Annotated in this window: 51 protein-coding genes and 1 tRNA gene (2 of these 52 cut by a window edge); 29 read left to right on the top strand and 23 right to left on the bottom strand. The window is 53.9% G+C overall.

Annotated elements, in window-relative coordinates:
- The 25 genes from lptE to O3297_RS19220 form a co-directional block, all read left to right on the top strand.
- Window positions 1-167: the 3' portion of an LPS assembly lipoprotein LptE gene (gene lptE, locus O3297_RS19340; RefSeq protein WP_151097355.1), read on the top strand. 424 nt of this gene lie to the left of the window's left edge; the window shows 167 of its 591 coding nt (coding positions 425-591); its start codon lies beyond the left edge, outside the window; its stop codon occupies window positions 165-167.
- Between the two features lie 10 nt (window positions 168-177).
- Complete coding sequence (holA, locus tag O3297_RS19335) at window positions 178-1,194, top strand: DNA polymerase III subunit delta (protein WP_034778765.1); 1,017 nt, start codon at window positions 178-180, stop codon at window positions 1,192-1,194.
- A 23-nt stretch (window positions 1,195-1,217) separates the two neighbouring features.
- Window positions 1,218-2,489 carry a glutamate-5-semialdehyde dehydrogenase gene (locus tag O3297_RS19330; protein ID WP_034778763.1) on the top strand — a complete coding sequence of 424 codons (1,272 nt, stop codon included), beginning with the start codon at window positions 1,218-1,220 and terminating at the stop codon, window positions 2,487-2,489.
- Window positions 2,490-2,559: 70 nt separating this feature from the next.
- Window positions 2,560-2,997 (top strand): CopD family protein, encoded by a 438-nt coding sequence (locus O3297_RS19325; RefSeq protein ID WP_034745744.1) that lies wholly within the window; start codon window positions 2,560-2,562, stop codon window positions 2,995-2,997.
- Between the two features lie 10 nt (window positions 2,998-3,007).
- Window positions 3,008-3,625, top strand: coding sequence for a 2-hydroxychromene-2-carboxylate isomerase (locus tag O3297_RS19320; protein WP_034778761.1), 618 nt, complete (start codon window positions 3,008-3,010; stop codon window positions 3,623-3,625).
- A 113-nt stretch (window positions 3,626-3,738) separates the two neighbouring features.
- Window positions 3,739-4,911, top strand: coding sequence for a class I SAM-dependent RNA methyltransferase (locus tag O3297_RS19315; protein ID WP_070281768.1), 1,173 nt, complete (start codon window positions 3,739-3,741; stop codon window positions 4,909-4,911).
- 74 nt (window positions 4,912-4,985) lie between these two features.
- A complete protein-coding gene (locus O3297_RS19310) occupies window positions 4,986-6,266 on the top strand; it encodes a multidrug effflux MFS transporter (protein ID WP_305049478.1) in 1,281 nt (426 codons plus the stop codon).
- Window positions 6,267-6,469: 203 nt separating this feature from the next.
- Window positions 6,470-8,632 (top strand): HDOD domain-containing protein, encoded by a 2,163-nt coding sequence (locus tag O3297_RS19305; RefSeq protein ID WP_305049477.1) that lies wholly within the window; start codon window positions 6,470-6,472, stop codon window positions 8,630-8,632.
- A gap of 5 nt (window positions 8,633-8,637) precedes the next feature.
- Window positions 8,638-10,842, top strand: a complete 2,205-nt coding sequence (locus O3297_RS19300; protein WP_305049476.1) for an EAL domain-containing protein — start codon at window positions 8,638-8,640, stop codon at window positions 10,840-10,842.
- Between the two features lie 2 nt (window positions 10,843-10,844).
- Window positions 10,845-12,419: an SEL1-like repeat protein gene (locus O3297_RS19295; RefSeq protein WP_305049475.1), complete on the top strand. Its 1,575-nt coding sequence runs from the start codon at window positions 10,845-10,847 to the stop codon at window positions 12,417-12,419.
- A gap of 239 nt (window positions 12,420-12,658) precedes the next feature.
- Window positions 12,659-13,363 carry a DUF4197 domain-containing protein gene (locus O3297_RS19290; RefSeq protein WP_305049474.1) on the top strand — a complete coding sequence of 235 codons (705 nt, stop codon included), beginning with the start codon at window positions 12,659-12,661 and terminating at the stop codon, window positions 13,361-13,363.
- Between the two features lie 380 nt (window positions 13,364-13,743).
- Window positions 13,744-16,680 carry a YjbH domain-containing protein gene (locus O3297_RS19285; RefSeq protein ID WP_305049473.1) on the top strand — a complete coding sequence of 979 codons (2,937 nt, stop codon included), beginning with the start codon at window positions 13,744-13,746 and terminating at the stop codon, window positions 16,678-16,680.
- A gap of 72 nt (window positions 16,681-16,752) precedes the next feature.
- Complete coding sequence (locus O3297_RS19280) at window positions 16,753-18,639, top strand: SLBB domain-containing protein (RefSeq protein ID WP_305049471.1); 1,887 nt, start codon at window positions 16,753-16,755, stop codon at window positions 18,637-18,639.
- Window positions 18,640-18,876: 237 nt separating this feature from the next.
- A complete protein-coding gene (locus tag O3297_RS19275; protein WP_305049469.1) occupies window positions 18,877-20,079 on the top strand; it encodes a GNVR domain-containing protein in 1,203 nt (400 codons plus the stop codon).
- Between the two features lie 56 nt (window positions 20,080-20,135).
- Window positions 20,136-20,552 (top strand): FdtA/QdtA family cupin domain-containing protein, encoded by a 417-nt coding sequence (locus tag O3297_RS19270; RefSeq protein ID WP_305049468.1) that lies wholly within the window; start codon window positions 20,136-20,138, stop codon window positions 20,550-20,552.
- Window positions 20,549-21,649 (top strand): DegT/DnrJ/EryC1/StrS aminotransferase family protein, encoded by a 1,101-nt coding sequence (locus tag O3297_RS19265; RefSeq protein WP_305049467.1) that lies wholly within the window; start codon window positions 20,549-20,551, stop codon window positions 21,647-21,649. Before O3297_RS19270 ends, O3297_RS19265 begins: the two co-directional genes overlap by 4 nt.
- 88 nt (window positions 21,650-21,737) lie before the next feature.
- Entirely contained in the window at window positions 21,738-22,949 is a 1,212-nt protein-coding gene (locus O3297_RS19260) for an O-antigen translocase (RefSeq protein ID WP_305049712.1), read from the top strand.
- Between the two features lies 1 nt (window position 22,950).
- On the top strand, window positions 22,951-23,925 hold the full coding sequence (locus O3297_RS19255) for a glycosyltransferase family 2 protein (protein WP_305049466.1): 975 nt from the start codon (window positions 22,951-22,953) through the stop codon (window positions 23,923-23,925).
- Window positions 23,926-23,954: 29 nt separating this feature from the next.
- Window positions 23,955-25,004: a glycosyltransferase gene (locus O3297_RS19250; RefSeq protein ID WP_305049465.1), complete on the top strand. Its 1,050-nt coding sequence runs from the start codon at window positions 23,955-23,957 to the stop codon at window positions 25,002-25,004.
- A 154-nt stretch (window positions 25,005-25,158) separates the two neighbouring features.
- The gene (locus O3297_RS19245; protein ID WP_305049464.1) at window positions 25,159-26,157 is read left to right on the top strand and encodes a glycosyltransferase family 1 protein; all 999 of its coding nucleotides are present in this window, start codon (window positions 25,159-25,161) and stop codon (window positions 26,155-26,157) included.
- Window positions 26,158-26,253: 96 nt separating this feature from the next.
- On the top strand, window positions 26,254-27,372 hold the full coding sequence (locus tag O3297_RS19240) for a hypothetical protein (protein WP_305049463.1): 1,119 nt from the start codon (window positions 26,254-26,256) through the stop codon (window positions 27,370-27,372).
- A gap of 25 nt (window positions 27,373-27,397) precedes the next feature.
- Window positions 27,398-28,348 carry a glycosyltransferase gene (locus O3297_RS19235; RefSeq protein ID WP_305049462.1) on the top strand — a complete coding sequence of 317 codons (951 nt, stop codon included), beginning with the start codon at window positions 27,398-27,400 and terminating at the stop codon, window positions 28,346-28,348.
- Between the two features lie 181 nt (window positions 28,349-28,529).
- Complete coding sequence (locus O3297_RS19230) at window positions 28,530-30,488, top strand: acyltransferase family protein (RefSeq protein ID WP_305049461.1); 1,959 nt, start codon at window positions 28,530-28,532, stop codon at window positions 30,486-30,488.
- A 611-nt stretch (window positions 30,489-31,099) separates the two neighbouring features.
- Window positions 31,100-31,726 (top strand): GNAT family N-acetyltransferase, encoded by a 627-nt coding sequence (locus tag O3297_RS19225; protein ID WP_305049460.1) that lies wholly within the window; start codon window positions 31,100-31,102, stop codon window positions 31,724-31,726.
- 202 nt (window positions 31,727-31,928) lie between these two features.
- Complete coding sequence (locus O3297_RS19220; protein WP_305049459.1) at window positions 31,929-32,249, top strand: hypothetical protein; 321 nt, start codon at window positions 31,929-31,931, stop codon at window positions 32,247-32,249.
- Window positions 32,250-32,854: 605 nt separating this feature from the next.
- Here the strand turns inward: O3297_RS19220 and O3297_RS19215 are convergent.
- From O3297_RS19215 to O3297_RS19150, 14 genes are all read right to left on the bottom strand, one after another.
- Entirely contained in the window at window positions 32,855-34,249 is a 1,395-nt protein-coding gene (locus O3297_RS19215) for a hypothetical protein (RefSeq protein WP_305049458.1), read from the bottom strand.
- A complete protein-coding gene (locus tag O3297_RS19210; RefSeq protein WP_305049457.1) occupies window positions 34,228-35,526 on the bottom strand; it encodes a class I SAM-dependent methyltransferase in 1,299 nt (432 codons plus the stop codon). The genes O3297_RS19215 and O3297_RS19210 overlap by 22 nt, the downstream gene beginning before the upstream one ends.
- A complete protein-coding gene (locus O3297_RS19205; RefSeq protein WP_305049456.1) occupies window positions 35,519-35,734 on the bottom strand; it encodes a hypothetical protein in 216 nt (71 codons plus the stop codon). The genes O3297_RS19210 and O3297_RS19205 overlap by 8 nt, the downstream gene beginning before the upstream one ends.
- Window positions 35,735-35,916: 182 nt before the next feature.
- Window positions 35,917-36,225: a hypothetical protein gene (locus tag O3297_RS19200; protein WP_305049455.1), complete on the bottom strand. Its 309-nt coding sequence runs from the start codon at window positions 36,223-36,225 to the stop codon at window positions 35,917-35,919.
- A gap of 563 nt (window positions 36,226-36,788) precedes the next feature.
- Window positions 36,789-37,661 (bottom strand): dTDP-4-dehydrorhamnose reductase, encoded by an 873-nt coding sequence (gene rfbD, locus O3297_RS19195; protein ID WP_305049454.1) that lies wholly within the window; start codon window positions 37,659-37,661, stop codon window positions 36,789-36,791.
- A 40-nt stretch (window positions 37,662-37,701) separates the two neighbouring features.
- The gene (gene rfbC / locus O3297_RS19190) at window positions 37,702-38,247 is read right to left on the bottom strand and encodes a dTDP-4-dehydrorhamnose 3,5-epimerase (protein WP_305049453.1); all 546 of its coding nucleotides are present in this window, start codon (window positions 38,245-38,247) and stop codon (window positions 37,702-37,704) included.
- A gap of 23 nt (window positions 38,248-38,270) precedes the next feature.
- Window positions 38,271-39,164 carry a glucose-1-phosphate thymidylyltransferase RfbA gene (gene rfbA, locus O3297_RS19185; RefSeq protein ID WP_305049452.1) on the bottom strand — a complete coding sequence of 298 codons (894 nt, stop codon included), beginning with the start codon at window positions 39,162-39,164 and terminating at the stop codon, window positions 38,271-38,273.
- On the bottom strand, window positions 39,164-40,240 hold the full coding sequence (gene rfbB, locus O3297_RS19180) for a dTDP-glucose 4,6-dehydratase (protein WP_305049451.1): 1,077 nt from the start codon (window positions 40,238-40,240) through the stop codon (window positions 39,164-39,166). The genes rfbA and rfbB overlap by 1 nt, the downstream gene beginning before the upstream one ends.
- Window positions 40,241-40,289: 49 nt before the next feature.
- Window positions 40,290-40,946: a dTMP kinase gene (gene tmk, locus O3297_RS19175; protein WP_305049450.1), complete on the bottom strand. Its 657-nt coding sequence runs from the start codon at window positions 40,944-40,946 to the stop codon at window positions 40,290-40,292.
- A complete protein-coding gene (locus O3297_RS19170) occupies window positions 40,936-41,541 on the bottom strand; it encodes a sugar transferase (RefSeq protein WP_305049449.1) in 606 nt (201 codons plus the stop codon). The genes tmk and O3297_RS19170 overlap by 11 nt, the downstream gene beginning before the upstream one ends.
- Before the next feature lie 58 nt (window positions 41,542-41,599).
- Window positions 41,600-42,529 carry an NAD-dependent epimerase/dehydratase family protein gene (locus O3297_RS19165; RefSeq protein ID WP_305049448.1) on the bottom strand — a complete coding sequence of 310 codons (930 nt, stop codon included), beginning with the start codon at window positions 42,527-42,529 and terminating at the stop codon, window positions 41,600-41,602.
- 312 nt (window positions 42,530-42,841) lie between these two features.
- Complete coding sequence (locus tag O3297_RS19160) at window positions 42,842-44,260, bottom strand: mannose-1-phosphate guanylyltransferase/mannose-6-phosphate isomerase (RefSeq protein ID WP_305049447.1); 1,419 nt, start codon at window positions 44,258-44,260, stop codon at window positions 42,842-42,844.
- Between the two features lie 251 nt (window positions 44,261-44,511).
- Window positions 44,512-44,868, bottom strand: coding sequence for a diacylglycerol kinase (locus tag O3297_RS19155; protein ID WP_305049446.1), 357 nt, complete (start codon window positions 44,866-44,868; stop codon window positions 44,512-44,514).
- Window positions 44,869-45,169: 301 nt separating this feature from the next.
- Window positions 45,170-45,430 carry a hypothetical protein gene (locus tag O3297_RS19150; protein WP_151097319.1) on the bottom strand — a complete coding sequence of 87 codons (261 nt, stop codon included), beginning with the start codon at window positions 45,428-45,430 and terminating at the stop codon, window positions 45,170-45,172.
- 298 nt (window positions 45,431-45,728) lie between these two features.
- Here O3297_RS19150 and O3297_RS19145 point away from each other — a divergent pair.
- The 3 genes from O3297_RS19145 to galE all read left to right on the top strand — a co-directional run bounded on the left by O3297_RS19145 (window position 45,729) and on the right by galE (window position 47,742).
- Window positions 45,729-45,802: transfer RNA gene (locus tag O3297_RS19145), tRNA-Gly, on the top strand.
- Between the two features lie 92 nt (window positions 45,803-45,894).
- Window positions 45,895-46,575, top strand: a complete 681-nt coding sequence (trmB, locus tag O3297_RS19140; RefSeq protein ID WP_305049445.1) for a tRNA (guanosine(46)-N7)-methyltransferase TrmB — start codon at window positions 45,895-45,897, stop codon at window positions 46,573-46,575.
- A 147-nt stretch (window positions 46,576-46,722) separates the two neighbouring features.
- Window positions 46,723-47,742 (top strand): UDP-glucose 4-epimerase GalE, encoded by a 1,020-nt coding sequence (gene galE / locus O3297_RS19135; protein ID WP_305049444.1) that lies wholly within the window; start codon window positions 46,723-46,725, stop codon window positions 47,740-47,742.
- Window positions 47,743-47,883: 141 nt separating this feature from the next.
- Here the strand turns inward: galE and O3297_RS19130 are convergent, their stop codons facing one another.
- From O3297_RS19130 to O3297_RS19100, 7 genes are all read right to left on the bottom strand, one after another.
- On the bottom strand, window positions 47,884-49,170 hold the full coding sequence (locus tag O3297_RS19130) for a Glu/Leu/Phe/Val dehydrogenase (RefSeq protein WP_034785857.1): 1,287 nt from the start codon (window positions 49,168-49,170) through the stop codon (window positions 47,884-47,886).
- A gap of 162 nt (window positions 49,171-49,332) precedes the next feature.
- Window positions 49,333-50,310, bottom strand: coding sequence for a LysR family transcriptional regulator (locus O3297_RS19125; protein WP_070281717.1), 978 nt, complete (start codon window positions 50,308-50,310; stop codon window positions 49,333-49,335).
- A 44-nt stretch (window positions 50,311-50,354) separates the two neighbouring features.
- Window positions 50,355-50,849: a hypothetical protein gene (locus O3297_RS19120; protein ID WP_034785860.1), complete on the bottom strand. Its 495-nt coding sequence runs from the start codon at window positions 50,847-50,849 to the stop codon at window positions 50,355-50,357.
- Window positions 50,849-52,672 (bottom strand): DNA helicase RecQ, encoded by a 1,824-nt coding sequence (gene recQ, locus O3297_RS19115; RefSeq protein WP_099389180.1) that lies wholly within the window; start codon window positions 52,670-52,672, stop codon window positions 50,849-50,851. Before recQ ends, O3297_RS19120 begins: the two co-directional genes overlap by 1 nt.
- A 6-nt stretch (window positions 52,673-52,678) precedes the next feature.
- Window positions 52,679-53,524 (bottom strand): undecaprenyl-diphosphate phosphatase, encoded by an 846-nt coding sequence (locus O3297_RS19110; protein WP_092607358.1) that lies wholly within the window; start codon window positions 53,522-53,524, stop codon window positions 52,679-52,681.
- Between the two features lie 156 nt (window positions 53,525-53,680).
- Complete coding sequence (locus tag O3297_RS19105; RefSeq protein WP_305049443.1) at window positions 53,681-54,829, bottom strand: MFS transporter; 1,149 nt, start codon at window positions 54,827-54,829, stop codon at window positions 53,681-53,683.
- A 33-nt stretch (window positions 54,830-54,862) separates the two neighbouring features.
- Window positions 54,863-55,633 (bottom strand): DeoR/GlpR family DNA-binding transcription regulator, encoded by a 771-nt coding sequence (locus O3297_RS19100; protein WP_305049442.1) that lies wholly within the window; start codon window positions 55,631-55,633, stop codon window positions 54,863-54,865.
- A 229-nt stretch (window positions 55,634-55,862) separates the two neighbouring features.
- Here O3297_RS19100 and O3297_RS19095 point away from each other — a divergent pair, with 229 nt between their 5' ends.
- Window positions 55,863-56,846 carry a DUF5655 domain-containing protein gene (locus O3297_RS19095; RefSeq protein ID WP_305049441.1) on the top strand — a complete coding sequence of 328 codons (984 nt, stop codon included), beginning with the start codon at window positions 55,863-55,865 and terminating at the stop codon, window positions 56,844-56,846.
- 19 nt (window positions 56,847-56,865) lie between these two features.
- On the opposite strand, the gene O3297_RS19090 is transcribed toward O3297_RS19095, so the two are convergent.
- Both O3297_RS19090 and O3297_RS19085 read right to left on the bottom strand, forming a co-directional pair.
- Window positions 56,866-57,147, bottom strand: a complete 282-nt coding sequence (locus O3297_RS19090; protein ID WP_305049440.1) for a YkgJ family cysteine cluster protein — start codon at window positions 57,145-57,147, stop codon at window positions 56,866-56,868.
- Between the two features lie 70 nt (window positions 57,148-57,217).
- Window positions 57,218-57,671, bottom strand: partial view of a head GIN domain-containing protein gene (locus tag O3297_RS19085; RefSeq protein WP_305049439.1) — the 3' portion only. The gene runs 416 nt beyond the window's last position; 454 of the gene's 870 nt are visible here — the last part of the coding sequence; the start codon falls outside the window, past its right edge; it ends in the stop codon at window positions 57,218-57,220.

The following is a 57,671-nucleotide window of genomic DNA, read 5'->3' as shown; positions in this document are numbered from 1 at the left end:
AATCGCAGGTACTGGCCAAGGAAACGGAAGAAGCGGCGCTGTACCGCGACATGCGCAACGACCTGGTGCAGCAGATCATGCGCCGCCTGGCAGCCATCAAGCCGGTGCTGCCGGCCATGTCGGTGGCGCCAGTGACGCCCGTGACGCCGGTCGCGCCGCAGCAGTAACGGGGACGCCATGCAATTGCGGATAGACGCGCTCGATGGGCATGTGGCCAAGCCGCTGGCGCAGCTGTATGTGATCACCAGCGACGAACACTTGCTGGCGCTGGAAGCGGCCGACAAGATCCGCCGCGCGGCGCGTGCGCAGGGGTACTCCGAGCGCGACGTGCTGACGGTGGAGCGCAGCTTCAAGTGGGGAGAACTGCTGGCCGCGAACCAGGAGCTGTCGCTGTTCGGCGACAAGAAAATGATCGAGCTGCGCATCCCTACCGGCAAGCCGGGCAAGGATGGCGGAGCGGCGCTGCAAAGCTATGCGAAAAATCTCAGTCCAGACAACCTGACCCTGATCACCTTGCCCAAGCTGGATTGGGCGACGCAAAAGGCGGCCTGGGTCGCCAGCCTGCAGCAGGCGGCCGTGTATATCGACATTCCGAATGTGGAACGGGCGCAGTTGCCTGCCTGGATATCCCAGCGCCTGGCGGCGCAGGGGCAAAGCGCCGAACGGGCCAGCATCGACTTCATCGCCGAACGGGTGGAAGGCAATTTGCTGGCGGCGCACCAGGAAATCCAGAAACTGGGCTTGCTGCATGCCGCGGGCAAGCTGACGTACGAGCAAGTGCAGGACGCGGTGCTGAACGTGGCCCGCTACGATGTCTTCAAGCTGTCCGAAGCCATGCTGGCCGGCGACCCGGCGCGCCTGGTGCGCATGCTCGAAGGCTTGAAAGGCGAGGGCGAGGCGCTGCCGCTGGTCTTGTGGGCCGTCTCCGAAGAAATCCGCACGCTGTTAAAATTGAAGGCCGGCATGGCGCAAGGGCGTCCATTGGGCGCGCTGCTGAAGGAATACCGTATCTGGGGGCCGCGCGAGCGGATGATGGAACCGGCCCTGCGGCGCATTTCGCTACCCGTGCTGGAAGCGGCGCTGCAGCAGGCGGCGCAGGTGGACAAGATGATCAAGGGCTTGCGCGCCAAGGGCTACGCGGGCGATGCCTGGGATGCCATGCTGCAGCTGGGTCTGAAGATCGCCCGAGGCTAGTTTTTTACTATATGGATACGAGCATGGACATCACAGAATATATGCAGGACGTGGGCACGCGCGCGCGCGCCGCCTCGCGCGCCATGGCGCGTGCCGACAGCGCCACGCGCAACCGTGCCTTGAGCCTGATCGCCGCCGCCATCGTGCGCGATGCCGATCTGCTGCGCGCGGCCAACCAGCGCGACCTCGATGCGGCCGCCGCCGCCGGCCTGGCGCCGGCCATGCTCGACCGCCTGACCCTGTCCGACTCTGCCATTGCCACCATGGTCGAAGGCTTGACGCAGATCGTGTCGCTGGCCGACCCGATCGGCGAAATCTCGAACATGAAATTCCGCCCGACGGGCATCCAGGTGGGGCAGATGCGCGTGCCGCTGGGCGTCATCGGCATCATCTATGAAGCCCGTCCGAACGTGACGGTGGACGCGGCCGGCCTGTGCATCAAGAGCGGCAACGCGACGATCTTGCGCGGCGGCTCGGAAGCGATACACTGCAACCGCGCGCTGGCCAAGCTGGTGGCCGAGGGCTTGCAGGGTGCCGGCCTGCCGGCCGATGCCGTGCAAGTCATCGACACCACCGACCGCGCCGCCGTCGGCGCTCTCATCACCATGCCGCAGTACGTGGACGTCATCGTGCCGCGCGGCGGCAAGGGCCTGATCGCGCGCCTGATGAGCGAGGCTACCGTGCCGATGATCAAGCACCTCGATGGCATCTGCCACGTCTATATCGACGCCAAGGCCGATATCAGGAAGGCGATCGATATCGGCTTCAACGCGAAGTGCCACCGCTACGGCACCTGCAACACCATGGAAACCCTGCTGGTGTCGCGCGCCGTCGCCGCTACCGTGCTGCCGCAGCTGGCCGAACTGTACCTGACCAAGCAGGTGGAACTGCGCGCCGATCCGGAAAGCCATGCGATCCTGGCCGCCGCCGCTTATCCGCACCTGGTGCCCGCCACCGAGGAAGACTGGTCCACCGAATACCTGGCGGCGATCCTGTCGGTGAAAGTGGTCGACGGCATCGACGAAGCGATGGACCACATTAACCAGTATTCGTCCAAGCATACGGAATCGATCATCACGGAAGACTACAGCGATGCGCTGCGCTTCCTGCGCGAAGTCGATTCCGCCTCGGTGATGGTGAACGCGTCGACGCGTTTCGCCGACGGCTTCGAATATGGCCTGGGCGCCGAGATCGGCATCTCGAACGACAAGCTGCATGCGCGCGGCCCGGTAGGACTGGAAGGTTTGACCTCGCTCAAGTACGTGGTCTTTGGCCACGGCGAAGTCCGTAAATAGTCTCTTTCGCGGGCTGCCCACAAGGCGGCCCGTGCTCTCGTTTCTCTCCACCTCCGACACTGGAAACCCCATGCTCTTTCTCTGGACCAAAGCCTTCCACATCATCTTCGTCATGTCCTGGTTTGCCGGCCTGTTTTACTTGCCGCGCATCTTCGTGAACCTGGCGATGGAGACGGAAACGGTAGCCACCGAGCGCCTGCTGCTGATGGCGCGCAAGCTGTACCGTTTCATGTCGCTGCTGGCGCTGCCGGCCATGGTGCTGGGGCTGGCGTTGATGTGGATGCTGTACGGTGGCGGCGAGGGCCGCATGAAGATGCCGGGCTGGATGCACGCCAAGCTGACGTTCGTGGTGCTGCTGCTCGGCTATCACCATGCCTGCGGTTCCATCCTGCGCAAGTTTGAAAAAGGTCTCAACAAGCGCAGCCACACCTGGTTCCGCTGGTTTAATGAAGTGCCGGTGGTGATGCTGCTGGCCGTCGTCGTGCTGGTCGTGGTCAAGCCTTTCTAAGGGAGTCGAGATGAGTGCAAGTCAGAGCAAAGTCGTGCAGTATTTCTTCGCCCCCCACTCGCCATGGACCTATCTGGGTCATGCGCGCCTGATGGCCATCGCCGCGAAGACGGGTGCCCAGATCGACGTGCGCCCTTTTGACCTGGGCAAGGTCTTCAGCGTCTCGGGCGGCCTGCCGCTGGCCAAGCGCGCACCGCAGCGCCAGGCGTACCGCCTGGCAGAATTGGCGCGCTGGTCGGCCTTTTTGCAGGTGCCATTGACCTTGCAGCCAAAGTTCTTCCCCGTGTCGCCGGAAGCTTCTGCCAAGCTGATCATTGCCACGCGCCTGGCGCACGGCGTGGAAGCATCGCTGAACCTGGCGCACGCCATCATGCGCGGCCTGTGGGCTGAAGAGCGCAACATCGGCGACGAGGAAACCCTGGTGCAGATCGCGCTGGATGCCGGTTTCGATGGCCGCCAGCTGCTGAAAACGTCGGAGACGGCCAGCGTGCAGGCCGAATACGATGCCAATACGGAAGCGGCCACCGCCGCCAGCGTCTTCGGTTCGCCGTGGTATATCGTCGATGGCGAAGGGTACTGGGGCCAGGACCGCCTCGATTTTGTCGAACGGGCGCTGGAGAAGTTGTAGGTCGGATTAGCGCTGCGCGCGTAATCCGACAGGTTCTGAAATTTTTAGTTAATTGTTTTTCAACGGATAAAAGGTACACCATGGCTTCATATTTTTGCCCATGCCCGCGCGGCATGGAAGCGGCGCTGGCCGAGGAACTGGGCGAGATCGCCCAGGATAGTGCGACCATGAAGGTCCACAACCAGGTACCGGGCGGCGTACACTGCTCCGGCGACCTGCTGGACTCCTATCGCATCAACCTGCATTCGCGCATCGCCTCGCGCGTGCTGATGCGCATGGCCCATTCCGGCTACAAGACGGAAAACGATATCTATGACCTGACCCTGGCGCAATCCTGGGAAGACTGGTTCGGCGTGCACCACACGATCCGCGTCGACGTCACGGCCGTCAAATCGCCGCTGCGCAGCCTGGAATTCACGACCTTGAAAATCAAGGATGCGATCTGCGACCGCTTCCGCGACCAGTTCAACGAGCGCCCATCGGTCAACACCAAGACGCCGGACATGCGCATCGTCGGCTTCCTCGACGCACACACGTTTACCGTCTACCTCGACACCTCGGGCGAAGCGTTGTTCAAGCGCGGCTGGCGCGAAGAGACGGGCGACGCGCCGCTGCGCGAAAACCTGGCCGCCGGCCTGCTGCGCGTGTCGGGCTGGAAGCCCGGCATGGTGCTGTTCGACCCGATGTGCGGTTCCGGCACCATCCTGGCCGAAGCGGCGCAGATGCTGCAGGGGATTCCACCGGGCGCCTCGCGCCAGTTCGCGTTTGAAAATTTCCACGACTTCGATCCGGCGCCGTGGAATGCCATGAAAAACGCCATCAAGGTCAATCCGCTGCCAGCCGAACCGACCATTTTCGGCAGCGACATCTCGGGCGACATGGTCGCCATGACGCGCCACAACCTCCGCTGCGCCGGCGTGCGCTTCGATGTGCCCTTGAAACAGATCGAGGCGCAGGAAGTCAAGCCGCCAAGCGAGGTGCCGGGCATCATGCTGACCAATCCGCCGTACGGCGAGCGTATCGGTGTGCGTGGCGACAGCACCATCCCGGAAGATGAACTATCGACTTCCTTCTATTCGGCCATGGGCACGACCCTGAAGCAGCGTTTCGCCGGCTGGACCGTGTTCCTGTTCACGGCCGACCTGGGCCTGCCCAAGCTGCTGCGTTTGAAGGAAGCGCGCAAGACGCCTTTCTTCAATGGCGCGCTGGAATGCCGTCTGTTCCGCTTTGACATGGTCGCAGGCTACAACCGCCGTGAAGAAGCCAAGCCCAAACCACAGCAGTAAGCGTTCACCGTAAGACACCCGCAGTAACCCCGCGCGCGGACTGAAATGGGTCCGCGCGCCACTTTGGACCCGCCATGTTTCCCACCCCTCCGGCCGATGTGCCGCCCGACCCGGTTACCCCCGTTCCGCCTCCCACGCCGAGCCACATGGCGCCGTTGAGCCGCGGTGCGCTGGCGATGATGCTGGCCGGGCTGTCGATGCTGGGGCCCCTGTCGATCGACACGTATCTGCCCGCGTTTGGCGCGATCCAGGGTTCGCTGCAGGCCTCGCCGCTGGAAGTGCAGCAGTCGCTGACGTTCTACATGCTGGCCTTTGCCGGCATGGTGCTGTGGCATGGCGCGATCTCGGATACCTTCGGCCGGCGCAACGTCATTCTCGTGTCCCTGCTGATGTTTGCCATCGGCTCGCTCGGCTGCGCTTCGGCGCACACGGTGCACTATCTGTGGTTCTTCCGCATCATGCAGGGCGTCTCGGCCGGCGCCGGCGTGGTGATCAGCCGCGCCATCATCCGCGACCTGTATGCCGATGCGGCGGCGGCGCGCCTGCTGTCGCTGGTGACGATGATCTTTTCCATCGCCCCGGCCGTGGCGCCGATTTTCGGCGGCTGGATCGTCATCTGGTTCGACTGGCGCTCGATCTTCCTGTTCCTCGCCTTTTACACGGTGGTGCTGCTGGCGTTCTGCTACTGGCGCCTGCCCGAAACCCTGCCTTTGGCCAGGCGCCAGCCGTTCAATCCCCGTTTCCTTGCGTCGAGCTATGGCCAGATCCTGCGCTCGCCCCTGTTCCACATCAAGGCCGGCATCGTCGCCCTCAATTTCGCGGGCCTGTTCCTGTTCATCACGGCCGCGCCGGAAATGCTGCCCAGGCAGCTGGGCCTGGGGCCATCGCAATTCGGCTGGCTGTTCATTCCCTGCGTGAGCGGCATCTTCATGGGCGCCGCGGCGGCCAACCGCATCGCTGGCAAGGTCACGTTCGCGCGCCAGATCGGCATCGGCTTTGCCTTCCTGCTGTGCGCCGCCAGCGTCAATGTCGTGTATCACCTGTTCCTGCCGCCATCCTTGCCCTGGTCGGTGCTGCCCCTGTTCTTCTACACTTTCGGCATGTCGCTGGTGGGACCCGGCGCGACCCTGCTGGCGCTCGATCTGTTTCCGCATATCCGCGGCACGGTGGCCTCGTGCCAGTCGTTTGCCAGCACCATGCTCGGCGCCGTGGTGGCCGGCGTGATCTCGCCGCTGCTGTCCGGTTCCGTGTTGTGGCTGGCCTCGGGCCAACTGGCGTTTACGGGCCTGGCACTGGCGCTGTGGCTGATATCGCGGCGCTTCCGCCACCGTTTGCTAGGTTCCTTCAAGGCATAAGTTTCCACTGTAGAACGCTGGATTTATTTCAACTTAATTTTCTATATTGCAAGTAATATCCGGCGCTTATGATAAGATGAGTTCTTTCCCGGCATCCTCTCAGGCAATAGATTTTTTGGTTACAGGAGTGGAGGATTCCTCTGAACGTGGCCGCGCTTCGCTGCTGAGCGCTCATCCTTTTCGAACCGGCAATGCCTGATACGATGCATCAATCTGATCAAGATATTCGCAATCGCCTGCTGATTGCCCGCCTGCCGGCCATGCCGCAGATCCTCCTCAAGCTGATCGCCCACCTGCAGGCCGACGATGCCGGCATGCCTGAGCTGGCCGCCCTGATCGCCAAGGATGCGGGCATGACCAGCAAGATCCTCGGCGTGGCCAACAGCTCGGCCTATCATCGCCAGAGCAAGGTCGTCAGCCTGGAACAATCGCTCGTCTCGCTGGGCACGGACATGATCAAGACGCTGGTCATCAGCGAATCCGTCTTCCAGACCTTCAACAGCTTCCCCCATTCCGGCAGCACGGATTTGCGCGCCTTCTGGAAAAGTTCGCTGTCGGCCGCCGTCATGGCGCGCGCGCTGGCCAAGGCCATGGCCTATCCGCATGTCGAGGAAGCGTATCTGGCAGGATTGCTGCACAACGTGGGCCGCCTGGCCTTGCTGGCCACGGCGCCGAAGGAATACGCCTTCAATTTCACGGCGCGCGACGATGCCGCCCTGTGCGCGGTGGAGCAGCGCACCTTGCAGATCACGCATGCCGAAGCGGGCGCCTGGCTGATCGAGCGCTGGCATCTCGACTCCTTCCTGGCCGACAGCGTGCTGTATCACCATGAACCGCTGGCGCGCCTGGAAGCGAGCCATCCCCTGATCCGCATCGTGCGCCTGGCGCACCTGCTGTGCAGCCATGCCGACGATGCGGACGAGGCCGAGTCCATCACGCAGGCGGCAAGCCTGTGCGCGCTGGATGTCGAGGTACTGGAAGACCTGGCCGGCAGCGTCGCGCGCCAGGTGGAGCAGGCCGCGCAGCACCTGGGCATCGACCTGGCCGGCGCGGATGATATCGCCACGCCGCCCGCGTATGCGCCGCCGTCCGTCGATCCGGTGCAGCAGCGCCTGTCCGATGAAGTGCGCAACATGGTGCTGGTGTCCGAAGTGGGGCAGACTTTCGCCCGCCAACAGGGCGAGAGCAGCCTGCTGGAAGCCATCACGCGCTCGGCGCGCATCCTGTTCGATTTCGACACCGCCATCATCCTGCTGCAAAACCCCACCGGCCATGCGCTGGTGGGCGTGGCGGCGGGCGAACATCAGCAGCGCCTGGCAGGGTTCTCGATCCAGTTGGCCAAGGGCGGCCCGCTGGCTGCCTCGGCGCTGGAGTGCCAGTTGGCGTTCCTGAAACGCGACATGCCGGCGCTGGGCATCGTCGAGGAGCAGCTGTTCCGCATTCTCGGTACCGACAGCCTGGTCTGCGTGCCGTTGGTGGCGGGCCAGCGCAGCCTGGGCGTGCTGATTGGCGGCGTGGCGGCGTGGCAGATTCCCGCTTGCCAGAAGCGCGAGGGTTTCCTGCGCGCGTATGCCAACCAGGCCGCCACGGCGCTGGAAACGGCCATCAGCGCGCGCGGTCTGGCGCGGCGCCAGCTCGATCACGTGGCCGAGGAATACCGCGCCGCGTCGCGCCGCGTCGTGCATGAAGTGAATAACCCGCTGTCCATCATCAAGAATTACCTGAGCGTGCTCGATCACAAGCTGGAGAAGCAGGAGCCGGTCACGGGCGAGATGTCGATCCTGAACGAGGAAATCGACCGGGTCGGCCAGTTGATCAGCGGCCTGGCCGATCTGCAGCCGGTGGCGGCCAGTGGCGTCACCGATTGCGCGCGCGTGGTCGACGACGTGCTGCGCCTGTTCCGCGCCACCGATTTCCTGCCGTCGAAGATCGAAGTGGTCACGCGCATGCAGGACGCGCCATGCGAGGTGGAGGCCGATGCCGACACGCTCAAGCAAATCCTGCTCAACCTGCTGAAAAACGCCGTCGAAGCCCTGCCCGACGGCGGGCGTATCGAAGTGTCTAACCGTGGCCACGTCAACCGCGACCGCCGCCTGTACCTGGAACTGTGCGTCAGCGACAATGGCGCCGGCCTGTCTCCCGACGTGCTGGCCAATCTGTTTTCCCCTGTGCGCAGCAGCAAGGAAGGGGCGCATCACGGCCTGGGTTTGTCCATCGTGCATGACCTGGTCACGCGCCTGCATGGCATGATCGGCTGCCGCAGCAGCAAGTCCGGCACCTCGTTTGAAATCTTACTGCCCATTCCCTTGCCGACGAGCGCTGCAGCCGCGCTGCCGGCGCCGGGCAATACCGCCTTGTCTTCGTAACGTCCATGAACTCCTCCGCCATTCCGTTTGACCTGGAAAACAGCCCGCGCATCCTGCTGGTCGACGACGAGCCCCGTTTGCTCGCTTCCCTCCACGAACTGCTGAAGGACCGCGGCTACCAGCTGCACACGGCCACCTGCGGCAGCGAAGCGCTGGCGCAGTTGTCGAAACTGCGCTTCGACCTGATCCTGCTCGATCTGCGCCTGCCCGACATGAGCGGCCATGAAATCATGGACCATATCAACCGGCGCGGCATCGAGGGCGACGTGATCGTCATGAGCGGCGACGTCGGCATCGAGGCGGCCATCGGCGCCCTGAAGCGTGGCGCCTACGATTATCTGCGCAAGCCGTACAGCCGCGAGGAGCTGCTCAAGACGGTGGAGAATGCGCTGCAAAAGCGCAAGCTGGCGCTGGAGAACGAGCGCATCGCGCTGCAGCTGGAAAACTCGGAAAAGATGTACCGCTACCTGGTCGACAGCTCGCCCGACATCATCTATACGCTGAACCACGAAGGCCGCATCACCTTCATCAACGACAGGGTGCACCAGTTGCTGGGCTTTAGCCGCGAAGAGCTGATCGGCAGCCATTATTCCATCCTCGTGCACGATGAAGACCAGGAGCGGGCCCGCTATGCCTTCAATGAGCGCCGCCTCGACGAGCGGGCCTCGCGCAATGTGGAACTGCGCCTGAAGTGCCATAGCGGCAGCGGCAGCGACCGTACCTTCAACAACACGCTGATGACGATTCCGCTCAATTCGATCGGCATGCACAGCCACGATCAGGAAGCGAAAAAGCAGGAGTACCTCGGCACCTACGGCGTGGCGCGCGACATCACCGACCGCAAGCGTGCCGAGGAAGTCATCTCCTACCAGGCCTACCACGACATCCTGACGGACCTGCCGAACCGCATGCTGTTCAAGGACCGCCTGGGCCTGGCCGTGATCCAGGCGCGGCGCAAGCTGACGGAACTGGCCGTGATGTTCATCGATCTCGATCGTTTTAAACTGGTCAACGATACCCTGGGCCATGTGAAGGGCGACGAACTGCTGCAGCAGGTGGCGCTGCGCCTGAAGGACTGTTTGCGCCGCGGCGATACCCTGGCGCGCCAGGGCGGCGATGAATTCACCATCGTGCTGCCGGAACTGCGCGACCGCCAGGATGCGCGCCTGATCGCCGACAAATTCCTCGAATGCCTGCACCAGCCGTTCGACCTCGATGGCAACCAGGTGCATATTTCGGCTTCGATCGGCATCGCCATCTATCCGGGCGACGGCGAGACCATCGACGAGCTGCTGCGCCACGCCGACATCGCCATGTACCAGGTCAAGGCGCTGGGCAAGAATGGCCACAGTTTTTATCACGAGTCCATGCTCGACGTGTCGCACCAGAAGATCGCCCTCGAGCAGAGCCTGCGTAAGGCGCTGGAGTTGAACCAGCTGGAGATGTATTACCAGCCGCAGGTGGACGTGATGACGGGCCGCATCGTTGGCGCCGAAGGCCTGATGCGCTGGAACCACCCGCAGCGGGGCTTGCTGACGGCCGGCGAATTTTTGCCGTTCGCCGAGGAAAACGGCTTGATGCTGCCGATCTCGGACTGGATGCTGGGCGCCCTGTGCCGCGACCTGGTGCAGTGGAACGCGGCCGGCGGCGAAGCCGTGCGCCTGTCGCTCAATTTGTCGCCGCAATACCTGGACCGGGGCGACTTTTTCGAGAAGATGCGCGGCGCGCTGACGCGCTATGGCATCGCGCCTGAAAAGATCGAAGTGGAAATCACGGAAAACATCTGCATCCGCAACCCGCAGTATGCGATCGAGCAGTTGAACAAGCTGTGCCAGTTGGGCGTGTCGGTCGCCATCGACGATTTCGGCACCGGCTATTCCTCGCTGTCGTACCTGCACCGCTTCCCCATTCACACCATCAAGATCGACCAGTCGTTTGTGAAGGAAATCCACGACGAGCACGGACACTACCCCGTCATCCTGGCCATCATCTCGATCGCACGCGGCCTGGGCCTGCACCTGATTGCCGAAGGCGTGGAAACGGAAGGGCAGGCGCGCTACCTGCAGGACAAGGGCTGCACCACGATGCAGGGCTATCTGTACCACCGGCCCATTTCGCTGGGCAGTTTCATCGGCGTGCTGCAGGAGCAGAACCGGTTGATCGCCAACGCCGCCCCCGCGTTGTCCCAGACGCTGGCCATCGAGGCTTGACCGTGCCGCTTGCCGACCCCCGCTACACGGCTGCTCATTACACGGCTGACTACCTGCGCCTGAAAGGACTGGCCGAGAAGGGCAATGCGAACGCCCAGCACAGCCTGGGTTTCATGCATTTCAATGGCCAGGGGATAGAACAAAGCTATGCGCTTGCCTTGCACTGGTATGGCCTGGCCGCCGCGCAGGGGCTCGAACACGCGCAATACAATCTGGGCGTGATGTGCCAGAAGGGGCAGGGCGTGCCACAGGATTTTGCGCAGGCGGCGCACTGGTACCAGCAGGCGGCCGAGCAGGGCTACGCGGCGGCGCAATACAATCTGGGTTGGCTGTATGCCAAGGGCCAGGGGCTCGCGCAAGATAGCGGACAAGCCATGCTGTGGTTCAGCCGCGCGGCGGAACAGGGTGACGCGGGCGCGCAGAATAATCTGGGCATGATGTATGACAATGGCAAGGGCGTGCCGCAGGACTTTGTGCAAGCCATCGCCTGGTACCGCAAGGCGGCCGACCAGGGTTATGCGCGCGCGCAGTTCAACCTGGGCCTGCGCTACGACAATGGCCAGGGCGTGCGCCAGGACCGCCAGCAAGCGACGGCCTGGATGCGCAAGGCGGCCGAGCAAGGCTATGCGCCTGCCCAGTTCAACCTGGCGCTGCGCTATGAAAATGGCGACGTGCTGCCGCAGGACAGCAGGCAGGCGATCACCTGGTACCGGCGCGCGGCCGAGCAGGGCCACGCCAGTTCGCAGTTCAATCTGGGACTGATCTACGACAATGGCCAGGGCGTGCCCTGCGATAAGCAGGCGGCACTCGAGTGGTACGTGAAGGCGGCTGGCCAGGGGCACGCGGCGGCCCAGCACAACCTGGGCCTGCACCATGAGCATGGGGCGCAAGACTATACCCGGGCGCAGGTGTTCTACCGCCAGGCGGCAGGGCAGGGCTTTCCCGCCGCGCAGTACCAGCTGGGACTGTTGCATGAGCATGGACAGGGCATGCCTGCCGATGCGCAGGAAGCCATCTTCTGGTATCGCAAGGCGGCCGACCAGGGACATGTGCGGGCGCAGTTCGACCTGGGTTTGCGTTATGAACATGGTCAGGGCGTGCCTCAGGATCTGTCGCTGGCGCTGGAGTGGTACCGCCGTGCCGCCGAGCAGGATTACGCGCCTGCGCAATACATGCAGGGCGTGTTGCACGACCGCGACGATGGCCCTGCGCCCGACAGCCAGCTGGCTTGCGCCTGTTATTGCCGTGCCGCCGCGCAGGGCCACAGCCTGGCCCAGTTTGCGCTGGGGCTGCGGCATGACAATGGCCAGGACGTGCCGCAGGACTATGCCGCCGCCTGGGACTGGTATGCGCTGGCCGCGCGCCAGGGCCATGCGCGGGCACAAATGAATCTGGGCCTGATGGCGGCCAGCGGCCAGGGTGGCCCGCTCGATTTGCAGCAGGCCTACATCTGGCTGTCGATGGCGGTGGCGGCCGGCGTGTCGGGCGCGGAAAAATCCTTGCGCCAGACGGCTGCGCGCATGCGCGAGACGGATCTGGCGCGGGTGCGCGAACAGCTGGCGGCGATAGCGGGCTGATCCTATCCCGGTAGGCGCGCCAGCAGGAGATGTATTCATCTATTGGGATAGGTTCTAAGCCACACCGCCGGCGTTAGCGTGCGCGGATACAACAGCCGGTGCTGTATAGTCCTTTCCCTTCGCCATCTGTGGCGCCCCTTGTTTCCCCCAAGACGTCAAAATTGCTGCGGTATTTGCAGTTTTGATGTGCTAAGGTTCCAGAAGAAGGTGGTCTGTATATTCTTTAGAAAAGGAAAACCATGCGCCTGAACCCTTTCCCTGGCCGTCCCGCCGCCATCCTGTGTGCGCTGGTGTTGCTGTCGTCCGGCGCATGCGCCGCCGGTCCCCTGGATGCCCTCAGCAACCAGGATGCCAGCAATGGCTTGAAAGCGGCGCTGGAAGCCGGATCGGCCGCCGCCGTAGCCAAGTTGGGCATCGAAAATGGTTTTCTCAACAATGACAAGGTCAAGATCAAGCTGCCCGGCATCCTGGAGCAAGCCAAGCCCTTGTTGAAAATGACGGGCCGCGGCCAGCAACTGGACGACCTGGTGGTGTCGATGAACCGTGCCGCCGAGTCGGCCGTGCCCATGGCCAAGCCCTTGCTGCTCGACGCGGTCAAATCGATGAGCGTGAGCGATGCGAAAAATATCCTGTCCGGTGGCGACACTTCCGTGACGGATTTCTTCCGCCAGAAGACCTCTGCGCCGCTGGCCGTCAAATTCCTGCCCATCGTGAAATCCGTTACTGACCGCTCTGGCCTGGCCAGCAAGTACAACAGCACCATGAGCCAGATCGGCAAGACGGGACTGGTGCCGCAGCAGCAATCGACGGTGGAAGGCTATGTCACGGACCGTGCGCTGGATGGTCTGTATCTGATGATCGGCGAGGAAGAAAAAGCCATCCGCAGCAATCCGCTCGCTTATGGCAGCAAGATTATCGGCAAAGTGTTTGGCAGTTTGAAGTGACGCTTCAAGCCTGATGCGTGGCCGCAGGCGGCGTTTGCGCCACATGGACAGGTGTGGCGCAAGGGAAACAAGTTAAGCATTTGCTACAAGAAAACAATGTTAAAATTCCGCGACATACATTCCTGAGGCATGGTCAAGCAAGAATTTACTGCCCGGGAGTGCCCAGGTTTAGTGGCGAACTGATGCGTGGCATTGCAACATGCCCGTCGGTTGGCCTTTTTTCGTTTTATTCACGTTTCCCCAAGCTCATTGATTTTCTGAATACATTGTCAGGAATTCCAGGTGCAGGATATTTTAGGTAGCCGGATTTGTTAAGCGTACTCAGAAAATCAATCAAATATACCTGGTGTGGCTGTCTGGTGCTTGGTGCGCCATCGGTAATGGCTGCGACGCCGAATCATGGAGGCCAGTCCGGCTATATCAATATGCCCAGCGCCGTGGTGGAAACGGACGGCACCTTCAGCGTCGGCTACAGCTATGACAGCCCGTATGGCCAGTTATGGGCAACGGCAAATATCCTGCCTTTCCTGCAAATGACGGGACGTTATGTGTCGATCACGGGCATTCCTGGTTTTACCAACGTGCCCGGTGAATATGGCAGTGGCTATGGCCGCTACAAGGATAAAGTCGTCGACGGTAAATTGCGCCTGTGGACGGAAACGGAGTGGATGCCGTCGGTTGCCGTCGGCATGACGGATCTGTTTGGTACCGAGCTGTTCAAGGGACAATACGTCGTGGCTACCAAGACATTTGGCGCCAGCAAGAATATCGAAGCGAGCTTGGGCTATGCCCATAAACGCCCGGACGGCGTGTTTGCCGGTGCGCGCTGGACCCCGGCCGCGCTGCCGCGCTGGTCGGTGGTGGCTGAGTACGATACAACGAATTACTTGCGCGACTTCCGCGCCAGCGAAACGAATGCCGGCAAGCGCCGCAAGGGCGCGTCCGTGGGCCTGGAATACCGCTGGGGCTGGCTTGCCTTGCAGGCGGCCCGCAACCGCGACCAGTTCAGCCTGAATGCCTTTATCAGCATTCCGTTTGGCGAGCGCGAGTTCATCCCCAAGGTGTACGAACCGCCGTATTTCATCGACGACAAGAATCCACCGCCACTGCCGAGCAAGGAAGAATGGCACCACGACCCCGTGTATGGCGCCGATCTGGTCAATGCCCTGGTAAAACAGGACTACAAGAACATCCGTGTCGAGCAAGAAGGCAATGTCCTCAGCCTGAGCCTGACCAACAGCCGTATTTCAAACATGGGCCGCGCCGTTGGCCGTGCCGCGCGCACGGCTGTCGCCTTCACGCCGAAGGGCGTGACGACCCTGCGCATCACGTATACCAAGCTGGACCAGCCAATCGCCACCTACGAATTCTTTGACTTGCCAAAACTGAACGACTATTTGGCAGGCAAGATCGACCGCAAGGCCTTCCTCGACGTCGTGCTGCTGCGCTATCCGGAAAAAAGCGATGTCATCCGGGACGATCAGCAAGGCTGGCTGCAGGAATTCCTCGACAAACCGGCGCCTGTCGCTGCCGCTGCACCGGCACCTGCTCCCGCTCCCGCTCCCGCACCGGTCATTGCCGTGGCTCCCGCGCTTGTCACCGCGCCGGCTCCCGCCATTTCCGCGCCGGCTTCCACCAAGGCTGCCAACGTCATCAAGGACGACGGCAAGCTGGCCGTCGGAGTCGGCGTCGATGGCGACGTGGTGCAGATCAAGTCGCTGGACCGGGAAGCGAACCGTTTCAAGATCGCTCCCAAGGTGGGCTTCTTCTTCAATGACCCGAGCGGCGCCTTCCGCTATTCGATCTCGGCGGTCGCCAACTATGACCGCCGCCTGGGCGACGGGCTGTACCTGAATAGCGCCGCCAGCCTGCAGTTGCTGGAAACGGTATCGGGCGTCAAGCAGCCATCGAACAGCAATTTGCCGCACGTGCGTACCGACGTGGCGGAATACCTGCGTGGCGGGCGTTTCTCGCTGAGCCGTGTCCTGCTGAACAAATACGACAATCCCGCCGAGCGCGTGTATACCCGCATGTCGGCCGGCCTATACGAAGACATGTTCCGCGGCGTCGGCGGCCAGGTGCTGTACCTGCCGAAAGATAGCCGCTGGGCGGCCGACGTGGCTGTCGATGCCTTGCAGCAGCGTGGCTACAAGGGCTTGCTCGACTCGCGCGACTACAAGACGGTGACGGCGATCGGCTCCCTGCATTACCGCTTGCCGCACGACATTACCGTGACGGCCCGTGCCGGCCGCTTCCTGGCGAAAGATACGGGCGTGCGCATGGAATTCAAGCGCCGCTTCCAGTCCGGCATCGAAGTCGGTGCCTGGTACACGCATACGAACGGCAACGACATCACCAGCCCCGGCACCGCATCGAAGCCGTACCAGGACCGTGGCATCTTCCTGTCCGTCCCGCTGAACAGCATGTTGCCGATGGACACGCAATCGACGGCCGGCTTCGCCCTTGCGCCATGGACGCGCGACGTGGGACAGATGGTGGCTTCGCCTGGCGACCTGTACGATATGTTCGAGCGCCCGCGCGCCGACATGCACAGCTACGATGGCCTGGGTAACTTTGCCGAGCGCCCGGACGAACAGCATCTGCCTGCCGTCAATCCGCCGGACCGGCCGTTTGTCAGCCCATGGCCCGCCATGCGCGCGCGCCTGGAACAATCCGCATCTGCTACGCCGAGTGCTCCTGAATGGCTCAAGGCGACGGCAGTGGTTGGGGGCGTGGTAGTGGCTTCCGCGCTGGCCGACAAACCTGTCGACCGTTTCGTCAAGAAACATGAAGATTCCAAGGTCTACCGCAACTGGGACAAGCTGGGCAAGGCCATGCCCTACGCGGCAGTCGGTGCGGCTGCCGCTGCTTTCGCCTTGGGCGACGAGCGCATGCAAAACACGGGACTCATTTCCCTGCAATCGGTTGCCGCGGCAACGGGTTTGGCGGTGGCCGGTAAATATGCGTTTGGCCGCGCCCGTCCAGAGGAAGACCTCGGAACGTGGAGCCGCGTCGGCAGCAGCAATTCCCGCTCGAATTCCTCCTTCCCATCCGCGCATGCCGCGATCGGCTTTGCCGCCGTGACGCCGTTTGCCAAGGAATACGATGCGCCATGGCTGTACAGCGTGGCCGCCGTGGGTTCCGCCGGCCGCGTGTTTGGCCGCAAGCACTGGGTGTCCGACACGGTCGCCGGCGGCATCTTGGGCTACGCCATGGGCAGCTGGCTGTGGCACGCGCAGCGCGACCAGAGCAAATCGGGCCTGTCGATCAATCCCGGACCGAAAGAAATCAGCGTTACCTGGCAGGGCAAGTATTAAATAAACATGAGATACAAGTATGTGCATTTGCATCGCACACTGATTAACACCATTTATCAAACAAAGACCAGCATGAAAAAGCAATTTTGTCTATCTCAAACACTTGTGAAAAATTTGGTCCTCCCGGCTTGCCTTTTAGGAGCAATCTCGTCTTTCTCTGTCGCGCAAGAACTGAATATAAATGATCTCGCCAAGGCGCAGGTACCGGCACCAGAATCAAACAGCCTGCCAGCGATTCGTAGCCGAGCCGAGCCGCGTCAGATGGCCAATCCTGCCGCAAGCCGGCCAGCTAAGCGAGCAGCACCAGAAGTAGGACCGTTTCAAACATACGCCGCCGGCGTAACTGGCCAGAATCTGGCCATTTTCGGTAAGGATCTTTTCAGCGATGTACCGTCCACCTTTGCCCCATTTGACAGCGCCCAGGTCAATCAGGATTATGTAATCGGTACTGGCGACGAGCTGCAAGTGCGCGGTTGGGGCATGGTTGATATCGATGTCAGCGCTACGGTCGACCGTAGCGGTGCGATCTTTATCCCTCGCGTGGGCTCAGTCAAAGTCAGTGGCGTGCAGTACAAGGATTTGCAGGGCTACCTGAAAAAAGCCGTCGGCAAAATCTATAATAATTTTGAACTGACAGCCAGTATCGCGCAAACGCGTGCCGTGCAGATTTACGTCGCCGGCCATGCGGTGCGTCCTGGTACCTATACCTTGAGTGCCATGAGCACCTTGCTAAATGCCTTGTTCACGTCGGGCGGTCCCGATGCAACCGGTAGCATGCGTAACATCCAGCTCAAGCGTGGTACGCAAACCATTAGTACATTTGACCTGTACGACATGTTGGCCAAGGGTGACAAGAGTAGTGATATGACACTGCGCGATGGTGACGTGATTTATATCCCGGAAGTTGGTCCGCTTGTCGCCCTGACAGGTAATGTAAAGCAACCTGCTATCTTCGAATTAAAAGGTAATACCAACCTTGCCGATGTATTGATCTGGGCGGGCGGTTTCGACTCGGCAGCGGAAACAAAACAAGTCATAGTCGAAAAAAACGTCGATAACAAGTATAAAACCGTGGTGGAATTGGTCGCTGACCGTGCGATTTCCAGCAGCCAATTGGCTAGCATTGCAGTTAAGCCCACCGATGTTCTGCGCGTATTCGCACCAGGTGCTGTGCCAGTAGAGGCACAAATTCAGAATGAATATGTGCGCATTGGCGGAGAAGCCCAACAAAGCGGTATTTTTCTTCTGAAAAAAGGCGAAACCTTGCGTGAGCTAGTAGCCCGCGTGGGGGGCGCAAATGAAAACGGTTATCTGTTTGCCACGCAACTGAATCGCGAATCAGTCCGTCGCATGCAGCAAGCCAAGTTGAATGAAATTGCTGATCGTTTTGAACGCGACCTTGAATCGAATGCCACTCAACGCATGGCGGCATCTTCCGACCAGGCTAATGCCGCCAAGCTGGCTGTAGAACTCGAACAGCAACGCCGCATTGTGCAGAAGTTGCGCAGTATAAAAGCAGAAGGGCGCATTGTTCTCGACCTGCCGGGTCTCGAAACACAAGTAAAAAATCTACCTGATGTACCGCTGCAGGACGGTGACAGTATTTATATCCCACGTCGACCTGGCACTATCGATGTACTCGGTTCGGTATTCCAGCAAAATGCCTTTGTTTATCGTCCACAACGGACTGTCAGCGATTACGTTCAGCAAGCAGGAGGGATTACCACTTCAGCGGATAAATCTGAGATGTACGTAATTCGTGCGGATGGTACCGCGCAAAGTGGCCAGAGTACGGGGTGGTTTAGCAGTGTTGGCGGAAAAATACTTAATCCTGGCGATACCGTAGTAGTACCAGAAAAAATTGATCGCAGTACCTTTATGCAAAGCCTGAAGGAATGGACGTCTATATTCTACCAGTTTGGATTGGGTGCGGCTGGATTGAAAGTTTTAAAAGACTGATTTTCAATATTTTTTGAAATAAAATTTATATTTTTAAATGGAAATTATCGAAATATAAGTTTTTCAATTAAAAATCACCTGGTGAAATAAAGATAAATTTTTTATCGTGTTTATTTATTTTTGCAGGCGCCATATATATATATATATATATATGGCTAATGGTTAAATATATTTAATGGTAAAAACGTGAATTATTCTCAATGGTTATAGCATTACAACAATGAACGGCATATAAGCATGACACAAGTGCAAACTAACGAAGAAAAAATAGATGGCAAATCTGAAGATGTAAAATTCAGCGTTATGGATTTTATGATAGTTTTGGCAAAAAGAAAAAAATTAATTTTCTTTTCTACAATGCTTATGGCAATGATATCCGTAGCAATAAGCTTTGCGATTCCGGAGGTATATAAATCTACAGCAAGATTGTTGCCTCCTCAGCAGGCACAGTCCGGAACAGCTGCACTTTTATCGCAATTAGGTGGTGTTGCTGGAATTGCTGCAGGAGCAGCCGGCATTAAGAGCCCAAATGATTTGTATATTGGCATGTTGAAAAGCCGAACAGTGGGAGACAGACTGATCGCCAAATATGACTTGAAGAAAAACTATAATGTAAGCTCTCAAGAAAAAGCCCGGAAGGAGCTTGAGGAAAATACACTGATCTCATCAGGGAAGGATGGATTAATAGTTATTGAAGTAGAAGATACTAATAAAAAACTAGTTGCTGATATTGCTAATGGTTATGTCGCGGAACTGACAAAGTTAACGCAGGTTCTGGCCTTAACTGAGGCTTCCAAACAGCGTATATTTTTTGAGCGCCAGCTTGAGATTACCAAGAATAATCTGGCCGATGCGGAAATTGCATTAAAACGTTCGATTGATAAAAATGGTGTTGTGAGTGTCGATGGTGATAGTCGCGCAATCGTCGAAATCATCAGCAAACTCCGGGCACAAATTTCTGCCAAGGAAATACAATTGGGATCGATGCAGTCGTATGTTACAGCAAACAATCCGGAGTATATCCAAATAAAGGAAGAACTTCGTAATCTGCGTATTGGTCTTGCCAAACTTGAAACTGGAAATTCACCAGGAGCGACGAAAGACGAGAAAAATGGAAGTGAAGAAATAGGACTGAAATCCATAAAAATTCTGCGCGATGTTAAATATAACCAAATGTTGTACGAATTACTGGCTAAGCAATATGAAGCTGCTCGCCTTGACGAGGCTAAAGAATCTGCAATTATTCAGGTACTTGATGCTGCTGTTGAGCCAGAAAAAAAAATCAAGCCGCGGCGTCTGATAATCGTATTGCTATCAACCCTCGCGGCACTTTTCTTGTCTATTGTTATCGCCCTTATATTAGAAGCGAAAAGGCGTGTGATGCAGTTGCCGGAAGGTTTGATGCAATGGAATGAATTAAAAAATAGCCTGAAATTTTAGAAATATTTTACATCATAGTGTTTTAATGATGAAGTTTACATGCTAGGAGGTTAGTAATGAGTTTTACAATTGATAAGTGTCAGGTAATTTCATTGCCAAAAATTACTGATCCGCGTGGAAATTTGACTTTCGTGGAGGGAGGTAGCCAGATACCTTTTGCAATCGAGCGTGTCTACTATCTTTATGATGTCCCTGGTGGCGCCGAACGTGGTGGACATGCACACAAGGGGTTGCATCAACTGATCATTGCTATGTCTGGCAGTTTTGATGTGGTTCTCGACGATGGGGAAAACAAGAAGCGTATACATTTAAGCCGTTCTTATAATGGCCTTTATATTTGTCCAATGATCTGGCGTGAACTGGATAATTTTTCCTCGGGTTCGGTCTGCATGGTGCTCGCTTCCAATCGTTATGATGAAGAAGATTATTACCGAAACTACGAAGAATTTATTGAAGGAAAGGCAAAGAAATGAATATTCCCTTTTTAGATCTGGGCGCAGCATATCGTGAGCTGAAAACTGAAGTTGATGCGGCTGTGGCAGGAGTATTGTCGTCTGGATATTATATTGGCGGGCCTGAGGTCGACGCATTTGAAACTGAATTCGCCGCATATTGCGAAGTGGAACATGCTATTGGCGTAGCAAATGGTTTGGATGGCTTGCATTTGGCACTATTGGCCATGGATGTTCGTCCAGGTGACGAGGTGATCGTTCCATCAAATACCTTTATTGCCACCTGGCTTGCAGTTAGCCAATGTGGTGCCATTCCGGTACCGGTCGAGCCGAACGAGGCTACTCACAATCTCGATCCAAAGCGTATTGAAGCAGCCATCACGAGCAAGACAAAAGTCATCATCCCTGTGCATTTATACGGACAACCAGCGGATTTGGATCCAATTCTTGCTCTGGCACGAAACTATGGCCTGATGGTACTTGAAGATGCAGCACAGGCGCATGGATCACGCTATAAAGGAAAGAAAATTGGAGGCCATGGTGACGCAGCGGCTTGGAGTTTTTATCCGGGGAAAAATTTGGGAGGATTCGGTGATGGTGGTGCGGTAACGACACGCCATGCACATATCGCCGAACGGATTCGTATCCTGCGTAATTATGGCTCTAAAGTGAAATACGTAAATGATGTAAGAGGTTTCAATAGCAGGTTGGATCCAATACAAGCTACAGTGCTTAGAGTGAAACTTCGCCATTTGGATGGCTGGAATATACGACGAAAGCAAATCGCAGCGCAATATACAGCGGCATTATCAAATACAGGTTTGGTTCTTCCCGTGGTGGCAGACGGATGCGATCCGGTATGGCATTTGTACGTAGTGCGTTCGCTGACGAGAGATGACTTACAAGTTGAATTGACTAAGGCCGGTGTAAATAGCCTTGTACATTATCCGATCCCACCGCATAAACAGCTTGCCTACAAAGATTTTATATCAAAGCAAAATGAGTATCCAATTGCTGACTTGCTAGCCGCACAAGTGCTAAGTTTACCGGTCGGCCCACATATGTCATCGGAAGACGTAGATCAAGTGATACTAAAAATTAATAAATTAACCACGTAAATTTACCGACTTCAATTTTCAGATTAGTTATAGCGAGATATAAGTGACATTGATCAGAACAAGCTTGTTGAATGCCATTGCAGTAGTTATGCGGATAATAAGCATGCTTGTTTTGAACAAGATACTTGCTGTATATATCGGACCTGCTGGTTATGCAGTAGTCGGGCAGCTTCAAAATATTATTACCACATTGACGACCGTTGCAAGTGCAGGCGTCGGCACGGGCGTAACGAAATACACTGCCGAATATGGACAAGAGCGATCAAAGCAAGTTTTGGTATGGAAGACTGCCAGTTTTACAGGGCTGATCGGTGCGCTTTTAATTGCCATGATAGTTGTTATTTTTTATAGACAACTTGCCTCATATTTATTGCATGATGAAAAATTTGGCAGCGTGTTTATTTGGATATCAGTGTGTTTGGTACTGTTTGTTTTTAATACCCTATTGTTATCCATCTTGAATGGCACTAAAGATATCCGCCGTTTTGTATTTGCCAACATAGCAAATAGTATTATTGCGCTTTTGGTAACAGGATTTCTCGCATGGCGTTTAGGATTGAATGGTGCACTAATAGCGCTTTCTATTAATCAGTCAGTTGCTTGTGTTGCCACAATTTTTATCTGTAGAAAACTTGAATGGTTCAAACTTAGCAGTTTATTTGGCAAGCCAAATCGTGCGACAACAATTAGGTTGAGTCATTACACCGCGATGGCGCTAGTTACGTCAGTAGTAGGACCGATCGGATTAATTATGATTCGTGGAATTCTAATTACTGATGTAAATGCCACTGCTGCCGGATATTGGGAGGCGATTAATCGGATCAGCAGTATTTTTCTAATGCTGATCACTACGCCCCTCTCCATTTATTATTTGCCTCGTCTGGCAGAGTTAAATGATCAGCTTCAAATAAAGAAAGAAATGCTGTCAGGACTAAAACTATTGATGCCGGTGACATTTGTTGGTGTGGTAGTAATATATTTTTCTAAAAATTTATGGATAGAAATTTTATTTTCGAAAGATTTTCTTCCACTAGGCAACCTGTTGTTTTATCAGCTATGTGGTGATTTTGTAAGAACAATCGCTTGGATATTTTCATTTTATTTGATTAGCAAAAGTTTGACACGTCAATTTATTTTTATTGAAGTTACCATCAATATTACCTATGTTATTTTGTCATATCTACTTGTAAATTTTATTGGTACCAAAGGCGTTGTAGTTGCCTATTTTGTAAATAATTCATTGTATTTGGCACTGTTGGTGCCATGCGTAATTCATAATCTGCGCGTAAATCGGAAATAACATGAGTAAAAAGATATCCATTGTATTGATTTGTTTTAATCAAGAAGATTATATCGTTGAGGCACTAGACGGAGTAAGAAATCAAACTGAAACACCGCATCAAGTAATTATTGCTGATGATGCATCGAAAGATAAAACGCAAGCTATTATAAGAGATTATGTTAATAAATACGCGTTGTATCATTGGACGCTTTTGTTATCCGAGAAAAATCGTGGGATAACAGAAAATCTGCAGAGGGGGCTAAAAGAATGCACTGGAGAAATAATAATTGCAATGGCAGGCGATGATATTTCGTTGCCAGAGCGATGCGCTATTACGGACGAGTTATTTTCACGCAATCCACAAGTGAATGTGGTGGCAAATAGCGGCTATATTATTAATTCATCTGGTGAAATTACCGGTGAGAGAAATGAAGAAGACGCCCTGAATATTAGTGATGTAGTGAAAGTGATCAGATTTGGTTTTCCAGGAATACATCCAGTGGGCCAGGCATTTCGTAGTGTAATTTTTTCAAAATATGGACCGCTGCCATTGGATGTGCCAAACGAAGATGACCAACTTTCTTTTCGAGGAATTGTTGATGGCGGTATCTTGACCTCATCAATAAAGACATATAAGTATAGAGTACACGAGCAATCAGCAAGTTCGTGGATCAGAAATAAACAGAGTAGTGACGAATTTTATCGTCGGTTCACACAAGACATGGTTGTTCGCGAACGCCACATGAGACACTGGATTACTTGTATTCAGATTTCGCCAGCGGTCGACAAAGAATATTTAACGTCATTGTTGAAAAGTAAAATAACTTTATATGAGATTCTGAGCGGGAAACTGTCGTTCAATATTTTCCAAAAAATTTCCTTTTTGTTGAAGAATCGTGCCGCTATTTGCACCCGCGAACAGGTTTATTTGTTATTTGGAAAATCCGGCGTACTTGGTTGGCGCAAGGCGAGACATATTCTTGGTAAAGTATAATATTTTTATGGATTTGAAGGAAGAAATGTGTGATTAAAAAAAATATACTGATTATTGTCAGTGGTTCAGTTATTGGAGGACATGAGTCACAAGCATATGAAATTGCTGCTGATCTTATCGGTATAGGTCATAAAATTAATATTATCTGTTCCGCCCAATCTACTTTTGATTATTTCAAAGTACTTGATTGCAACATAGAGCTAATTGATTTTATTATTCCTGGAAAAGTATGGCGTCAATGGCTTGATTCTTCAAAGGTTAGAAAAGTCCTAAAGCAGAGCATTATTGGTTTCGATACAATACTAATCAGTGCAGGGACCATTGAAGGTTTGATCGCAGTCTCACATGCAATAAAAAAAGATGTAAAAGATTGCCGCGTTATTGGTTATGTCCCCATGTATATTGATAGGTCGCTCACTCACGGGATAGTGGGGAAAATATATAATTGCATATTGAATTGTTTGGGGCGCGCAGTTGACGGTTATTTGACCATAAATAAGATTCAATCCACGATCATAGAAAAAAATTTGCGGACCCCTACCACTTTTATTTCAAATAGAATTCGAACCGTAATAGTTCCTGAAACATCGTTTGGGAAGCGTTTAGTGTATGTGGGGCGCTTTGATGACAAGCAAAAAGGTTTGCTGGATTTATTGACCTTGTTGAATGACACAAGAAATCCGTATCGTGAGTTGATCATGATAGGTGATGGACCTGATAGGGATCAGATAGTAGCCAAAGCGAAAACAATGAAGCTAATGAATATAAGATTTCCCGGTTGGCTTTCTGGCGAAGCACTTGAAACTTTTTTGGGTAGCGATGATGTTTTAATATTGAATTCCCGCTGGGAAGGCGAGCCGCTTGTTGTGAGAGAGTTTGGTGCAAGAGGATTACTCAGCATATCCCGTGAAATTAGTGGTGTTCGTGGCTTGATCAAGAAGCGCTTTCGCTTCAAGAATAGTCAACAGCTCTGTGACTTACTTAATCAGATTTATAGTGGTAATGTAGCAAGCGAAGAAAATGGCTTGATACGAATAAGGGAATTTGATCGAGCCGCTTGCTTGGCCAAAGTCATTTGAGCATGCGTATATGTACGTAATGCATTTCGATAAAAATAATATTATTGCATAAAAGTTGATCAATATTTAATAAGTTAATTCAATACTCGACTTCGGCTATTTTAATTTTACTTATTGACATGGAATCAATAAATTTCATTTGGAAATATTTACTATGTTGAAAATATCCTGTGACTCATCATGGGTCGGCGAACATGGCATTGGTCGTGTTTATAAAGAGTATATCAGCCGACCAAAAAACGGTCATGAGTTAGATTTTTTTGATATTAAAGCAAAAAAAAGAAATTTATTATATCCGTTAGCATTTTCTGTAGCTGCAAACAAAGCCGATTGTGATGTTGTATGGTCGGTAGGTTTCTTTCCGTCAGCGATTGTAAAAAAGCCAGTGGTAGTTACGGTACATGATCTCACGCATTTGCATTTTTATTCAAAAGCACACCGTGCTTATTACGATTTTGTTTTGAAGCCGCTTTATCGCAAAGCAGATAAAATAATAACGGTTTCAGATTTTACTCGAAATGAACTGCTGGAATGGTCAGGCTGTGATCCAGATCGTGTAGTAACTATTTTGAATGCTGTTGGTGATGATTTTAGTATTGAAGGCAACGTAATCGATAAAGGATGGCCATATCTTTTTTATCCAGGAAATCGTCGATCATATAAAAATATCAAACGAATGATTGAAGCATTCGCTGTCTCCAGTGCACCGTTAAGAGGCGTACGATTATTGCTGACAGGAAAGTCTGACGATTCTGTTATGGAGTGGGCGACTCAATATAAAGTGGCAGACAAAGTAGAGTTCTGTGGATATCTCTCTGATACACAAATTCCGGAATACTATAGATCATCATTGGGCGTAGTATATATATCGCTTTATGAAGGATTTGGTCTACCTATTATTGAGGCTATGGCATGTGGTCGTCCGGTTATTACATCCAATATTTCTTCTATGCCTGAAGTTGCCGGAGCGTATGGAATATTAGTAGATCCTTATTCAATTGATGATATCGCTCAGGCGATGAATCAGGTCGTTGATGGCTCGGTAGATTCCGACACACATATCGCAGATCGTGTTTCTTGGGCGCGAAGGTTTTCTTGGTCAAGTTCCGCCCAAAAATTGTGGAACGAAGTTGAACAAACTGCAAAAGTATGAGTTGGTTAAAATGCATGTAGGTTTATTGGTTTTTAAAAATATTTTTTCAATAGTGTATGGTCTCAGATTTTGAAGATATGCTATGGAAGGTTTTGGATGGAACATAAAAAAAGAATTATTTTAGGAAATACATCAAAATTTTTCTATTTGTTGTGCTTTTTATATTTGATCCTGCCAAGTCTTGTATCATTATTTTTGCCTGATAATTTTTATGTTTTTTACAAAAATTCTCATGATGGAATGATGGAGTCAATATTTTTCTTTTTTCTTTTTGTCGGACTTTTTACAATAATTCGATTCGTCAATATCGATGCTGGCATGACAAAGAGTATAAATATGGTGGGACTTTTTAAGATACTTCATATTATTCATGTTGTGTACCTTTTCATTGTATTACTTATTGGGTTGAAATTTAGGCTGGCAAGTGGGGCTACACGTCCCGAGCTCTTGGAGTTGATATCCAGCTTCTTTTTTCCTGGCTATAGCTATTTATTAGTGGCATCAGTATGTTTCCTTGTCATACGTGCCAAAGGCATCTATATGCTTCTGATTGGACTTTTTTTCCTATTACTTGATTTTGCATATATGGGGAAAATTTTCACTTTGTTATTTTTGGTCACCTGGATGATGTGGGCGGATTACCATAATAAATCAGGGAAAATTTTTTTTAGAGGCCTGCTCCTCGGCGGCAGTGTAGCTGTGGCAATTTTTGTGATTCGTGAGATTGTTGTCAAGGGAACCTTTACGAGTGGCCTTAACTTATATGTTTTCTTCTCTGAATTTATCGGTGTTTTTGCCTCAATAGGTTGGGCTGAAGGCTACCATGCTCAAGGCCTGCCCATGCAAATTTTGGATTTTAACGCTGTCCTTGAACCATTTTATGCATCATCGATTTCTCATGGGTTAGCATTGCATCCTGCCGCATATTTTGTAGGTAACTTTGGTGATTTTTGGATATTGGCAGCAATCATTTATACATTCTTGCTTGCCTTATTCTCTTTCTTTACCATCAGATCGTTAGGATTTCTTTATGTCATTATTTTTATAGTGAATAGTGTGCATTTTTTCAGACACGGACCAGATGTATTTGCAAAAAATGTCATTGTTCAAAGTATATTTTTTGTGCTACTAATTTTGCTAGCCAAGGTATTTACGATTATAGCCAAAGATAATTTACATTTGAAAATTCATAACGATACAAATTCCTCAGAATAATATTGAATATATTGATATTAAAGCAATGACTTTTCCTACCGAAAAAAAAACCAGTATGCGGCCACGTATACTAGTTTTACTAGCAACCTATAATGGGCAGGATTCACTGTCCGAACAATTGCAATCTATTCTTGATCAAAAAGAAGTGGATGTAGATGTCTTCGCTGGAGATGATTGTTCATCTGATGGCACGCATAACCTTTTGCATGAAATTTCGGTGCGTGAAAGACGTGTAAAATATATTCGTTGGAATAAGAGCAGCGGATCGGCTGGCGAAAATTTTAGACGGCTTTTTATTAATGCCAATTTATCTGGGTATGATTTCGTTGCATTGGCTGATCAGGATGACATATGGTTGTCGGATAAGCTGAATCGTGCTGTGGATGCTCTACATGACTCGGGCGCTGATGGCTACTCGGCAGCAGTAGAGGCATTCTGGGACGATGGACGTACGCGTATATTACGGCAGTCGAACATTATGCGAAAAGGTGATTTTTTACTTGAGGGTGCCGGTCAAGGCTGTACTTTTGTGCTGCCAGTAACTACTTTTAGAAAAGTGCAGTTGTTTTGTATAGAAAATACTGAAGTTGTTTCCAAAATGCACTACCATGATTGGTTGATTTACCTTCTGGTACGGAACTGGGGAGGACGTTGGTATTTTGACCAAAGTCCTGTGATGAGATATCGACAGCATGCAAATAATGAAATTGGATCGCGTGGCAGTATTGCTGCATTTCAATATCGTATAGAAAAGGTTAAAAATGGTTGGTATCGTAATCAGATTCTATGTGCTATAAGAATTTATGATTTATGTGCCCTAAAGAATCCCGATCTTGTTACATTCACTGAAAACTTCTCAAGAAATGTTACTTCTTTCAGACGCTTAAAAATAGCTGCTTTTTTGCTTGCTCATGGCCGTAGAAAATTAAGTGAGCGAATGTTTTTGGCTTTTTGTGCTTTTTTAGGCTGGATTTAATATTTCATGGTCAATTTTTCAAATTGATGACGATATATTTTTATGATTGCATCCTCAATTAAATGAAACGTGAAGAATGGAAGATCAAATTTTAGCTAGAAAAGAAAAATAATATGCTTTTTTTTAATAATAAAATGCAGTAAAAAACTATTAATATTTTATAATAAAACTAATATCTAGAATGATGGCTTATAGACGAGAAATAGATGGTTTGCGGACACTGGCAGTTTTGCCAGTAATACTCTTTCATGCAGGCTTTCAGATTTTTAGTGGAGGATTTGTAGGCGTAGATGTATTTTTTGTGATTAGCGGTTATTTGATTACGAGGATTATTCTCGCGGAGCTTGAGCATGGAAATTTTTCAATTATAAATTTTTATGAACGAAGAGCAAGAAGAATCCTTCCTGCTCTATTTTTCGTTCTCTTGGTATGTCTGCCATTATCATGGCTGTGGCTTGTACCTGATGATATGAAAAATTTTTCTCAGAGCTTGCTTTCCGTTTCTGTTTTTTCTTCCAATATATTGTTTTGGCTCACAAGCGGATATTTTGATACCGCTGCTGAACTCAAGCCTTTATTACATACGTGGAGCCTGGCAGTAGAAGAACAATACTACGTATTTTTCCCAATTTTTCTTATTGTGATGTGGCGCTTTGGCAAACGCTGGATTCTTGCAATGCTGATTGTTATATTTTTTGCCAGCCTGGTGGCAGCGCAATGGACTTCTACAAGAATGCCAATGCTGGGATTTTTCATGCTTCCTACTCGCGGTTGGGAACTGCTGATAGGTGCATTTGTCGCATTCTACATGGCTAGTGACAGGAGAAAAATACTGTCTGATAATGTCAATCAATTGCTCAGCATGTTTGGCGCGGCATTGATAGTTTTTGCTGTATTTTTATTTGATAAACATACCCCATTTCCGAGTATTTTCGCCCTGGTTCCAACTGTCGGAGCAGCTTTGATTATTTTATCGGCAAATGATAGGAATTTAGTTGGAATAATACTTGGTAATAGATTTTTTGTTGGCATCGGTTTGATCAGCTATAGTGCCTATTTATGGCACCAGCCATTGTTCGCTTTTTCCCGATATGTATCTTTCGATGAACCTAGTAAAATAGTAGTATGTGGGCTAATTTTCCTGACATTTGCCTTGGCTTATATCAGCTGGAGATTTATTGAGTCGCCATTCAGAGATCGTTCCCGATTCAGTCGTAGGAGCATATTTATATTTTCATTTCTGGGTACATTTTTTTTTGCAGTATTTGGACTAACTGGTCATGTTACGAAGGGTTTTGCAGGAAGGGAGATCGGAATACCATTTAAACCATTTGAGTACGATACAACCAAACTTGGATACAGGAAATGCGATGATCCATCTCTTGTTGTAGGAGAAACTCTAAATTATTGTTATCAGACTACTCATGGGAAGGTAGATGCGGTATTAATTGGAGATAGTCATGCCGATGATAAATTTTATGGCCTGGAAAAAAATAGTACTGAACTGAAATGGGCACTTGTTGGTAATTCCAGCTGTCCACCTCTACTTAATGTAAGTGTGGAAGCTGATGAAAAAGGTTGTGCGGTAAAATTCGAAAAAATTATAAATTGGATTAAAAAGTCCGAGAATATAAAGACTGTTGTAATGTCTTTTTATGGTAATTATCCGTTGACGTCAGCTTATGCTGCAGACCATGTTCGCCGAAATACTGGACCTGATACTGTAGTTATTAAAAATAAAGAAAAAAGTGGCTGGAGCCGTATCGACCTCTTTTATTATGGGCTTAACCGTTCTGTTGGTGAATTGATAAATTCCGGGAAAAAAGTCATAGTAGTGGTTGACGTTCCGGAACTACCATTTTTTCCTATTGATTGCGTAAAAGGAAAATCAGATTGTGAGATATCTATCAAAGATGTTTTGGCACGGCAAGCCGAACACAGAAAAATTCTTGACAGATTAAAGAAAGATTTTCCAATGGTAAATATATTTGACCCAATAAATATATTTTGTATTAATGGAGTTTGTACTTATAGAAGTAAGGAAAAAATATTATATCGTGATTCTCATCATTTGACTTTTGATGGAAGTGATATTTATGGAAAAAATTTTTTCTCTTGGTTAAATTCTTTGCCGGAATAAGAACGGTGTGACAGAGTACTTCGAAAAATGACCAGCCATGGTGTGATATAGTAGTGCCACTTTTGATGATTTGCCCATGATGAGAGTCAACCTATTTTCCGTATAGGAGTGAGGTAAGGCTTGAGGTGTTCTAGCACTCGCGACCTATCCGGGCCGTGTAAACTGAGCATGGCAACTACGTATCTGGCTGTGAACGGGACGCGGCAAAAGTAAGCCAAGGAAAACTAAAAACGCATGGTATATCACTGATCAGGAAATTAGCACTAACTCGAGGTGGAAATATATAATTAGTGAAAATATTTATAAGTAATTTTTAAAATTGAATGTGAATAAATTATTTAAAAATACTTTATATTTATTTATGAATTGTATATTTAAATTGCTCTATATTTCTTATTGAATTTTTCTTTGTGATTTTAATTTTCTCATTGAAATTTATCCGCATATGTGGGTCTAATATGATTTCATAATTTGTTCTGCGGCGTGTTGCAATGATTAGATTGTATCGCTAAAAATACTGTGGTATTTTTTTGTGGAAATAAAATAATATTTTTCTGATTTTATTGTCAGAATTATGTGTGTAATTCTTTGGATGTTAATTAAAGTTAATCATGGAAAACAAAAAACTAGACATGGAAAGAAATTCATTTTTATTAGGTGCGACGTTGCTAGGAAATTGCATTGAAAATATTTCCTTTATCAAGCCTCTTAAAGTCATTGGTAAAAATGTTGTATTTCGTAATGCTGATAAAACGGACGCGGAATTTATTCTTCAACTGCGCACTGATCCGGTAAAAGGAAAATATTTATCTGCCACAACCGCTGATCTGGATATGCAGGTGGCGTGGCTGGAAAAATATACTGATGATAATAGCCAGATATATTTTATTATCGAGGATCGTAATGGTGAACGGTTTGGGACAATCCGACTCTATGATGTAAGAGGAGACTCTTTTTGCTGGGGATCCTGGATTTTGAGGGATGGTAGGCCAAGCGGGTTTGCCATGGAATCGGCTCTTTTACTTTATCAGATTGCCTTGAACTTAGGGTTTAAAAAATCTCATTTTGATGTTCGAAAAGAAAATACATCGGTGTGGCAATTTCATGAACGCTTTGGTGCAGTAAGAACAGGGGAGCAGGGCGATGATTATATTTATAGTATATCTCATGAAGCCATACAAAATTCATTCGAAAAATATAAAAAACATATAAACGATGAAATAGAGATACTGTTGTAATTGTTTAGTTTCGTGTGATCATATTCCTCGTCGCAGCATGACCTCGCCGATCAAGATCATCAAACTGCTGACTGACAACGGTTCGCAATTCATTGACCGCTTCACAACAAAAAACAGGAAGTCCACTGTCCCCCCTCTGTCAAAATAGTTGTCACCTCCAGCATTTGGAGTTCTAATCTGCCTTGGGGCGATAGATTTGACGATGACGAAATACACCAACGAGAAGAAAGAGCACGCGCTCAGCCAGATGAGCGCGCCGCATAACAAGCCTGTGGCCGAAGTGGCACTGCTCACCGGCGTGCGGAAGCCTCGCTGTACCTGTGGCGCAAGCAGGCGCGAGGCAAGGCCGCGCGGCGCCCGGCGACGGACAAAATCCCGAGCAATGGAGTTCCGCCGACAAGTTCGCGGTGGGGTGCCGGAAGCGGCCCCGCTGAACGAGGCTGAATTGGCGGCGTATTGCCGTCGCAAGGGATTGTTGGTGAAACAGTTGGAACGCAGGCGCGCGGAAGTTCACTCGGCCTAGTTGGCAGGACTGAACCAAACTGGTGCCAGCGACGCGCGACGGACAAAAAACGCATCCGGGAGCTGGAAAGGGATTTGCGCCGCAAGTAGAAGGCGTTCGCCGAGACGGCGGTATTGTAGGTGCTGTCCCGAAAGGACGAAGCGCTCTGGACCGACGGCGAGGACGCATGATTGCGTTGCAGCAGCGCCAAGAGTTGATCGCTGACATTTGCCTGCCAAGATGGCGCCCCGCTTGGTTCGGCCTGTGCCGAACTGGGCCTGAATACGCGCACCGTCGCGCGCTGGTGCCGCACGGGCGAGGTTCAAGCCGATGCGAGACCGACGGGATCCGGCCGGCACCGGGGCACCAGCTGAGCTAGCAAGAACGCCAGCGCGCGTTCGATGTATGCCACGAGGCGCTCTTCGCAGACTTGCCCCCGGCGCAAATCGTGCCGCGTCTGGCCGACGAGGGCGCCTATCTGGCGTCCGAATCGTCGCCCCAAGGCTGATTAGAACTCCAAATGCGGAGGCGACAACTATTGACGGAGGGGGCGTAACCTCATGTCTGCTTTGTCAAACGAGATGAGACCACAAAACTTATGGGTAATTGCAAGGGTGGCCGGACTCTTAATTAGAATCAAACTGGTACAACAGATCGAATACAGCTATGTTATTTTCGATCTTTAGTGGCGCCTCGTAGTTCCCATTAAAATTAGCAATGATAAGCGGCACTTTATTTGATATCTGTGACGAGTCAGGTTTGCATTTGAGCGCCATGTAGGTTTTGTCGGCACACCAAAATTCTGGCCGCAAGGGGTGATCGGAAAACACAATAATTCTGAAATTGTCTCCAAACACCGATTTGGCTCTTTGTGCCACCAGTCCAACTACTGAAGCACCGTATGCAATGTTCTCAGCATATTCTACATTCAGGGTTTTCAAAGGAATCCCCATTAACGGGTGTGGCACCAAAAGATGTGCAAATAGAATTCCTCCTTTTTGCCAGAAGGGCGCTTCCATCAATGGTTTTTGCATGTTGTCACGTAAGGCCAGGATTGTTTTTCTGTCTGACTCGGACGCTTCGCAGCCCAAGAACCCCAGTGCATTGAGTCCAGGAAAGCTGCAAGCCAATTCTGTGCCAGCTGACTTTATCGAAATGGGAGCAAAAGAGCAGGAACGAAGGCCTTGAATGGAACAATAGCGGTGATAGAAACCCACGATGTCAATATTCTCCGAACTAGCTTTTACTTTGGAAAAATCCAATACTTTGCTTGTACTGCAGATTTGAGTGGGCCCACAGGCCACTGATTGGTTAAAACGTTTCCTCATAAAAATGGCGGGAATAACGTTGATCGTGTTCTTGCCCACCGGATCTATATTGCTTACTGTGACATGTAATCCGGCCTCCTGTAGTTGCTTAGCAACAGGCCCGGCTGCGCTGGCACTGAACTCATCTAACAGCAAAACAATTGTGTTTTGCGCTGGCATATTTGGGGCCGCTACTGTCGGCGGTTGATAACTTGGGCTTGGCCAGTAGACCGTGGAGGCATTCGTGTTCGCAAGCACCACTGGGAAAAAGATGAAAATCACTCCTCCGACGATTCCAGCCAAGTAAAGACGTTTCCAAGTCTCAATACTGATTTTGAGAGTTAATAGACTTGCAGTGATAGCCGATACCACTGCGAGTGTTTTTTGCAAGGTATTGCTTTGCATCGTAATCAATTCCAACTGCTTAAGGTAATTGAACCCGATAAAAGTCAACAACAGGGCTATGCAGACGTTTATCAGTTTTATTGTTGTGGCTTGCCCCAATACACGGCGCAGCAGTGCAACACAACCGATAACAAAGACAACCAGCAGCCCAAAAGCGATGGTGATTTCGCTCGCTGTGTGATATTGAAAATATAGGCTGCTCCAGATCCAGTCAGTCTGTCTAAGCAACAGTAGCGTGAGGAACGCCAGGGTCGCGGCATAAAGCGGCTGCCCTGCCCGCATTTCGCTTACAGTTTCTTGAGTAGACATAGCATGCGCAGTGTATTGGGTACGGAATAGCTTGCAACCGTACTGAAATATTGACTAAAGGCTGCCATTTGTACAGCCACAGAAAATTCCTTGGGCTCGCGCTTGCGCTGGCTGCACAGGTGCAAGACCATCGGATCATTTTCATCGAGTAATTCAACGATCAGGAACTTGCGCGTAATGTGTGCCGCCATCTGCGCAATTTTCCCCATATGGATACCTTCAGATATCGCCAGGTGATGAATGAGCGCAAGCATCAACAGCATGTCGGCGCGCTGGTGCAGACGAGTCATGAGCGAAGGAAATTCATCACCACCCCAACCGCGTCCGCCAACCATATCCCCTAAATTGGTGACGAGAGGATGGATATTGGTGGCATTGCTTTGCGAAAGCACAAGCTTTTGAATGGCGTCATGGTCCAGATCGACGGCGATCACGTCGGCACCGGTTCCGGCCGACAGAACCGTAAATTCTCCGGTGTTACAGCCGAGGTCGACCACCCAAGCAGGCGCGGTGTTTTCCAGCCATTCGCCTACCTTTTGAAATTTTGCAGTGGAAGCTACGTCGGTATAGTGATGGCGCGTGTCAGTATAGTCAGCCCAATGGCTACGCGCCTGGTTGGGTTTTCCACCATTGAGCATGGATTGGCAGAAACCGTAGAGACTGCCATGTAGATGTTTACCATCTTTTGTAGGAACTTGAGTGCGAGTTTGAGATTTGTTGTTACTTGCCACCATGAGTGGCCAGTAGCGCGTCAAGTATCGTTTGAAACCTAGCAAACTACGAGCAACATCTGGTGGAATGCCATCGCGATAGGTGCTGTAACTTTGGTGCGGCTTCAGGCCACGTTGCTGCGACACTGCAAGTGGCAGCAGAAAATGACGAGTAAACTGGCCAAACGCCCACCACTGTGACGTAACAATCGGCTGGAACGAAAGGTGATCACAGAACATGGGCTGATTGCCCTGGAAAATTACGTTCCATGCCGAAGCGTCTTTCAGCTCATGCCCAGCACCGAGAATTTCACGCGAGATATCTAACGTGATTTGCGCCGCTAAATAAAGTTGCGCGTCACACCACTCAAAGGGATAACTGACGAACGGCAACTTAGGCGACTCGAGTGTTTCGGGAGTCGTGAACTCGTACGGAACCATCCTACCGGCTTCTACGAGCGTCGCAGCAGCTTTCGATAGAAGAAATTGCTTGGCGGTAGCGGTGGGGCGGATGCGGCGAATGACTGTTTGTCCCTGAAATTCAATCGTGCCTTCAGGATCACGCATCGTTATTTTTCTTTCGACTAAACAGCTTGGCGATCATTTGTCGAGGCTTTTTGATAAATGTTAATGCTGCACCAATAATGGCAAAAATACTCTGTAGCACTAAGAGGGCTGAGCCGGGATCAACATAGGCATAAGCCGGGGAGGAAAAAGCTACACAGAGCAGTACCGCGCGCAAGACGATCCTTAATTCAATATAAATAAATTTCATTACTTATGTACCTTTTCAATGTATTTATCAGTACGGATACCATTGGTGGCGTTCTGAGCGACCAAGTGCAACACCTTCTGCCGTAAGGTGCCGCCAGCGAAAATCTACCAACATCTCGCCACCCAGGAGCGCGTAGTTGTCACGACCATGTGCGACGTCCTGTGTTCCATTCGAGCCATTGCTCAACGTCTTTGCCGTTCGACCAGCACGATGGGCTGCGAAATCGCCGAGGGCAGATACTGGACATGCAGAGCATTCATATTCGCACTCCTGCGATCGAGGAGCGCCTCGTTCCTGGCCAATGGAAGGGCTACGTAATCAAGGGCGCTGGCCGCCACCAACAAGACCGTTGTTGACAGCTTCGCCGCCGTCCTCACGGCGAACCAGCAGCGATGTGCAAAATGATGACCTGTGGCCAAGGCCGCGAGATGGACGGGCATAAAATCTTCACTGAGCGCACCGGCCTGCGGATTGATTCCGTCGATCCGCACGGTCCTTGGCAACGGGGGGCAACTAGAACGCCAACGGTCTGCTGCACCAGTACCCATCCAAAAGCATTGACTTATCGATTTGCTCCCCGGACGGTTGAATGTCATCGCGCTGTCGCTCAATATGCGTCCACGGACTAGGATTGTATGTTTATGCACAATACATAGCATTGCTACAACACCCAATGAACACTGTTCATTAACCCAGTGCGGCACTTGGTGTTTGAAATTGCCGGGCGTCAAATATATACCATCTGTCACTGTGTCATAGTAAAGCGGATCCATGATTTGAGACAGCAGTTTAATCCATATCGTGATACATGTCGGGACTCGTTGGCCGCGATGTTGCGCCAGTGTAACTGGCTGGCCACGCGAAGGCCCGATGCGTCGGCATTGATTGAGGTCGTCCTTGTTCGTTTCGGATAGTTATCCAGAGATAACGGCGTTTTTTATTTCATTGGCCTGCCGGAGTAAAGCGGCAAAACAGCGTCGTTTACAACTGCTATTTGCGGCGCTTACTCCGGCTGAATAATTAGCATTTTCTATTTCTGTTTATAGGGGGATATTTAATTTTGACACAGCCTTAATGCGTCCTGCCAATCCGGAATACGACAAAAAGTATCCATCAAGCGCTGTGATGACAGTACTGAATTGGTCGGACGCTTCGCCGGGACAGGATAATCTTGAGCTAATATCGGTTTTAATCTTGGTTTTTTAGTAATTGAAGGATGGGCCATGATTGCTTCGGTAAAACCGAACCAGCTGGTCCTTCCTTGCGCCGTCAAATGATAGAGACCGGAGCGTGCATGCCACCATGCTTGCTGGTCGCTTGCCGTCAGGTTTTGCGCCACGATATGCGCCGTGGTATCCGCAATGGTACGACTCCACGTCGGTGCGCCGAACTGATCGGATACGATACCTAGTTCTTCGCGCTCCTTTGCCAGGCGCAGCATGGTCAACAGAAAGTTTTTGCCATGCGTGCTATAGACCCAGCTGGTGCGCAAGATCAGGTGGGGGATGCCGGTGGCCTGGATCGCCTGTTCGCCGGCCAGCTTGCTGCTGCCGTAGACATTGATCGGGCAGGTCGGATCGGTTTCAACGTAGGGGCCATCTTTCGAGCCATCAAATACGTAGTCGGTGCTGTAATGGATCATCGCGGCGCCCAGCTTTTTCGCCTCTTCCGCCATCACACCCGGCGCTTCGCCGTTGATGCGTAGTGCCAGTTCAGGTTCGCTCTCGGCCTTGTCGACAGCGGTGTAGGCGGCCGGATTAACGATCAGGGTCGGCTTGATGCGGCGGATCACGTCGCGCACCTGGTCGAGATCGGCCAGGTCCATCTGGCTGCGGTCTAGCGCGATGATCTCTCCCAGACCTTGCAGGCTGCGTTCCAGCTCGTAGCCGACCTGGCCGGTTTTTCCTGTAATTAAGATACGGCTCATATTTGTTCCCGTGAATGGTGGCGCGGCTGAACTACAGTACTCAGGCGAAGACGTCGGCATTGGCCAGCAATGTGCCGACTTTGTCCTTGCCAGACAGTACCGGCTCGCCATCCAGCGGCCAGCCGATACCGATTACCGGGTCATTCCACAGGATGCTGCGCTCGAATTCCGGTGCCCAATAGTCGGTGGTCTTGTACAGAAACTCTGCGCTGTCGCTGGTCACTAGGAAGCCGTGGGCGAAACCTTCAGGTATCCATAACTGGCGTTTGTTGGCGGCCGACAGCACGACGCCGGCCCAATTTCCGAAAGTTGGTGAGCTTTTACGCAGGTCAACGACGACGTCGAATACTTCGCCAGCGGTGACGCGCACCAGCTTGCCTTGTGGCTGCTGGATCTGATAATGCAGGCCGCGCAACACACCCTTGGCTGACTTGGAGTGGTTGTCCTGCACGAAGTCGCGCGTGATGCCAGTCAGTTCGGTAAAGCGTTTCTGGTTAAAACTCTCATAGAAAAAGCCGCGATCATCGCCAAAGACAGTAGGCTCGATGATCAGGACATCCGGAATTGCTGTGGTTTGAATTTGCATGGTATGGATGAGCCGTTCAGGCCTTAATATATTTTTTCTTCGAGTAGACGCAGCAGGTATTGGCCATACGCATTTTTCTTCAATGGTTGGGCCAGTTGTTCCAGTTTGGCGGCATCGATATACCCTTTACGGTAGGCGATTTCCTCCGGGCAGGCGACTTTCAAGCCCTGGCGGTTCTCGATGGTGGCGATGAATTGGCCCGCTTCCAGTAACGATTCATGCGTGCCGGTATCGAGCCAGGCCATGCCGCGCCCCATCAGTTCCACGTTCAGCTGGCCCCGCTCCAGATAAGTGCGGTTGACATCCGTGATTTCCAGCTCGCCACGTGGTGACGGAACGATGGCGGCGGCGATATCGCACACCTGGCTGTCGTAGAAATACAGGCCGGTGACGGCGTAATTCGATTTTGGCTTGAGTGGCTTCTCTTCGATGCTGATGGCGCGCCGTTGCGCATCGAAATCGACGACGCCATAGCGTTCCGGATCGTGCACGTGATAGGCGAACACGGTCGAGCCACTGGTGCGCGCCGAGGCTTTGCGTAATTGCGTTTCGAAGTCGTGGCCGTAATAGATGTTGTCTCCCAGGATCAGGGCCGATGGTGCATCGCCGACAAACTCCTTGCCGATGATGAAGGCCTGCGCCAAGCCATCCGGACTCGGTTGCACGGCATAGGTCAGGCTGATACCCCACTGGCTGCCGTCGCCCAGCAACTCCTGGAAGCGCGGCGTATCTTGTGGCGTGGAAATGATCAGAATGTCGCGTATGCCAGCTAGCATCAGGGTGGTCAGCGGATAGTAAATCATCGGCTTGTCATACACTGGAAGCAGCTGCTTCGATACGGCCATGGTGACGGGATACAGGCGCGTGCCTGAACCACCGGCGAGGATGATGCCTTTGCGTTCGATCTGCTCGACCATTACACACCTTCCTTGCTGTCGCGGGACGCGTAATTTTTTTCCAGCCAGTTCTGGTAATCGCCGGACTGTACATTGCGAACCCATTCCTGGTTGTCCAGATACCATTGGACGGTCTTGGCAATACCGGACTCGAATGTCTCGGCCGGCTTCCAGCCCAGTTCACGCTCGATTTTGCGGGCATCGATGGCATAGCGGCGGTCATGGCCAGGGCGATCCTGTACATAGGTGATCTGGTCGCGGTAGCTGCCTGCCGCTTTCGGCGTCAGTTTGTCCAGAATGTCGCATAGGGTGTGAACCACTTCGAGATTGGCTTTTTCGTTCCAGCCGCCAACGTTGTACACTTCGCCGACGCGGCCAGCTTCCAGTACGCGGCGAATTGCCGTGCAGTGGTCGCCGACATACAGCCAGTCGCGGATCTGCTGGCCGTCGCCATAGATCGGTAGCGCTTTGCCATCGCGCGCATTGCTGATGATCAGCGGAATAAGCTTTTCAGGGAAATGGAAGCCGCCGTAATTGTTGGAGCAATTCGTGGTCAGGGTTGGGAAACCATACGTGTGGTGATACGAACGGACGAGATGGTCGGACGCTGCTTTCGAGGCCGAGTAAGGGCTGTTTGGCGCATATGGCGTGGTTTCGGAAAATGGTGCATCGTCTGCGCCCAGGGTGCCATACACTTCGTCGGTCGACACGTGCAGGAAGCGGAAGCTTTCGCGCTCGGCACCCGACAGGGTATTCCAATAGCCGCGGGCAGCTTCCAGCAGGCTGAAGGTACCGTTGACATTAGTCGTTACAAATGCGCCTGGATTGTGAATCGAACGATCGACATGGCTTTCCGCTGCAAAATGGACAACCGCGCGAGGCTTGTGTTGCTCAAATAATTGCGACAGAAGTACCGTGTCGTTGATATCGCCCTGGACGAAAATATGGCGTGGATCATCGCTGATGGACGCCAAATTGTTAAGATTTCCGGCATACGTCAATTTGTCAAAATTGACGACTGTTTCACTGCTCTGTGCCAACCAATCCAATACAAAATTTGAGCCGATAAAGCCAGCACCACCTGTAACGAAAATCATTTTCTACTTCCTTATTAATAAAATTATTTTAATGGCCGGAGTCCGACTATCAAGTTTTTTCCATCAGCAGCAACTTGACCAGCGGTGACAGCGCGTCTCTGACCGCGTCCATGCTCTGGTTGCTATTGATGATCGCGTAGCGCTCCGGATGCTGTGCCGCGCGTATGAGATAGCCATCGCGTACGCGGGTAAAGAAGTCCACAGATTGACGCTCGAATTTGTCTGCCACACGGCTGCCTGCTAGGCGTTGTGCGGCAACCACAGGGTCGCAGTCGAAGATGATGGTCAGCGTCGGCTGCAAGTCCGCATGGACCCAGCCCTCCAGCTCGACCAGCTTTCCCAGGGGGAAGCCACGGCCATATCCTTGATACGCAAAAGTGGAATCGGTGAATCGGTCGCAAAGCACCCAGTGGCCGTTTGTCAGTGCTGGCTGAATGACGGTCAGGACATTTTCCTGGCGTGCAGCAAAAGCCAGCAAGGCTTCCGTAGCTGGTTGCATTTCATCTTTCAGGATAATGTCGCGAAGTTTTTCGCCGAGTGGCGTGCCGCCCGGCTCGCGGCTCGACACGACAGAAATGCCATTCTGCGTAAGCTGCTCCAGCAGCCAGGAAATGTGGCTGGACTTGCCTGCGCCGTCAATTCCTTCGAAAGAAATGAATTTTCCTGACTTGCTGTTCTCGGATGAACTATTTAATTTAATAGACATTTTTTTTCAAAATAACTTGCGTAAAAGTGGTCAGTAGAATGTGAATGTCTTTTTTTAGGCTTCGTGTACGGATGTAGTTCAGATCCAGTTCGATGGTTTCCAACTTTGTCAGCGTGTCACGGCCCGAAATTTTTGACAAGCAGGTAATACCTGGCTTGACCGAAATGTACTCTTCCTTGAATTGCTCATATTTCTGCAAAATGTCTGGAATCTCAGGACGTGGACCGACCAGTGACATGTCACCCATGATGACATTGAAGAAATTCGGCAGCTCATCGATGCTGTATTTTCTGATGATATGTCCAGTTTTGGTGACGCGTGGATCATGTTCATAGTGAAAATGAAAATCAAGCGTGGTATTGGCGGAATAGTCATACAATTCTGGAAAGCGTTCACGCGCATCGACGAACATGCCGCGCAATTTGAAGATCTTGAATGGCTTGCCGCGCAGACCGATACGTGTCTGGAAAAAGAAAGGAGAGCCTTTTGACTCAAATCTGACAATTATTGCCGTGATCAAGATGATGGGAAGGGAAATAATGAAAAGTATTGTGCCGCCAACAATATCTAACAGACGCTTGAAAAATTTATACATGGTTCCTATTACTTTATATTAGTGTGATCTTATTCTGCGTGAATCTTGTTTTCGATAATCAAATTGACATTGTCGAGTATTCATTCAGCCAATTGATAGTGTTGTTCAATCCTGTTTTCAACGACACCGTGGGTTTCCAGTTTAGTGTTATTTCAGCATTCGTGCAATCCAGAATGATCCTGGGAACATCGACTCCGCGTTCGGGCAACCATACCAGTTCCGGTTTGCGATTGGTCTGTGCCGCCAAAATGTCGACCAAATCCTTGAGGGAAATACCGATACCTGAACCAATGTTGCAGATGCCGTTTTTGGTACTGTAGGCCGCTTGGAAACATGCCGTGGCGACGTCGGAAACATAAATGTAGTCTCTGACAATATTTCCGTCGCCCCAGATTTCTATTTTCTGTTCGTTCAATATCTTATGCAGGAAGACTGAAATGACACCCTGCTTGGAAATGGGATTTTGCCGGGGTCCATATGGATTGGAAATCCTTAACACCGTATAGTTCAATCCATGTAGTTTTTCATACATGTATAAATACTTCTCGGCTGCAAGTTTGGTAATTGCATAGGAGCAAATCGGAAATACCGAATCACTTTCATTATGGGTTTCGGTGTCCGAGTCGCCATAGATGGAGCCGCCACTGGATAAGTAAATAATTTTCCCGGTCTTGTGTCGCGTACAGATATCCAGCAGATTTACGGTCGGAATCAGATTTGATGCAATATCGAATTCCGGATCGTCATTCGACGTCTTCGGAGTCGTTGTTGATAAAGAGTAAATTATAACATCAAAGTTTCTTGCTACGATGCTTTCAAGAAGCACCTTATTTTTTATATCGCCCGCTACGAACGTGAAACCAGTAAGTTCCGGGCGAAATATTTCACGCTGCCTGTCAAAAATAGTAACTTCCCAATTTTCTTTAAGGAATTTATCAACAATATGTGATCCAATAAAACCTGATCCACCGATAATAAGTACTTTCATGTAAATTCCTAAATTTTATGCAGGAAAATATTTTATTATTCATTTTCGGGGATGCCGCAAATGAGTTTATTTATCTGATCTATATTGTAGATAGAAATTAATTAAACTTTAGAAAATATTTTCATGAATGGGCGCTAATGATAATCTCTGATTTTATATAATCTGAATGATGTATCTGGAAAATTGGCAAAATATTGTTATTTTTTTACATTCTAAAAAATTAAAAATATGACGTGTTGCCTGCCATGCTGGAAAACTCCGAAGCGTATGCCCTACTGTTATATTGGTAGCAGCCTTGCGCTCCTTCATTCGTCAGATTCGTCCGTAACGATCTTCAAACCGGACAATATCGTCTTCCCCAAGGTAACTACCCGATTGAATTTCAATCAATTCCAGCGGTAGCTTGCCCGGGTTGGCCAGGGAATGGACGACGCCGAGGGGAATGTAGGTGGACTGGTTTTCGGTCAGCAAATATTCCTTGTCGCCATTGGTGATCTGGGCAGTGCCGGATACCACGATCCAGTGCTCGGCGCGGTGGTGATGCATTTGCAATGACAGCTTGGCGCCAGGCTTGACAGTGATCCGCTTGACCTGGAAGCGGTCGCCATTACCGATGGAATCATAGGAACCCCACGGACGGAAGACTTCACGGTGCATGGTGGCCTCGGGACGCTCCCTGGCGATCAACTGCGCGACCATGGTTTTCGTCTGTTGTGCCTGATCCGCATCCATGACCAGCACGGCATCGGCGGTTTCCACGATGACGGTGTTGCGCATGCCGATGGCGGTGACCAGGCGGCTAGTGCTGTGCACAAGGCAATCGTTGCAATCCTGGATCAGCACATCGCCGTTGGCACTATTGTTACTGGCATCCTTTTCCGCCACGTCGAGGACTGCTTTCCAGGATCCGATATCATTCCAGCCTGCATCGAGGGCGATGGTAGAAGCGTGGCTGGTGCGCTCCATGACCGCGTAGTCGACGGCGATATCGGGGCTGGCAGCGTAGGCATCCTTGTCGAGGCGAATGAAGTCGAGGTCGCTTTTTGCGGCGGTGATGGCAGCGCGGCACGCGGCCAGGACTGCGGGTTGGAACTGTGCCAGCTCTTCCAGATAGCGGCTGGCGCGGAACAGGAACATGCCGCTGTTCCAGAAGTAATCGCCGCTGGCGATATATTGTTCTGCGAGCTCCAGGGCCGGCTTTTCCACGAATTCAAGTACGCGCTGAACTTGCCCGCTTGCAGCGCCTTCGGCGCGAATATAGCCGTATCCGGTCTCTGGTCCCGTTGGCGTGATGCCGAAAGTTAACAAATTACCTGCCTCTGCAGCAGTGCGCGCCAGCGCGATGGCACGATGGAAGGCCGCGGTATCCAAGATGACGTGGTCCGATGGCAGCACCAGCAGTAACGGATCTTCGCCATTCTCCATCGCATGCAAGGCGGCTGAGGCGATCGCCGGTGCTGTATTGCGGCGCATGGGTTCAAGTAACATGCGGCTATTTTCCAGGCCGATCTCACGCACTTGCTCCGCGACAATGAAACGCGAGGATTCGTTGCATACCAGCAGTGCTGGCGACACAGTGTCAATGTCAGCCAGGCGCTGCAGCGTTTGTTGCAGCATGCTGCCCTGGGTCGACAAGCGCAGAAACTGCTTTGGGAATGCCTCGCGCGAAAGCGGCCATAAACGTGTGCCGGAGCCGCCGCAAAGAATCACTGGTACGAGGGGAGTAGTCATTTATGCATCAATGTAAATTAAATATAATATTGGACAGTATCGAATAATTGGTCAGTTGGCATATCTTGAGGCTCGCCCAGCTTGCCGTACTCTTATGTAGGGAGGTGGACATATATGCTGGAAAAAAAGTCAATGTTGTAAGCAGGGGCAGTATTTTAATAAATTACAAGAATCTTTGTATTTTCTCTCGACTCTATTGGGCATGTACTTTCGTTCGTCTTGTATTGTAGTTTGCCGCCCCTGTATTCTTACTAGCGCACAACGTTTTCAAGCAAAAAAGCAACAAACCCGCATATGGCGGTCATGCTGAGGAGCAACACTGCACCTGCAGCGCAGTCCTTGGCAATCTTGATGCTGGGATGCAGGGATGGGTGGAGGTGATCAATCAGATGTTCCAGTGCGGTGTTGAACAATTCCGCAGCCAGAACCAGGCCGCAATTGAGCAATAGCAGGGCCCACCACATCAAGGGCGGTTGGTACCAACAGAGTACGACGAGCACCATCAGGGCAGCCAGACACTGCAGGCGGAAGCTCGACTCCATGCGGAAGGCCGCGCCTATGCCTTGTAGGGCAAATCCCATGCGCTTGAAGAAGGGCTGGTTCTTCATGGCAACTGAAGCAATGGCGCGGGATATTTGACTGACATAAAGGCGGATCTCTCAATGAATAGATGAGGATCGCAGGCATGACCATACGATATGACATCATTCGTCCACAGCAGAAAGATTGGTGCCAATCTTTTTGATGTTTGATAAAAAGTAAAAAAGCCCGTTTTCAAATGAAAAGGGCTTTTATTGCAATAGTTGACATGTTTGAGTATGTCAACTATTGCGGTACCAGGCCTTCACCTTTCGGCTCTACATCAAGCTGCAGGATGGGCCTACCTGTCGCTGCCTGGGCAGCCAGGTATTAATGGTGGGTTGGAGTGGTGTGCGCGGTGGTCGAATCCGAGCTTGCTGCACCGGCCACAACGGCAACTGCTGCGCCGATTGCGATCAGGGCGCTTGTGCTCAGGCCGGCAATAGTGCCGCCGGCGGCAGCGCCGGTAGCGCCAGCTGCTGGTGCCGCTGCTGGTGGAACAGGTGCTCCACCAACTGGTGCCGTCGTTTGAGCCATGGCTTGTGCGGAAGCGAAGCACAGGATTGCCGAAGCGATCAGAATTTTCTTCATGGGATATCCTTTTAGGTTGAACAGCGGGAATGCTAAACTGTCACGCGATTGTAGCAACATTTCTCTTGCTAGTCTGCGTCACACCGTTCGCGGTGACAATAATTTCTTCTTTTTTAGCCGTATACCAGCGCATTCACTGTGCCTGTCTACCCGCAATGTTGTTCTCTATCGACAAAAAACGCTGACGTGCCGATGTGGCTGAATTAATTTTTTATTAATTTCGCGAGAATTCCCAATGAATTCGACGCGCCGCACAAGTTTGCCAAGTCCTTGCCATACCGCGTAAAATGCAGGCTTCGCGGGTGTAGCTCAATGGTAGAGCAGAAGCTTCCCAAGCTTACGACGAGGGTTCGATTCCCTTCACCCGCTCCATTTTTCGCTGGCGCCTGGCTTGATGCGGCGCAGCCACTTATTTCTCCATTCCCATGTCTTCTGATACCCCAGCAAACGGCCCGGCGCGGCCGATGATGTACGATCCGACCGAACACCGCATCCGCAGTTTCGTGACCCGCGCGGGACGGCTGTCTGTCGCGCAGGCGCGCGCGCTCGAGACTCTGGGGCCGCAGTTCCTGTTGCCTTTCGCCAAAGAACCAATGGACTTCGAGCAGGTGTTTGGCCGTAAGGCGCCCGTGATCCTGGAAATCGGTTTTGGCATGGGCGCGACGACTGCGCATATCGCCAAAGCCATGCCGGAGAAGGATTTCATTGGTGTTGAAGTGCATACGCCCGGTGTCGGCAGCCTGTTGAAGCTGATCGGCGAAGAATCGCTGACGAATCTGCGCCTGCTGCAGCACGATGCGGTGGAAGTGCTGACGCACATGATTCCGGCCAATTCGCTGGCCGGCATCCACGTTTTCTTCCCCGATCCATGGCACAAGGCGCGCCACAACAAGCGCCGCCTGATCCAGTCGCCATTCGTCAAGCAATTGACCGATCGCCTGGCGCCGGGCGGCTATCTGCATTGCGCCACCGATTGGGAAGATTACGCAGTGCAAATGCTGGAAGTGCTGGGCGCCGAGCCGCAGTTGCACAATAGCGCCGACGGCTATGCGCCGCAACCGGCGTATCGTCCCCTGACCAAGTTTGAAAACCGTGGCTTGAAGCTGGGCCATGGCGTGTGGGATCTGATGTTCATCAAGAAATAACCTGGCGGTTTGCCCACCTGTGCCGTTTGCACGAGAATAAGCCTGCCGCAGCGACGCCGCAGGCTTTTTTAATGCGCGCTATCGTGCGCTGGCTAGGCAAGGTGGGCGAATTACGGTAATCTTATCTTTTTTGCATTGATTGATATTATGTCCAAGAAAATACTCGTGACCGGCGCATCCGGTTTCATCGGTTCGCATACCTGTGTCGAATTGCTGGCTGCCGGTTTTGATGTCGTTGCAGTGGATAATTTGTGCAATAGCGCGCGCGAAGCGATGGCGCGCGTGGAGCGCATCTCCGGCAAAAGCGTGCCCTTCTATGAAGCAGACGTGCGCGACCGTACTGCGATGGCCGCCGTCCTGCGCGAACACGCCATCGATGCCGTGATCCATTTCGCGGGCTTGAAGGCCGTGGGCGAATCTGTGGCGCAGCCCCTGATGTATATGGACAACAATGTAACGGGCACTGTGGCCCTGCTGGAAGTGCTGGCGGCGGCGAATGTGAAGCGTTTTGTATTCAGCTCGTCGGCCACCGTGTATGGCGATCCGGAAGCCTTGCCGATCCTGGAAGCGTCGCGCCTGTCCGTCACCAACCCCTACGGCCGCTCGAAGCTGATGGTCGAGCAGATCCTGGCCGATCTTGTGCATGCCGATGCACAATGGCAAGTCGGCGTGCTGCGTTACTTTAATCCGGTCGGCGCGCATGCCAGCGGCTTGATCGGCGAAGATCCAGCCGGCATTCCGAACAACCTGATGCCCTTCATCGCCCAGGTGGCCGTGGGCCGCCGGGAGCGCCTGGCCGTGTTCGGCAACGATTACGATACGCCGGATGGCACGGGTGTGCGCGACTATATCCACGTGGTCGACCTGGCGCTGGGCCATGTGGCCGCATTGAACCGGCTGTTTTCCACCGAGGGCGGTTTTACCGTCAACCTGGGCACGGGCCACGGCTACAGCGTGCTCGATACCGTGCGCGCCTTCGAAGCGGCCAGCGGTCGCCAAGTCCCGTACGACATCGTGCCGCGCCGCCCCGGCGACATCGCCAGCTGCTATGCCTCGGCTGACAAGGCGAAGCAATTACTGGGCTGGCAAGCGCAGAAAAACATCGACGACATGTGCCGCGACCACTGGCGCTGGCAGCACCAGAACCCGCAAGGCTACGCGGCGTAAACAAGCCCGGCAGATACAAAAAATCCCGCTCACACGCAAGTGTGGCGGGATTTTTTTAGAGCGCCATCAACCGAATGGCGCCTGAAAAATGCCCGGGGCTAGGCGAAGCAATAACGCCCTGGGCTTTTTCTCAGGCAGCCATTAAGGATACAGGCCGCGCACTTCACGAGCCTGGAGAACACGCGTGCATGCCAGGATGAAGGTGGCGGTACGCATCGACACTTTCTTCTCTTGCGACACTTGCCATACCGCGTCGAACGCTTCGCGCATGATGCGGGTCAGGCGGCTGTTGATTTCTTCTTCCGTCCAGAAGAAGCTCGAGAAGTTCTGTGCCCACTCGAAGTAGCTGACGGTCACGCCGCCGGCGTTGGCCAGTACGTCCGGCACGATCAGCACGCCGCGGTCGGTCAGGATGTCGTCCGCTGCCGGCAGGGTCGGGCCGTTGGCGCCTTCCAGGATGATCTTGGCGCGGATGACTTGTGCGCGTTCAGCCGTGATCTGCTGTTCCAGCGCGGCCGGGATCAGGATGTCGCAATCGATGCCCCAGAAATCTTCGCGCGGCACGAATGCCTCGGCGCCCGGGAAGCCTTCGACGCTGCCCACTTCGGCCACGTGTGCCAGCAGTTGCGGGATGTTCAGGCCGCCGGCATGCACCACGGTGGTCTTGTGGTCTTGTACCGCGACCACTTTCGAGCCGGCTTCAGCGAACATGCGTGCAGCGACGCCGCCCACGTTGCCGAAACCTTGCACGATGACTTTTGCGCCTTCGAGCGACATGCCGACCTTGGCGGCCGCATCGCAACCGACGACGAACACGCCGCGGCCCGTCGCATCGCGGCGGCCCAGGCTGCCGCCCAGCGAAATTGGCTTGCCCGTCACCACGCCGGTCGACATATTGCCGCCGATCATGGCGTAGCTGTCCATCATCCACGCCATGACTTGTTCATTCGTGTTGACGTCCGGCGCCGGGATATCCTTGTTCGGTCCGATGATCATGCTGATCTCGCTCGTGTAGCGGCGGGTCAGGCGTTGCAGTTCGTTGCGCGACAGGGTCTTCGGATCGACACGGATACCGCCCTTGGCGCCGCCGTATGGCACGTTGACCGCTGCATTCTTGACCGTCATCCAGGCCGACAGGGCCATCACTTCCGACAGGGTCACATCCTGGTGGAAGCGCACGCCGCCCTTGCCAGGGCCGCGCGACAGATTGTGTTGCACGCGGTAGCCTTCGTAGTGGGCAATGGTGCCGTCATCGCGCTCGATAGGTACGTCGACCGTCAGGATGCGCTTTGGACGCTTCAGCGTTTCCACCCAGCGCGACAGGTTGCCCAGGTACGGCGTAACGCGGTCGATCTGCTCGAGGTAGACGCCCCATGGGCCAAGGTCTTCAGGATTCAGGTAGGAAGGAAGTGCGTGCTTGCTGGTCATGCTTGATAAGCTCCTGGACAATACGAATACGTTAGAGGCACAGCCGATATGCAGCTGCGCGCAGCGGAACCGCATCGTAGGCGATAGCCTCATGCCCCGGCCAATGCTTTGTGCGCATCCGGTTATGCATTTATTGCATAGTTGTGTTGCCAGGATTGCCAGTCAGGACCGGACGGCCTCGGTGGCGCGTTTGCGGCGCTTGCCCATGCGCGCCTTGCCATCCTGCGCCTGCACCAGGTATTGCCACAGGCTTTCGACGATCTGCTTGCCGGGACGCAGGCTCGATGGGCGTTCGCGGTACAAGCGGATTTCCAGCTCGATTTCCCAGCCTGGCGCGCCGCCATCGGCGCGCGCCAGGTGCTTGTATTTGACGTCGCGCATGACGGCCGACTCGGGCAGGAAGGCGATGCCACGGCCTTCCAGCGCCATCATTTTCAAGCCTTCGGCCATGTCCGTTTCATAGCAGGTTTCCAGGAACAGGGGCGCCTTGGCGTCTGCCACCAGCAATTCCACCATGCGTCCCAGATAGGCGTTGCTGGTGTAGGAGAGGAAGGGCAGCGGCTCCTTGGCGCTGCCGGGCAGGACGAAGTCAGGCACCTTGTCCTGGCCGCAGCGCGCATACGCGCGCAGGGTTTCGCGGCCCATCACCAGCATGTCGTAGCGGCCCGGATCCAGCTGCACCGGCTGGCGCGGATGGTGATAGCACAGCAGCAGGTCGCAGCCGCCATCGACCAGTTGCAGCACGGCGTCGTGCACGTTCAGCGCCATCAGGCGGCTGTTGATCGGCGCAAAACCTTCTTCCAGCGCCGTCAGCCATTTCGGCATGAAGGTCAGCGACAAAGTATGCGGCACCGCGAAATCGACGCTCGTTTGCGTGGCCGCGCGCTTGCCGCGCAACAGGGCGCGCACGCCGTTGATTTGCCCCAGCATTTCCAGCGCCTGCTCGTAGAATACGGCGCCGGCCGGCGTCAGTCGCGTGGGATACGAGGTGCGGTCGACCAGGTCGATGCCGAGCCAGTTTTCCAGCGACTGGATGCGCCGCGAAAAGGCCGGCTGGGTGACGTGGCGCAGGGCCGCGGAACGGCTGAAATTATGCGTTTCAGCGAGCGAGATGAAGTCTTCCAGCCATTTGGTTTCCATCGCGGCAGCATTCCGTTATCAAGGGCAGAGGCAAGGTAAAGTGGTCAGGGCGTATCGGGCGATGCCGCCGGCTGGTAGAGGGCGGCGGGCAGGCCGAAGAAGGACGGTGGGCCCAGGGTCGTGCCTTCGAGCGAGCCGCCCGCATTCAACGCCTTGTTGATGGCCGACAGCAAGGAGCTGCGGCTGGCCAGGTTTTGTATCAGCGCGCGCGGGCCGTTGTGGAAGGTATGCTGGGCGATATCCGCGGCGACGACAAAGATCGGCTCGCGGCGCAGGGGGAACTCCACCCACTCGCCGTCCTCGTCCTGCGCGCAGAAGGTATCGGGCAGGGTCATGTTGTCGGCGCCGGGCAGGTGCGACACCAGCACCAGGCCGAAGGCTTCCGGCACCACGTCGGCCAGGCGGCGCACGGTGAGATCGTCCTGCACCAGTAACCGTACTTGCGCTTCCACCGCGTCTTCGGCGTCGGGCTGGGCGCCGAGAATTTTCACGGCCTGATAGATCAGGTCGGACGAGAGTGCTTCCATCAAATCTTCCATCAAATCATCTCCAGGATCATGGCGACGATTTCGTCGCCGTACGAGGCCAGTTTTTTCTCGCCCACGCCGCTCACGCCGCGCATCTGCTCGAGCGAGGTGGGTTTGGCCTTGGCGATTTCGCGCAGGGTGGCGTCGACGAAAATGACGTAGGCGGGCACGTTGTGCGTGCGCGCCGTCTCCACGCGCCACCAGCGCAGCTTGTCGAAGATCGCCTGTTCGCTGGTGGACAGGTCCGTCTCGACATAACCCTTCGCCACGCTGGTGCTGCGCTTGCTGGTTTTCACCGGTTTCTGGTATTGGCGCAGCTGCACCTTCTGGCCGCCCTTGAGCACGGGGCGCGAGGCGTCCGTCAGTTTCAGCGAGCTGTATTGTTCATGGTCGACCGAGACGAGGCCCAGCGCGATGGCCTGGCGCAGGATAGCTTTCCACTCCGCCTCGCCCAGGTCCGAGCCGATGCCGAAGACGGACAGTGCATCGTGGTGCCAGGTCTTGATGCGTTCCGATTCCACGCCGCGCAGCACGTCGATCACGTGGCCGCCGGCGAAACGCTGGTCGACGCGGTAGATGGCCGACAGCAGTTTTTGCACGGGCACCGTGCCGTCGAAGGACACGGGCGGCACCAGACACGTGTCGCAATTGCCGCACGGCGAAGCCGGTTCGCCGAAGTATTCGAGCAATCGCATGCGGCGGCAGCTTAGCGTTTCGCACAGGCCCAGCATGGCGTCGAGTTTCACGCCCAGCACGCGCTTGAAGGTGTCGTCCGCTTCCGATTCGTCGATCATGCGCCGCTGCAGCACCACGTCCTGCAAGCCGTACGCCATCCAGGCGTTGGCGGCCATGCCGTCGCGGCCCGCGCGCCCCGTTTCCTGGTAATAGCCTTCGATGCTTTTCGGCAGATCCAGATGCGCCACGAAGCGCACGTCAGGCTTGTCGATACCCATGCCGAAGGCGATGGTGGCGACCATGACGATGTTTTCTTCGCGCAGGAAGCGCGCCTGGTTGGCGCTGCGCTTGGCGTACTCCATGCCGGCGTGATACGGCAGGGCGCGGATGCCGCTCTGGTTCAGGAATTCCGCCGTCTCTTCGACTTTCTTGCGCGACAGGCAGTAGACGATGCCGCAGTCGCCCGCGTGTTCCGTGTTGATGAAGTCGAGCAGCTGCTTGCGGCCATTCGCCTTTTCCACGATCTGGTAGCGGATGTTCGGACGGTCGAAGGACGAGACGAACTGGCGCGCGTCTTCCAGCTGCAAACGCAGGGCGATCTCGGCGCGCGTCTGCGGGTCGGCCGTGGCCGTGAGCGCGATGCGCGGCACGTCCGGGAACTGCTCGTGCAGCACCGACAGCTTGATGTATTCGGGGCGGAAGTCGTGGCCCCACTGGGCCACGCAATGCGCCTCGTCGATGGCGAACAGGGAGATCTTCGAGGCCTGGAACAGGTCCAGGCAGCGCTGCGTCATCAGGCGCTCGGGCGCCACGTAGACGACGTCGATGCCTCCCGTGCGCACCAGGCGCTCGATGCGGCTCGCTTCTTCGTAAGTCTGCGTGGAATTGAGGAAGGCGGCGCGCACGCCGACTTCTTCCAGCGCATCCACCTGGTCCTGCATCAGCGCGATCAGCGGCGAGACGACGACGCCGACGCCGTCGCGCAGCAGGGCGGGAATCTGGTAGCACAGCGACTTGCCGCCGCCGGTGGGCATCAGTACCAGCGCGTCGCCGCCGTGGCTGACGTGGTCGACGATGTCGGCTTGCTGGCCGCGAAAGGCCGGGTAGCCGAAAACGGTTTGCAGCAGGTGCAGCGCGCGCTGATTAAGATCTTGATTCATAGTGCCTTATTCTGCCCAAACAACCCAGCCGTAGTGGGCGCTGGCCAACACCAGCAAGCCGAACACAATGCGGTACCAGGCAAAAAACGTGAAGTCGTGCGAGCTGATATAGCGCAGCAGCCAGCGCACGCACAGGAAGGCGGAGATGAAGGCGGACACGGTGCCCAGGCCGAACAGGGGCACGTCGGTGGCCGACAGGATGTCGCGCGCTTTATACAGCGAGTAGAAGGTGGCCGCCAGCAGGGTCGGGATGGCCAGGAAGAACGAGAATTCGGTGGCCGTCTTGCGCGACAGGCCCAGCAGCATGCCGCCGATGATGGTCGAGCCGGAACGGCTGGTGCCGGGGATCAGCGCGAACGCCTGCGCGCAGCCCACTTTCAAGGCGTCGAACGGCGTCATTTCATCGACCGAGTTGACGCGCACGGTGACGGGATTGGTGCGCGCGCGCCGCTCCACCAGCAAAATCACGATGCCGCCGATGATGAATGCCATGGCGACCGGTACTGGCTTGAACAGCGCGTGCTTGATCATCTTGCCGATGGCCAGGCCGATGATGGCCAGGGGCAGGAAGGCGATGGCCACGTTCAGCACGAACTTGCGCGACTTCGCTTCGCTGCCGAAGGTGGTCAGCACGTTGCCGATGCGCTGGCGGTATTCCCAGCACACGGCCAGGATGGCGCCGGCCTGGATGGCGATCTCGAAGACATCCATGACTTCTTTCGATACATCCTTGGTAAAGTCGAGCAGGCTGCCGGCCAGGATCAGATGTCCCGTGGACGAAATCGGCAAGAATTCGGTAAAACCTTCGACCAGCCCCATGATGATGGCTTTTAACGCAAGAATGAGATCCATAGATGTATAAACGGGTATAAGTGGCAGGATGGGGTGACCGCGTGGCGCCAGCAATGTGCGCGGGGTCGAAGCTTACCATGCCGGAGGCCCGTCGAGCCGATTTGGGCGCTGGCGGGCAGCGGTTTTTTGCCGCCGCCCGCCAGGCAAGGGGAGGGTTCAGGCAGCCTGTTTTGCCGGCGCCACCAGGCGCGCGCTGGCCGCCACCAGCAGCAGGGCGGCGCCCAGCATGGAGAAGGCGATATTCAGGCTGGTGGCGTGCGCGACGAAACCGATGACGGCCGGGCCGGCCAGGATGCCCGCGTAGCCGATGGTGGTGATGGCCGCCACCGCCAGGCTGGCCGGCATGGCGTGCTGCTGGCCTGCCGCCGTGAACAGGATGGGCACGATGTTCGCCGCGCCCAGGCCGATCAGCACGAAGCCGAGCATGGCCAGGCCGGCGTGCGGCGCCAGCACGGCCAGGAAGAAGCCTGCCGCTGCGCACAAGCCGCCGAAAGTAAGCACCCGCTTGCCGCCAAAGCGGCTGACCACCTTGTCGCCAGTAAACCGGCCTACCGTCATGGCGATGGCGAAGGCGGCGTAGCCGAGGCCGCCCTTGGCTTCTTCCACGCCGCGCGTGGTGGTGAGGAATAGGGCGCTCCAGTCGAGGATGGCGCCTTCGGCCAGGAAGACGATAAAGCACAGCAAGCCGATGAAAATGACGGCGCCATGCGGCATGACGAACAGCGGCGTCTTTTCGCCGGAGGCGGACGCCGTCGGCAGCAGATGGCCTTGCGCCGCGCCCAGCACGCCGCACAGCAGCAGCATCACCACCACGCAGGACCAGGCAGGTGTCAGGCCCAGCCACAGCAGCAGGGCCATGCAGGCCGCGCCGGCGAAGCCGCCCACGCTGAACAGGGCATGAAAGCCCGACATCATGGCGCCGCCGTTGGCTTTTTCGATGATCACGGCCTGGATGTTGATGGCCACGTCAAACGTGCCCATGGCCGCGCCGAATACCAGCAGCACCAGGCCCAGCTGCAGCGGCGTGGCCGCCAGCGCCAGGCCTGGCAGCACGGCGGTCAGCAGCAGGCCGGCGCCAACGATGACCTTGCGGCAGCCAAAGCGGCTGGTGAGCATGCCCGTAAACGGCATCGCGCACAGCGAGCCGGCGCCCAGGCACAGCAGCAAAATGCCGAGGGTGGCTTCATCGAGGCCCAGGCGCGACTTGGCGTAGGGAACCAGCGGGGCCCAGGCGGCCATGCCGAGGCCGGCGGCGAAGAAGACCAGGCGCGTGGCGCGTTGTTGCAGGGTGCCGGTGAGATGCATGATGGAACTTTTCAAAGGTCGGGGTGGATAAAATCAGGCGCGGGCGCGCAGCACTTGCACGCCCAGCCGTCCAAAGGCGGCCACGTGGGCTGCGTCGGCATCGGCTTCCAGCACCAGGTGCTGCAGCAAGCCCGTGGCCAGCACGCCGAAGGGCGCGGCGGTGCCCAGCTTGTCGCTGGTGACGGCCACCACCACCGCCTTGCTGGCGCCGGCAATGCTGCGCTTGAACTCGGCCTCGTCGTAGTTGAACGCCGTCACGCCCGCGTCCGCGTCCGCGCCGCAAGCGCCGAGGAAACACAGGTCGGGATGCATGCGCTCGACGGTGCGCAAGGCCTGTGGCCCCAGGCTGGCGCCGGCGCGGCGGTCGACCCTGCCGCCAGCCATGATGAGTTCGATTTCCGGGCGTTCCATCAGGGCCATGGCAATGGCTGGCGCATTGGTGACGACAGTGAGCGCCAACTCTGGCAACGCGCTGGCGATGGCCAGGTTGGTCGAGCCCGCATCGAGAAACAGCACCTGGCCCGCGCGCACGAGGGACACGGCGGCCTGCGCCAGGCGCGCCTTGCGCTCGGGCGCTTCTTGCTTGCGCTGGCTCAAGGTGCCGCCATCGGGCGCCAGCGGCAGGGCGCCGCCATACACGCGCTGGCACAGGCCGGCCGCCGCCATCTCGCGCAAGTCGCGGCGTATTGTATCTTCGGAAACGTCGAGCTGGCGGGCCAGATCCAGCGCCAGCACGCGGCCATCGGCGTGCAATTGTTGCTGGATCAGTGCGTGGCGTTGTTTGAGGAGCAGAGTGGCGGACATGGGGTATATTGAAACGTGCAGGAATGTGCATGAATATACGCAAACGTGCAAAGTGCGTCAATGTTTACTTGCTGCAGGCATCGTGCTCAGGATAGGAGCAGGCAGGGACTGCCCACGGCAGTCCTGTCACAAATGAATTTGCAAGAAAGATAAATTTACGTTTATGCTCATCGCCGATATCGTGATGCACCTTGGTGTTTGCTTGCCGAGGAATAAGGGAAACAGGCGGATGAGCGACATTAAACTTTTCAAGTTGGCCCATGGCCAAGCCCAGGAACTGCAAGGTAGCGCATCGGACCTGGAAAAACCATTGCAAACCTTGATTGAGGCAAACCTCGATACTTTGCTAAGCATCCGTTTTCTGGCGAGCGAGTATTCGACCGGAAAGACGCATGCTGGCCGCATCGATTCCCTTGGATTGGATGAGAACAATTGCCCGGTCATTCTTGAATACAAACGGTCGGTTGGCGAAAATGTGATCAATCAAGGTTTGTACTACCTGGATTGGCTGATGGACCATCAGGCAGACTTTAAACTGCTGGTCCTCGACAAGCTAGGCAAGCTGGCATCGGAGGCCATCGATTGGAGCGCGCCGCGGGTGATTTGCATTGCGGCCGACTTTACCAAGTTTGATAGCCATGCCGTCCAGCAAATAGGCCGGACGATCGAACTTATTCGCTATCGCCGATTTGCAGAGGATCTGCTTCTTCTTGAATCCGCAAGCGCCGGCATGGATCCCGCAACAAAGAAAGGCCCCGCCAAGCGCCAGACATCGGTGCCAGCCAGCTTGGAAACAATGGCGGCTGGGCCCGCAGATGGGGGTACGCACAAGCCGACGGGACCAGACAGGGCATTTGTAGAAATCCTGGCAGGTCTGTCGGAGTCCATGCGTCAGTTGCTGGCCTCGCTAGAGGATTACACGATGTCGTTGGGGGATGACGTTGAGCGTAAGGAGCTGCGCCTGTACTTGGCTTTCAAACGGCTGAAAAACTTTGCGACGGTGGTGATACACAAGAAGAATTGCCTCGTGCTCTATTTGCACATCGACCCGGCGCCCGTCTTGCACGTCTTGCCAAAAGCGCGCGACGTGAGCGCCATCGGGCATTGGGGGACGGGTAATCTGGAGATCAACATCAGCACGCTCGCGGAACTGGATGCTGCAAAGCCGTACATTTTTGCCGCGTATGCAGGTCGGAGTAGCGTGAAAACGTAGTTACTGGGGGCCTATGCCTCTATCCGTTGTGCGGCGCTGTTGCCTGTTCCAGCTCGGCCAGCCAGCGGATGGCATGTTCGCGGCTGCTGCCGCACATGTCTGCCGATGGCTGCAAGCCGCCGCAAAAGGCGGGCCGCTCCGGCTTGCCAAAAATATTGCAACGGTTGTCGTCAGCCAGCTGGATGCAGCGCACGCCCGCCGGTTTTCCATCCGGCATGCCGGGAATCGGGCTGGTGATGGACGGTGCGGTGCAGCAGGCGCCGCACGAGGGGCGGCATGCCAGGGTGGCAGATGGTGACATGGGATTTCAGACGGGCGGGTGAGGAGCCGACAGTATAGCAAGCCGGCTCCCATGCGTCGCCAGGGCGCGATTAGCGCACGATGCTGACGCGCTTGCCCGACAGGGTGCGGCGGGCCGGGTCGCCATGCACGGTGATGCGGCCGGAACCGCTGGCGCGGGCGTTGACTTCATGCTGGACGGTGACGTCGATGTCGCCGGAACCGTTGCTCGCCAGATAGGCAACGTCGCTGCGCAGCGACGCCAGGTTGATATCGCCCGAGCCATTCACGTTGGCATCGAGACGCTGCACGGTGCCGCTGGCGCTGATGCTGCCCGAGCCATTGACGGCCACGTTGATGCGTTCGCCGCGCACGCTGCCCAGCTGGATGCTGCCCGAGCCGTTCTGCACCGCGTCCGTGTTGCCGCTGGCGAGGGCCGCCGCGTTGATGCTGCCGGAACCATTGTTGGCCACGTCGAAGCGTCCCACGCTACCCGACAGTTCGCTTTTCATCGAACCGCGCTGCTCCAGGCTGAAATCGTCGCCA

Source organism: Janthinobacterium sp. SUN128 (assembly GCF_030587275.1).
GTDB lineage: Bacteria > Pseudomonadota > Gammaproteobacteria > Burkholderiales > Burkholderiaceae_D > Janthinobacterium > Janthinobacterium lividum.
The sequence above is the reverse complement of the archived record's forward strand: the minus strand, read 5'-3'. Positions and strand labels throughout refer to the sequence as shown.

Excerpts from the sequence above, each read along its gene's own strand:
- holA (WP_034778765.1), top strand. The coding sequence starts at position 178 with ATGCAATTGCGGATAGACGCGCTCGATGGGCATGTGGCCAAGCCGCTG.
- O3297_RS19330 (WP_034778763.1), top strand. The coding sequence starts at position 1,218 with ATGGACATCACAGAATATATGCAGGACGTGGGCACGCGCGCGCGCGCC.
- O3297_RS19325 (WP_034745744.1), top strand. The coding sequence starts at position 2,560 with ATGCTCTTTCTCTGGACCAAAGCCTTCCACATCATCTTCGTCATGTCC.
- O3297_RS19320 (WP_034778761.1), top strand. The coding sequence starts at position 3,008 with ATGAGTGCAAGTCAGAGCAAAGTCGTGCAGTATTTCTTCGCCCCCCAC.
- O3297_RS19315 (WP_070281768.1), top strand. The coding sequence starts at position 3,739 with ATGGAAGCGGCGCTGGCCGAGGAACTGGGCGAGATCGCCCAGGATAGT.
- O3297_RS19310 (WP_305049478.1), top strand. The coding sequence starts at position 4,986 with ATGTTTCCCACCCCTCCGGCCGATGTGCCGCCCGACCCGGTTACCCCC.
- O3297_RS19305 (WP_305049477.1), top strand. The coding sequence starts at position 6,470 with ATGCATCAATCTGATCAAGATATTCGCAATCGCCTGCTGATTGCCCGC.
- O3297_RS19300 (WP_305049476.1), top strand. The coding sequence starts at position 8,638 with ATGAACTCCTCCGCCATTCCGTTTGACCTGGAAAACAGCCCGCGCATC.
- O3297_RS19290 (WP_305049474.1), top strand. The coding sequence starts at position 12,659 with ATGCGCCTGAACCCTTTCCCTGGCCGTCCCGCCGCCATCCTGTGTGCG.
- O3297_RS19285 (WP_305049473.1), top strand. The coding sequence starts at position 13,744 with ATGGCTGCGACGCCGAATCATGGAGGCCAGTCCGGCTATATCAATATG.
- O3297_RS19280 (WP_305049471.1), top strand. The coding sequence starts at position 16,753 with ATGAAAAAGCAATTTTGTCTATCTCAAACACTTGTGAAAAATTTGGTC.
- O3297_RS19275 (WP_305049469.1), top strand. The coding sequence starts at position 18,877 with ATGACACAAGTGCAAACTAACGAAGAAAAAATAGATGGCAAATCTGAA.
- O3297_RS19270 (WP_305049468.1), top strand. The coding sequence starts at position 20,136 with ATGAGTTTTACAATTGATAAGTGTCAGGTAATTTCATTGCCAAAAATT.
- O3297_RS19265 (WP_305049467.1), top strand. The coding sequence starts at position 20,549 with ATGAATATTCCCTTTTTAGATCTGGGCGCAGCATATCGTGAGCTGAAA.
- O3297_RS19260 (WP_305049712.1), top strand. The coding sequence starts at position 21,738 with ATGCGGATAATAAGCATGCTTGTTTTGAACAAGATACTTGCTGTATAT.
- O3297_RS19255 (WP_305049466.1), top strand. The coding sequence starts at position 22,951 with ATGAGTAAAAAGATATCCATTGTATTGATTTGTTTTAATCAAGAAGAT.
- O3297_RS19245 (WP_305049464.1), top strand. The coding sequence starts at position 25,159 with ATGTTGAAAATATCCTGTGACTCATCATGGGTCGGCGAACATGGCATT.
- O3297_RS19240 (WP_305049463.1), top strand. The coding sequence starts at position 26,254 with ATGGAACATAAAAAAAGAATTATTTTAGGAAATACATCAAAATTTTTC.
- O3297_RS19235 (WP_305049462.1), top strand. The coding sequence starts at position 27,398 with ATGACTTTTCCTACCGAAAAAAAAACCAGTATGCGGCCACGTATACTA.
- O3297_RS19230 (WP_305049461.1), top strand. The coding sequence starts at position 28,530 with ATGATGGCTTATAGACGAGAAATAGATGGTTTGCGGACACTGGCAGTT.
- O3297_RS19225 (WP_305049460.1), top strand. The coding sequence starts at position 31,100 with ATGGAAAACAAAAAACTAGACATGGAAAGAAATTCATTTTTATTAGGT.
- O3297_RS19220 (WP_305049459.1), top strand. The coding sequence starts at position 31,929 with ATGACGAAATACACCAACGAGAAGAAAGAGCACGCGCTCAGCCAGATG.
- O3297_RS19215 (WP_305049458.1), bottom strand. The coding sequence starts at position 34,249 with ATGTCTACTCAAGAAACTGTAAGCGAAATGCGGGCAGGGCAGCCGCTT.
- O3297_RS19210 (WP_305049457.1), bottom strand. The coding sequence starts at position 35,526 with ATGCGTGATCCTGAAGGCACGATTGAATTTCAGGGACAAACAGTCATT.
- O3297_RS19205 (WP_305049456.1), bottom strand. The coding sequence starts at position 35,734 with ATGAAATTTATTTATATTGAATTAAGGATCGTCTTGCGCGCGGTACTG.
- rfbD (WP_305049454.1), bottom strand. The coding sequence starts at position 37,661 with ATGAGCCGTATCTTAATTACAGGAAAAACCGGCCAGGTCGGCTACGAG.
- rfbC (WP_305049453.1), bottom strand. The coding sequence starts at position 38,247 with ATGCAAATTCAAACCACAGCAATTCCGGATGTCCTGATCATCGAGCCT.
- rfbA (WP_305049452.1), bottom strand. The coding sequence starts at position 39,164 with ATGGTCGAGCAGATCGAACGCAAAGGCATCATCCTCGCCGGTGGTTCA.
- rfbB (WP_305049451.1), bottom strand. The coding sequence starts at position 40,240 with ATGATTTTCGTTACAGGTGGTGCTGGCTTTATCGGCTCAAATTTTGTA.
- tmk (WP_305049450.1), bottom strand. The coding sequence starts at position 40,946 with ATGTCTATTAAATTAAATAGTTCATCCGAGAACAGCAAGTCAGGAAAA.
- O3297_RS19170 (WP_305049449.1), bottom strand. The coding sequence starts at position 41,541 with ATGTATAAATTTTTCAAGCGTCTGTTAGATATTGTTGGCGGCACAATA.
- O3297_RS19165 (WP_305049448.1), bottom strand. The coding sequence starts at position 42,529 with ATGAAAGTACTTATTATCGGTGGATCAGGTTTTATTGGATCACATATT.
- O3297_RS19160 (WP_305049447.1), bottom strand. The coding sequence starts at position 44,260 with ATGACTACTCCCCTCGTACCAGTGATTCTTTGCGGCGGCTCCGGCACA.
- O3297_RS19155 (WP_305049446.1), bottom strand. The coding sequence starts at position 44,868 with ATGAAGAACCAGCCCTTCTTCAAGCGCATGGGATTTGCCCTACAAGGC.
- O3297_RS19150 (WP_151097319.1), bottom strand. The coding sequence starts at position 45,430 with ATGAAGAAAATTCTGATCGCTTCGGCAATCCTGTGCTTCGCTTCCGCA.
- trmB (WP_305049445.1), top strand. The coding sequence starts at position 45,895 with ATGATGTACGATCCGACCGAACACCGCATCCGCAGTTTCGTGACCCGC.
- galE (WP_305049444.1), top strand. The coding sequence starts at position 46,723 with ATGTCCAAGAAAATACTCGTGACCGGCGCATCCGGTTTCATCGGTTCG.
- O3297_RS19130 (WP_034785857.1), bottom strand. The coding sequence starts at position 49,170 with ATGACCAGCAAGCACGCACTTCCTTCCTACCTGAATCCTGAAGACCTT.
- O3297_RS19125 (WP_070281717.1), bottom strand. The coding sequence starts at position 50,310 with ATGGAAACCAAATGGCTGGAAGACTTCATCTCGCTCGCTGAAACGCAT.
- O3297_RS19120 (WP_034785860.1), bottom strand. The coding sequence starts at position 50,849 with ATGGAAGATTTGATGGAAGCACTCTCGTCCGACCTGATCTATCAGGCC.
- recQ (WP_099389180.1), bottom strand. The coding sequence starts at position 52,672 with ATGAATCAAGATCTTAATCAGCGCGCGCTGCACCTGCTGCAAACCGTT.
- O3297_RS19110 (WP_092607358.1), bottom strand. The coding sequence starts at position 53,524 with ATGGATCTCATTCTTGCGTTAAAAGCCATCATCATGGGGCTGGTCGAA.
- O3297_RS19105 (WP_305049443.1), bottom strand. The coding sequence starts at position 54,829 with ATGCATCTCACCGGCACCCTGCAACAACGCGCCACGCGCCTGGTCTTC.
- O3297_RS19100 (WP_305049442.1), bottom strand. The coding sequence starts at position 55,633 with ATGTCCGCCACTCTGCTCCTCAAACAACGCCACGCACTGATCCAGCAA.
- O3297_RS19095 (WP_305049441.1), top strand. The coding sequence starts at position 55,863 with ATGAGCGACATTAAACTTTTCAAGTTGGCCCATGGCCAAGCCCAGGAA.
- O3297_RS19090 (WP_305049440.1), bottom strand. The coding sequence starts at position 57,147 with ATGTCACCATCTGCCACCCTGGCATGCCGCCCCTCGTGCGGCGCCTGC.